This window comes from Marivita sp. S2033, assembly GCF_046592965.1.
Lineage (GTDB): Bacteria > Pseudomonadota > Alphaproteobacteria > Rhodobacterales > Rhodobacteraceae > Marivita.
The window spans coordinates 168820-224186 of record NZ_JBISBV010000006.1 but is presented as its reverse complement, the minus strand read 5'-3'; the positions used below and the strand labels follow the sequence as shown (position 1 = coordinate 224186).

Sequence of the window (55367 nt, the reverse complement as noted above, 5' to 3'; positions counted from 1 at the left end):
CCCACGGGCACGCCGATGATCTGGGTGGCAAGCCGCACGAACCGGTCGAACTCTTCTTCGGGGAGGCTGTCCATCATGCCGGTCCGATCCAACGCCGCGAGGCGTTGCGCATTGTTCAGCGCGTCGGAGTGATGCGGGATCGGTTTGGCTGGAAAATCGTCCACAGGCAGGTATTTATCCTTGGCGGTTAACGGCATACCGGGCCGTTATACCCTTGAAGCTGTGGGGCAATGCAAGCCCGAAAGACCGGGCTTGCACAGAGGGTTGACGAGCGACCTTTGACTTACGCGGAGGCCTTGAGGGCCTGATCGAGATCGGCAATCAAATCCTTCGGGTCTTCGGTGCCGATCGAAATACGCACCACGTTCGGCCCGGCACCCGCCGCTTCTTGCTGCTCTTGCGTCAACTGGCGGTGGGTGGTCGAAGCCGAATGGATCACAAGGCTGCGGGTGTCGCCAAGGTTTGCCACATGGCTGAAAATCTCGAGCGCGTCGACGAACTTGATGCAGGCGTCATAGCCGCCCTTGAGCGTCACGGTGAACAACCCGCCCGCGCCCTTGGGGCAGATCTTCGCGATCCGGTCGTGATAGGGCGAGGACGGCAGGCCGGCATAGGTGACCGCCTCGACCGCATCGTGATTCTCAAGCCATTGCGCCACTTCCTTTGCGTTCGCGACATGTTTCTGCATCCGCAGAGACAATGTCTCGATCCCCATCAGCGTGTAATGCGCCGCTTGCGGATTGAGCGTCATGCCCAGATCGCGCAACCCGATGGCGATGCCGTGGAAGGTGAAGGCCAGTGCGCCAAAGGTCTCGTGAAATTTCAGGCCATGATAGGCCGGCTCGGGCGCGCTCAGCGACGGGAACTTGTCGGAGGCCGACCAGTCGAATTTGCCGCTGTCGATCACCGCGCCACCCATGACGGTGCCGTTGCCGGTCAGGAACTTGGTCATCGAATGCACCACGAGGGTCGCACCGTGTTCGATCGGGCGGCACAGGTAGGGCGTCGCGGAGGTGTTGTCGACGATGAGCGGGATACCGGCGTCGTCGCTGATCTTCGCAATCGCATCGAGATCGGTGATGTAGCCGCCGGGATTGGCGATGGATTCGCAGAACACCGCGCGGGTGTCATCGTCGATGGCGGCCTTGACCGCATCGAGATCGTCGAAATCCACAAAGGTGCAGGACCAGCCAAAGCGCTTGATCGTGTGGCTGAACTGCGTGACCGTGCCGCCGTAAAGCCGTGTCGAGGCGACGATGTTCTTGCCCGGCCCCATCAGCGGAAACAGCGCCATGATCTGCGCCGCGTGGCCCGAGGAACAGCAAACCGCACCGGCCCCGCCTTCGAGCGTCGCCATGCGTTCCTGCAATGCCGCGACGGTCGGGTTGGTCAGGCGGGAATAGATGTAACCCACTTCCTGAAGGTTGAAGAGCGCCGCCGCGTGATCGGCATCGCGAAACACGTAAGCCGTGGTCTGGTAGATCGGCACCTGCCGTGCGCCGGTGGCCGGGTCGGGCCGAGCGCCGGCGTGGATCTGAAGCGTGTCAAAGCCGTGTTCGGGTGCGTCTGTCATGTTGGTGTCCCCATTGAAATGTCAGTTGCGCACAGGATTAGGCCATCGCGCGGGCGCTCACAACTGCCCTTGGCTTGGAAAGAACGCGCGTCAAGGAGTGCGGGATCTGTGGTGGAACTCTGTCCCGCGCAATCGGTCTCGTCCGAAACAACGTTTCCCGGCCCTTGCGGTTCGGGGGCAATCCGGCAAACATGCGCCCGACCACCGCCGCGCAAGAAAGGTTGCCTCATGTCCCTGCCCTCGTCGATGAAAGCCGTCGAAATCTCCAAGCCCGGCGGGCCGGAGGCGTTGACACCGGTGACAGCACCCGTGCCGCAGCCGGGGGCCGGGCAGATCGTCATCAAGGTGGCATATGCGGGCGTGAACCGCCCTGATGCGTTGCAACGCGCCGGAGCTTATAACCCGCCACCCGACGCCTCGCCGCTGCCGGGGCTCGAGGCGTCGGGTCATGTGGCGGCGGTCGGTGAAGGCGTATCGCGATGGGCGGTGGGCGACGCGGTCTGCGCGCTGTTGCCGGGTGGCGGCTATGCGGAATACGTCGTGACCTTTGCCGATCACGCGCTTCCCGTGCCAGAGGGCATGGCGATGGATCAGGCCGCCGCGCTCTGCGAGACGTTCTTTACCGTCTGGTCGAACGTCTTTACACGCGGCCGCTTGCAGGCGGGCGAGCGGTTTCTGGTGCATGGCGGCTCGTCCGGCATCGGCACCACGGCGATCCAGCTTGCCGCGCTGCGCGGTGCACGGGTGTTCACCACGGCCGGGTCAGACGAGAAATGCGCCGCCTGCGTCGATCTTGGTGCCGAAGCCGCATGGAATTACCGCGAGGTTGATTTCGTCGAGCAGATGAAGGCCCAGGGCGGCGCGGATGTGATCCTCGACATGGTGGGCGGCGAATACATCGCGCGCAACCTCAAGGCGCTGGCCGAGGACGGGCGGCTGGTCCAGATCGCCTTCCTGCAAGGCCCGAAGGCAGAGATCAACTTTGCGCCGCTGATGATGCGCCGTCAGACGATCACCGGATCGACCCTGCGCCCGCAATCGGTTGCCGCCAAAGCCGCCATCGCCCGCGATTTGGAAAGTGAGGTGTGGCCGCATCTCGCCTCGGGTCGGATCGCGCCGGTGATGGACAGCGAATTCGCGCTGGCCGATGCCGCCAAGGCGCATACGCGGATGGAATCGTCAGAGCATATCGGCAAGATCGTGTTGAAGGTGGGGTGATGCTTCCGCAATATCACCGTTCGCCCTTTACCCGGCAAAGCTGATCGTGGCGTCAATCGCCCGTTTCCACGCGCCGTACTTCTGATCGCGCATATCGGCGCTCATGTCCGGATCAAAGCGCGCATCGGCTGTCCACTGCTCGGCAAAAGCCTCCATATCCGGCAAAATCCCGGCCTTGTACCCCGCCAGCCAGGCCGCGCCCATCGCGGTGGTCTCCAGCACGCGGGGTCGCTCGACGGGGGCGTCGATGATGTCGGAGAGGAACTGCATCGTCCAGTCCGACGCGCTCATGCCGCCGTCGACCCTGAGCGCGGTCTCGGAATCACCGGACCAGTCCGCCTTCATCGCATCCAGCAGATCACGGGTCTGATAGCCGACGCTTTCCAGCGCGGCGCGGGCGAATTCCTCCGGCCCTGAATTGCGGGTCAGGCCATAGATCGCACCGCGACATTCGGCGTTCCAATAGGGCGCGCCAAGGCCGGTGAACGCCGGAACGAGAACAATGGATTGCGCAGCATCAGCGCGTTCTGCAAGCGGCTGCGTTTCCTTGGCGTCACGGATCATCTTGAGCCCGTCGCGCAGCCATTGTACCACCGCGCCCGCGATGAAGATCGAGCCTTCCAGCGCATAGGTCGGCTTGCCATCAAGCTGATAGGCGATGGTCGTGAGCAAACGGTTGGTCGAGGTGACGGGCGTGTCACCGGTGTTCAGAAGCGCGAAACATCCCGTGCCATAAGTGGATTTCAGCATCCCCGGCTTGAAACACGCCTGCCCCACGGTGGCCGCCTGCTGATCGCCAGCAATGCCCAGGATCGGGATCGCCCGGCCAAACAGGTCGGGGCGCGTCTCGCCGAACTCGGACGCGCAATCCTTGACCTCGGGCAGCATCGACATCGGGATTTTGAGCGTGTCACAGATCGTTTTGGACCAGCGGCCCTTGCGAATGTCATAGAGCATGGTGCGCGCCGCGTTGGTGGCGTCGGTCACATGCTCCTTGCCGCCGGTGAGGTTCCACACCAACCAGGTGTCCACGGTGCCGAACACCAGCTCTCCAGCCTCGGCACGGGCGCGCGCGCCGTCGACATTGTCCAGAATCCACGCCAGCTTGGTGCCGCTGAAATAGGGATCAAGCAACAGGCCCGTCCGGTCCGCGACAACCTCTTCAAAACCGTCCGCCTTGAGCGCCTTGCAGAATTCGGACGTGCGCCGGTCCTGCCAGACGATGGCATTGAACACCGCCTTGCCGGTGGTGCGGTCCCAGACAACCGTCGTTTCGCGCTGATTGGTGATGCCGATGGCGGCAATGTCGGCGGTTCCTGCACCGGCCTTTTCAATCGCCGACCGGCAGGTCGCGGCGGTGGTGGCCCACAGATCGGACGGGTCATGTTCGACCCAGCCACTATTGGGGTAATGCTGCTGGAATTCCTCTTGTGCCGACGCCACGGTGTTGAGCGCGTCGTCAAACAGGATGGCACGCGTCGAAGTCGTGCCCTGATCGATGGCAAGAATATGCGTCATGGGCGTCGCCCCTCCTCAAAGCGGTGCCGGATACCCGAAAGGTGACGGATGAACCGGCAAAGTTCCAGCGTCATTCCACATCGCCGTTTCTCTGCGCCGCCATCCACGCGTCAAGTGCCGCGATCTCATCCCCGCTCAGGCGCAGTCCGAGCTTGGTGCGCCGCCACACCACGTCCTCGGCGGTGCGGGCGTATTCCCGGCTTATCAGCCAGCGCAGTTCGGCCTCGCTCAGCGTTGCGCCGAAATCGCGGCCGAGATCGGCCGCGCTTTTGGCATCGCCCAGCACGTCGGTCGCCTCGGTGCCATAGGCGCGCACAAGCCGGCGTGCCCAGAAGTCGGTCAGGAACGGATAGCGCGTTTTAAGCCTGCCGATCAGCGCATCCACCCCATCGACCGGAAAATCGCCTCCGGGCAAGGGCACGCCAGCCGTCCAGGCGCCCGGCACATCGCGCAGATGGGGCGCCATCTTTTCCAGCGCGCTTTCGGCCAGACGGCGATAGGTGGTGATCTTGCCGCCGAACACGTTCAACACCGGCGCGCCGCCATCGGTGTTGACCTTGAGCGTATAATCCCGCGTTGCCGCCGTGGCAGAGCTGCTGCCGTCGTCGTAAAGCGGGCGCACGCCGGAATAGGTCCAGACGACATCGGCATCGGTCAGATCCTGCTTGAAATACCGGTTGGCAAAATCCAGCAGGTAGGACTGTTCCTCGGGCGTGCAGACCGGCGTAACAGAGGGGTCGTCATGCTCTGCTTCGGTGGTGCCGATGAGGGTGAAATCGGTCTCGTAGGGAATGGCGAAAATGATGCGTCCATCGGTGCCTTGAAAGAAATAGCACTTGTCGTGATCGTAAAGTTTTCGCGTCACGATATGCGAGCCGCGCACCAGCCGGACGCCTTCGGTCGAGTTCACGCGGATTTTCGTCTGGATGATGTCGCCCACCCACGGACCACCGGCGTTCACCAGCATCCGCGCGTAATGGGTTTGCGTCTCGCTGTTTTCGCAATTTTGCGTTTCTACGCGCCACAGGCCGTCGTCGCAGGTTGCCGACATGACCTTGGTGCGCAATAACAGCCTTGCGCCCCGCGCCTCGGCATCGCGCGCGTTCAACACCACGAGGCGGGAATCCTCGACCCAGCAATCCGAATATTCGTAGGCTTTGGAGAAGCGATCCTCCAGCGGCGCGCCCTCGGGTGTGCCATCGAGACTGAGCGTTTTGGTGCCGGGCAGAATATGGCGACCACCAAGGGTGTCATACATGAACAGCCCCAACCGGATCAGCCACGCAGGCCGCCGCCCTTTCATCCAAGGCATCACAATGCCAAGTATCTTTGACGTCGGCGTGTCGGATTCAAACCGCATATCCTTATGATATGGCAGCACAAACCGCATCGGCCAACTGATATGGGGCATTGCCCGGAGCAAGACCTCACGCTCGATCAGAGCTTCGCGCACGAGGCGAAATTCGAAATATTCCAGATAGCGAAGGCCGCCGTGAAACAGCTTGGTGGACGCCGACGATGTGGCGGAGGCGAGATCATTCATTTCGGCCAGCGTCACGGACAGCCCGCGGCCGGCAGCATCACGCGCGATCCCGCAGCCATTGATGCCGCCGCCGATGATGAAAAGATCCGCCGGGTTGCTGAGCCTGCTTTCTGCCAATGGCCAACGCCTCCTGATCGCTTGGGTCTGGCAAAACTATGTCAACCCGCCACGCGTTAGGCAAGCGTTTTGGTTCGTTTATGTTCGCTTTGGCCTTTGCGACGCAGTCACGGAAATTCGGGCTAGGCGCGCACAGTTTTTCCAACCTATGGTAGGGACACCAACCCTCCTGCCCCCGTGAGCCTTGCCCATGTCCCACGCCTTTCGCCAACAAGACATCCTCGACATCATCCGCAAGGACGGCAAGGTCACGGTGGACGGGCTGGCGCAACATTTCGGCGTCACCTTGCAAACCATTCGCCGCGACCTTTGCGATCTGGCCGAGGAGGGTCAGGTCGAGCGTGTGCACGGCGGTGCGATGTTGCCCTCGGGGACCAGCAATATCGGCTACGAGGAGCGGCGCCGCCTCAACCTCGAGGCCAAGGCGGCGATTGCGCGGGCCTGTGCGGCGCGCATTCCCGACAACATCGCGCTGTTCCTCAACATCGGCACCAGCACCGAAGCGGTGGCGCGCGAATTGCGCGATCACAAGAACATGCTGGTGGTGACCAACAACATGAATGTCGCCAACATTCTGGTCGATACGCCGGAATGTGGCGTCGTGGTCACCGGCGGCCACCTGCGCCGAACCGATGGCGGATTGGTGGGCAAGCTGGCGATCGAGACGATCCTGCAATTCAAGTTTGATCTGGCGATCATCGGCTGCTCGGCGCTGGATCGCGACGGCGATTTGCTGGATTTCGACATTCAGGAGGTCGGCGTCAGTCAGGCGATCCTGCGCCAGTCGCGCCAGACCTTTCTCGTCGCCGACGCCTCCAAGCTCAAGCGCAGCGCCCCGGCGCGGATCGCCTCGCTAGAACGGATCGACACGCTGTTCACCGACGCCCCTCTGCCCGGCGATCTACCCGCGCGCTGCGCGGAGTGGGACACCGAAGTGGTGGTCGCGCGCCCCACCTGAGGCCCGCGCTACTGCGCCGCCATCGAGCGTGTATCGTCTTCCTCACCATCGCCGGAGCGCTCCACCATCACGGTGCGCGTCGGGAACGGAATGTCCACACCGGCGGCATCCAGCGCTTCCTTGACGGCGCGTTTCATATCGGCCTGGTACTGGAAATAATCGCCCGACGAACACCAGACCCGAACCAGGAAATCCACGCTGCTGGCGTTGAGGTTGTTGACCTGAATGAACGGCTCAGGTTGCGCGTGAGAACGCGGATCGGACATGATCGTGTCGCGGATGACCTGTTCCGCCTGCGCCAGATTGGCGCCGTATCCGACGCCGAATTCCCATTCCGCGCGACGGGTTTTGTAGGCCGAGTAATTCTTGATCGTATTGCCCCAGACTTCGGAGTTCGGCACCACGACCTTGACGTTGCCCATATCGGCGATCTCGGTATAGTTGAGCGTGATCTCCATCACCGTGCCGACCACGTCATTGACCTGCACGAAGTCGCCCTTTTTCAGAGGCCGGAACAGGATCAGCATCACCCCCGCCGCCACATTCGACAGCGTGCCCTGAAGTGCGAGGCCGATGGCCAGACCGGCGGCACCGATGACGGCGACGATGGAGGTGGTCTGCACGCCGAACGTGTTGAGAACGAACAGCGCGGTAAAGGCCAGTACCGTGTAGCGGGTGATGTCGCCGAGGAAGGAAAACAGCGTATCGTCAAGTCCGGGATGGCGTTCGCTGATCTTGGCGATCCGGCGTTGCAGGATACCCGAGATGACGAAGCCGAGGATCAGGATGACCGCCGCGCCAACCACGTTGCCGGCGAAGGACATCAGCGCTTCCAGCGTCAGCAGATCGGCAAAGGACTTGCCGTTATAGATCTCCATCGTGAACATCGAGGTCAGCTTGGCCCAAACCCCGTCCGCGACCGTTTCAATCTCTTCCATGATATGCTGCCTCGTGAATTATTTTTACAAACTAAGCCCGCATAACGCGTGGCGGCGAGAAAGGTTCCCCGGCGCGGATAGGTCACGCGCGCGGGCAACGCAACATCGCGCTTGGGTCTTGCGCCCGGGACGGGACTGCGCCGATAGTCGCCCGAGCAGTTGTTTCAAAGAGCCGACATCATGCACACCGATCCCGCTGAGAACTTTCAACCCATTCCCGACAAGGACTGGCCCGACGCGCTGGCCGAGTTTCGCGGTGGGTTTCTCGGCTCTGCAAACGTTTACCGCGTGATGGCCCATCATCCGGCGCTGGTGCGGGCGTGGGCGCAGTTGCGCCAGCATGTGGTTGTGGACACCACCTTGGGACATGAGCGCAGCGAGATCGTCATTCTGCGGGCGGCAACCCATCTCGGGTCGGAGTACGAATGGGCACATCACGTCTCGCGGGCGCGCAAGCTGGGGATGAGCGATGCGCGTATTGCATCCTTGCAAAATGATCCCGCTAAAATGGCGCGAGATGACGACATTCTTGCAAAATGCGTGGACGAACTGATGCACGACAAGCGCCTGCATCCCGACACGCTCGCGCAGACCGTCACGCTGGTCGGGCGGCATGGGGTGTTCGATGTGATCGCAACCGTCGGGTTTTATTCGACGCTCGGCTATATCCTGAATACGTTTGAAACGCCAATTGACGCCGCAATCGCGCAGGAAATGGCTCAACATCCGCTAAAATGAGGAACCCGACATGACAGCCTGGATCGACATGGTCGCGGACGAGGAAGCCTCGCCGCGCCTGAAAGAGCTGCTGGACAGCGCCCGCACGCCACATGGCACCGTGGATACGGTGATGCGGGTGCACTCGTTGCGGCCCGAAACGATGCACGGGCATGTCACGCTCTATCGCTCGGTGCTGCATTCCGACGACAACCAGCTGCCGTTCTGGTTTCTTGAGGTGATCGCCAGCTACACGTCGATCCTGAACGATTGCACCTATTCGCTGACGCATCACTTCATGAACGTCCGCAACCTGCTCAAGGACCAGCCCCGCTCGGACCGGATTTTCACCGCGCTCAAGGCGCATCGGCCCGAAGATGAATTTGACGGCAAGGAGTTGGCGCTGTTGCGGTATGCGGCGAAATTGACAGTGTCGGTGGGCAAGATGGTGAAGTCGGATTTCGAGGCGCTCAAGATCGCCGGATGTGATGACGGGGAAATACTCGAGGTCAATCAGGTGTGCGCTTATTTCAATTATTCCAATCGCTTGCTGAACGGTCTCGGAGCATCGACCGAAGGCGATGTGGTCGGATATTACAAAGCCTGAGCCACATCCGCATGATCGGCCCCCGGCATCGTCGCAGCAAATTTTAGGGATCGCTACCACATCGCGAAACGCGCTCTAGATCAAGCGTTCACGGCGGTGCGCGGCTGGGCTAAAGTCGCGCACAAACGGAATTGTGATTGGGGCGTGCACGCCACTCACTGCAAAATTGGCTTGCGTCCACAAGGACTTCCTTGGTTTGGTGCAAGCAGATACCGGGGGACGACGAATGGCCTTTTTCGCATGACGGGTGACACGCCCATCATCTCGTTTGACCATGTCGACAAGTTCTATGGCGATTTCCAAGCCCTCAGGAACATTTCGATCTCCGTGCGCGAAGGCGAGCGCATGGTTGTGTGCGGGCCGTCTGGATCGGGCAAATCGACCTTGATCCGCTGCATTAACGGGCTGGAATTCCACAACTCCGGCGTGTTGATCGTGGACGGGATCGAGGTGCATGAACACTCAAAGGAGATCTTCAAACTGCGTCAGGAAGTCGGGATGGTGTTTCAGCAGTTCAACCTGTTTCCCCACCTCACCGTTCTGGAAAACCTGACTATCGGCCCGATCAAGGTGCGCAAGGTCTCCAAAGCCCAGGCCGAAGCGACGGCGCGCAAGTATCTGGAGCGGGTACGGATTCCCGAACAGGCCGACAAATACCCGCGCGCGCTCTCGGGCGGTCAGCAGCAGCGCGTGGCGATTGCCCGGTCACTGTGCATGGAAAGCCGGATCATGCTGTTTGACGAACCGACCTCGGCGCTCGATCCGGAGATGATCAACGAAGTGCTCGACGTGATGGTCGAACTGGCCGACACGGGCATGACGATGGTCGTGGTCACGCATGAAATGGGCTTCGCGCGCAAGGTGGCCGATACGATGGTGTTCATGGACGGCGGCGAAATTGTCGAGACCGCGCCGCCCGAGACGTTCTTTACCAATCCCGAAAGCGCCCGCTGCCGGGCCTTCCTCGACCAGATTCTGGAGCATTGAGTGAGCGCCAGCGACACATTCCAACCCGCACGAGGGCGCGCCCTGCCCGGCCGCAGGCCGGTGGCGCAGGTGGTGGATTCGATCACGTTTTCGGTGATCCTTTATGCGGTCATCGTGGGTGGCATCATCTGGCTTGCCTATTCCGGTGCACAGGCGATGGGGTATAATTGGCAATGGTATCGGATGCCGCAGTATTTCTACACCGTGACCAATGAAGGCTTTCAATGGGGCGAGATCAGCATCGGGCTGGTCAAGACGCTGACGCTGTCGGCGACGGCCTTTGCCCTGGCCATCGTATTGGGGCTGGTGACGGCGCTCTTGCGCCTGTCGGGGCTGGTGGTGTGCACGGGTGTCGCTGTCGGCTACCTCGAACTGATCCGCAACATCCCGCTGCTGGTGCTGCTCTATCTGTTTTACTATGTGCTGGGGCCGGTGTTCGGGTTTGACCGCTACTGGGCCAGCATCCTGTGCCTTGCAGTGTTCCATTCGGTGCTGATTTCGGAAATCCTGCGCGCCGCGATCAATGCGGTGCCCAAGGGGCAATGGGAAGCCGCAACCTCAATCGGGATGTCGCGTGCTCAGGCCTATCGCTATATCGTGCTGCCGCAATCCATCCGCTTCATGCTGCCCCCGATGACCGGAGAGGCGGTGCATATCGTCAAATCCTCGGCCATCGTCAGCGTCATTGCGGTGGCCGAACTCACAACCATCGGGCGCAACATCATTTCAGACACATACATGAGTTTTGAAGTATGGTTTACCATTGCCGCCGTCTACATGGCGGTGACACTGGCCCTGTCGATCGGTGTGTCGATGGTGGAAAAGCGTTATGCAACAGACACTTAATCCGCGCAGCAGAACCTGCGCATCACCACAGGGAGTATCGAGATGACAATCACAAGACGGTTCATGGCCGCGGCATTGGCGCTGTCGGTCGGCGCGGCCGGACTGCCCGCTCTGGCGCAGGACATCACGCAGCAATTGTCGAATGAAAGCGTGATCGAGACGATCAAGAAACGCGGCGTGATCAAGATCGGTCTGTCGATCTTCAAGCCGTGGTCGATGCGCGATCTTAACGGCGAGCTTGTCGGCTTTGAATTGGACGTTGGCCGCAAGCTGGCCGAGGATATGGGCGTCGAGGTGGAGTTCGTGCCAACCTCGTGGGACGGCATCATCCCGGCGCTGGTGTCGGGCAATTTCGACACCATCATCAGCGGCATGACGATCACGCCGCAACGCAACCTGACGGTCAACTTCACCATACCTTACGCCTATTCCGGCATGACCATTCTGGCCAACACCGCGATGACGGAAGGCTTTACGCTTGAGGATTACAACTCTGCCGACGTCACCTTTGCCGCGCGCCGCGGGGCGACGCCGGCGACCGTGATCGCCGAGATGTTCCCAAAGGCCGAACTGTTGCTGTTTGACGAGGACGGCGCATCGACACAGGAAGTGCTGAACGGCAACGCACATGCCACCATGATGTCGGAACCCAGCCCGTCCGACGAGGCGCGGGCCAATCCCGACGTTCTGAGCGTGCCCTTCAGTGAAGCGTTCCGTGCCGGTGGCGAGGGCTTTGCCATTCGCAAGGGCGACCCGGATGCGTTGGCGTTCTTCAACAGCTGGATCACCGCGAGCGCCAATACCGGCTGGCTGAAAGAGCGGCACGACTACTGGTTCCGTGGCAACGAATGGGCCGACATGGTGGCCGAATAATCATCTCCTGCCCTTCGGCCACGCGCCGGGGGGCATTTTGGAACCGGGACAGGCAGCGTGCTGAAACGATTGAGAAAACTCCACTGGCTCGACTGGCTTGTGCTGGCCGTGGTGGTGGCGTTTTTCGGCTATATCTGGTGGAAGATCGAAGGATCGCTCAACTACACATGGCGCTGGCATCTGATCCCGAACTACATCCTGCGCTATCACACGGGGCGAGAGGAATGGTTTGCCAACCTGCTGTTGCAGGGTCTGATCACCACCATTCGGATTTCGATATACGCCAGCATCCTCGCCGTGATCCTCGGCACGATCCTGGGCATCGCGCGCTGCGCCAAGAACCTGACGGTGCGCATGTTGGCGCGAACCTATCTCGAGGTTTTGCGCAATATCCCGCCTGTGGTGGTGATCTTCATCTTCTTCTTTTTCCTGTCGCAGCAACTCATTGAGGCGCTGAATATAGAAAACTGGGCACGCGAGATCGCGAAGTCCGAAAACCGCGGCGTCTGGGAGTTCTTCTTTGGCGACATGCGGCGCTTTCCCTCGCTGATTTCCGGCGTGATCGTGCTTGCCCTGTTCGAAAGCGCCTTTGTCGGAGAGATTGTGCGCGCGGGCATTCAATCCATCGAGAACGGCCAGCGCGAGGCCGCACGCTCGATCGGGATGAGCCGTTATCAGGAAATGCGCTATATCGTGCTGCCGCAGGCCGTGAGCCGGGTGCTGCCGCCACTGGCCAACCAATTCATCACGCTCATCAAGGACAGCGCGATCATCTCGTTGATTTCCGTACAGGAACTGACATTCAAGACCGTGGAACTTGTCGCCTCGACCCGGTTGATCTTTGAGGCGTGGATCACCACTGCGGCCTTCTATTTCGTGATCTGTTTCGGATTGTCGATGCTGTTTCGCAAGCTGGAGAACCGCACCTCTTAGCGGGCGGTTTGCAACGGCGCGGTCCGGGCATCCAGCCAGTCGAGGCCGACACGGCGGTCGGGATGCGCAAAGATGCGGGCGACGCTTGGATAGGTGTCCAGAATCTCCTGCCCGCCCTTCAGACGTGCGGGATGGAAGGTGCCGTCTTGCCAGACCGGAACGCCGTCGAACCGGATCGTCGGATCCAGCACGTTGATCGAGATCTCTCCCGGTGCGTAGTCTCCGCAGGTGTGAAAATGCAGGATGCGCGGGTTGCCGAACGCCAGCCCGCTCCAGCGTTCGTAATCCTGTCGCGCATCTTGCGTGAAGGCGCAGGCGGGATGGATGCCCGCATGCCATGAATGCACGCAATTTCGGTCGATGCCGAACAGGTTTGCAACCCGATCATACTGCGCATGGGCCGTGGCCACATCGCGTGGCGAGCCTTCAAAGCCGATCAGCCGGCCGCACTCCATCACCGCGAGGACCGGGCCGTCGAACTCGACCGTGTAGCCATCGTAATAATGCGCGCCGGTGCCGGTGAGAAAGCCGCAGATCGCCGCGCGGCCCGAGAATTGCGCGCCCGGAACGGGTTTGAACACCGACATCGGAAACCGCAGGATGCTCGTGTCGCCCGATGTGGTGTCAGGCATGGCCGGAGTGCCGCGCAGATCGGTGCCGCGCGGGCACGTGACGTGGATGTCATCGGCCCGCATCAGCGCTTCGGTGACGCAGTCTTTCAGATGCAGCATGGCGTCGTGCTGCGTGGTGCAAAACGGTGCGTTCAGCAAGGCGCGGTTCAACGCAAAACTGACGACGATCCGCTTGTCCTTCGGCATTTCCGAAAACCGCAACTGATCGCCAAGTCGCGCCAGGAAAATCACGATATCGGCCTGCTCCATCCGGGCTTTCAACGGGTCGGGCAAGGCGTTTGCGAATGGTGTGAACCCCACGTCCATCGTCTCGACCGTCAGGCCAAGATCGCGTGCGGTGGTCGCCACGTCGTGGTGCACATCGTCGTCGAAATAGCCGTATGACGCAGGTTCATAGGCGATCAGCACATGCTCGCCCGGTTGGGCGTGAGCACAGCGCAACAGCATATTCACGGCGCCTGACATCGGTTTCACATCTGGTCTCCTGACAAACCGAGCCTAGGTTCGATGCGCCGCGCGGGCTAATTGAATCCGGTGATGATTTATATTAGCCTGGCTAATATGATCCTGAACCTGCCCTTCGCTGCCCTGCGCGCCTTTGAGGCGGTCGCCCGGCATGGCAGCTTTTCCGAGGCCGCCGACGAATTGGGCGTCGGTCAAAGCGCGGTCAGCCAGCATGTGAAGGCGCTTGAGGAATGGCTGGGGCACGATCTGGTGACGCGCGGCGCGCGCCGTTCCAAACCCACGCCCGATGGCGCGCGGCTGGCGCAGAGCATCGCCGACGGGCTGGGACGGATCTCGCAAACCTGCGACACCATTCGCGACAAGCGCCGCGACGACGCCACTATCGTGATCAGTTGCCACCCCGGCTTTGCGTTCATCTGGCTGTTCCCGCGACTTCTGACATTCGATCAGGCGCATCCCGAATGCGCGATCTCCATCACCACGGCACCCAGACCCGGCAGCGCGGCCAAGACCGACGCCGATATCGCCATCCATTACGGCGCGATCGAACGCCCCGGCTACGTGGTCGAGCCGCTGATGGGCGAAGACCTGTTTCCGGTCTGCGCGCCCGCCTTGCTGGAAGGGCTGCACCCGTTGCGCAGCATCGACGATCTGGCATTTCACACGCAGATCCGCGACGAATTCACCTCGGATGCGCCGGACCTGCCCAACTGGGAATACTGGGCGCGCGAAACCGGGCTGGCCCTGCCGACACCGGCCCGCACGCGCAGTTTCGGGCAGACGAACATGGTGGTACAGGCGGCGATACAGGGCGGCGGTGTGGCCTTGGGGCGCAGCCCGCTGGTGCTTCATGCACTGCGCGACGGACGTCTGGTACGACCGTTTCCGCAGATCGTGCGCTCGCCTTTGCAATATTGGCTGGTCTATCCGCAAGACCACGGCAGATGCGCAAGAAACCGGCTGTTCATAGACTGGATCAAGGCCGAGGCCGAAGCCGAGATGCACATCGCGTTGCCGCCGCCGATTGGCGGGACTGCATATCGGGATTAGTCACGTTAATCAGATCCATCAGCAGGCCACACTGGCGCGCCGCCGCGATCCGGTGCAGTCTTGCGCAAACGGATTTCGGTTGGCGACGGGATGGGCATGTTTCTCAGGAATTGTTGGTATGTGGCCGGATGGTCGCGGGAGTATGGGCGCGAACTCAAGGCCGAGACCTATCTGGGCGAGGATGTGGTCATCTACCGCACCGAGGCGGGCGATCCCGTCGCGCTCGAAGATGCCTGCCCGCACCGCAAACTGCCGCTTTCCGAGGGCAATCTCAAGGGCGACACGGTGGAATGCGGCTATCACGGGCTGACATTCGACTGCACCGGCACATGCGTCGCAGCGCCCACGCAACGCGGCCAGATCCCGCGCCGCGCGGTAGTGAAATCCTATCCGGTGGTGGACCGCTACCGGCTGCTCTGGATCTGGATGGGCGATCCGGACAACGCCGATCCGGCCCTGATTTTTCCCATCGAGAATTTCGAGAACCCTGATTGGGGATACACGGAAGGCGGCGCATTGGACATCGACTGCAATTACCTCTGGGTCTGCGACAATCTGCTGGACCCCAGCCATGTCGCCTGGGTGCATGTCACGTCCTTCGCTGGCGCCGGAACCGACGACGGCCCCCTTGACGTGAGCAAGACAGATCGCGGCATGATCGTATCGCGCTGGATCTACGGCCAGCCGCCATCGCCCTACTATGCCAATCTCGTCAAATTCGACGGCGCGTGCGACCGGCTTCAGCACTACGAAATGTGCCTGCCGGGGATCGGTTTGAACAAGTCGATCTACACGCCCGAAGGAACCGGCGGGCCTGACAGCGCGCCCGTGGATCTGACGCTGATCAACATCTCGTATAATTTCATGACCCCGATCACCGAAGACAAAACCCGCTATTTCTGGTTTCAGCATCGCAACACCGATCCGCATAACAAGGCGGTGTCGGACCAGATGAACAAGGGCGCGCGCATGGCGTTCGAAGAAGACCGCGCGGTGCTCGAAAAGGTGCACAAGGGCATGAAAAACCCCGCTACGCCTTATATCGACCTTGGGCTGGATGCCGGGGCCAAGCAGTTCCGCCTGATGCTGTCACGCGCGATCGAGGCCGAACAGATGGCAGGCTGATTGATTTGGTGTCTGCGCTCTTGTAGCGATGTGGCATAGCCCAGTTTCCGGAGACCCAGATGCCCCCTTACGTTATCGAGCCGCCCGCCCTCGTCACCCTGCCTGTCGCTGGCACCGAGGCGCGGTTTCCCGTCCGCCGGGTCTATTGCATCGGGCGCAATTATGCCGCACATGCGATCGAGATGGGGCATGATCCCGACCGCGATCCGCCGTTCTTTTTCCAGAAGAACCCCGACAACCTCGACCCGTCGGGCGAGTTTCCCTACCCGCCCCGCTCTACGGATGTGCATCACGAAGCCGAGATGCTGATCGCGTTGAAATCGGGCGGCAGCGATATCGCGGTGGGCAATGCGCTGGAGCATGTGTTCGGCTATGGCCTGTCGCTCGACATGACCCGGCGCGATCTTCAGGGCACAGCCAAGAAGATGGGCCGCCCGTGGGAAATCGGCAAGGCGTTCGAGCGTTCCGCCCCCTGTGGGCCGGTCCATCCCGTTACAGATGTCGGCCATCCCGATCATGGGCGCATTGCTCTGTCGGTGAACGGCGATCTGCGGCAGGAGGGCGATCTGAACCAGATGATCTGGAAGGTGCCCGAGATGATTTCCTATCTGTCGGAGTATTTCACGCTCGCCGCAGGGGATATCATCCTGTCCGGAACACCTGCGGGGGTTGGCCCGGTGGCCAAGGGTGACGTGTTGGAGATGTCGATTGCCAGCTTGGGCGACCTGACGGTTCGGGTCGTCTGAGACGAGTGGACAAGCGGCCAAGCGCCTGCAACTCTGCACGAAACGCCACACGGGGACGCGAGATATGGACAGCAGATCAACAGCCGCAATCGAGATTGCCAAGAGCGGCGGCGCGATGGCGCTGGAGTATTTCCGGCGTGTGAACGAGTTGAAGATCGTCGACAAGGGCGTGCAGGATTTCGTGTCCGAGGCCGATCAGAACGTCGAGCTGCATGTCCGCTCTCTGATCGAACAGGCGTTTCCCGAGGATGGCATCGTCGGAGAGGAACACGCGCCGAAACAAGGCACCTCCGGCTATCGCTGGGTGATCGACCCGATTGACGGGACGACCAATTTCATCAGCGCGATTCCCGCATGGACGGTCGTTCTGGCGGTGGTCAAGGATGACGCCACGCAGATCGGCGTGATCCTTGATCCGGTGCATGACGAGATTTTCCACGCGGTGCGCGGACAAGGCGCAACCCTCAATGGCGCAAAGCTGGTCTGTCCGGCGGACGCGGCGTTCGACCGTGGCAGCCTCAGCACCGGCTATTGCAACCGGTCGGACAAGGGCAAGACGGTCAGGCTGATCGACGAAGTGTTGGCGCGCGACGGCGTGTTTCACCGCAATGCGTCGGGCGCGCTGTCATTGGCCTATACGGCGGCGGGGCGACTGATTGGGTATGTCGAGGAGCATATGAACGCGTGGGATTGTCTGGCCGGACAGTTGATCATCGCCGAGGCGGGCGGGTGCGTTGAACAACAATCTGCCGACGACATGATCGCGCATGGCGGCCGCGTCGTGGCGAGCAGTGCGGGTATCTTCGACGAGTTGGTGGAGATCGCCGACAAGGTGCTTGACGGTTAATCCGCAGGCAGCAGGACCGGGCCGATCCTGTCCAGCCCCACAGTGATCTCATCCCCCGCGACCCACGGGGTGTCCACGTTTTCGCTGATCGCAAAGACCGCGCCGAAGCTGGCCTCAAGCGTGTATTCCATCCGGCTGCCGACATAGGTCGCCTTGGTGACGGTCATGCCGATGCCCTGCTCTGCGCCCAGTTTGAACCGCGTCGGGCGCACGGCAAGGTTGGCCGGTCCGACTGTCAATCCGCGCGCGGGGAGTTGGTGGTGCAGATCGCCGACCTGGATCTGCGCCATATCGCCCTGCACGTCCGTGATCTCGCACGGGATGATGTTCGCCTCGCCGATGAAATCCGCGACGAACCGGTCGGCCGGCGCATCGTAAAGCTCGCGTGGCGGGCCGACCTGCGCGATGGCGGCGTTGCGCATCACGACGATTTCGTCCGACACCGCCAGCGCTTCTTCCTGATCGTGGGTGACATAGACGACCGTGAGGCCAAGCGATTGCTGGATGTCGCGGATGTCTTCGCGCACCTGTCGGCGCAGCTTGGCGTCAAGGTTCGACAGGGGTTCGTCAAACAGCAGCACCTGCGGTTCCAGCACCAGCGCGCGGGCGACTGCGACGCGTTGTTGCTGGCCACCCGAAAGTTCGGACGGCAAACGGTCGCTGTAGCCCTTGAGGCCCACCAGATCGAGCCCCTGATGCGCGCGGTTGAGCGTTTCGGATTTGTCGAACCCCGAAAACGTCAGCCCGTAGGACACGTTCTCGATCACGCTCATATGCGGGAACAGCGCGTAGGACTGAAACACCATCGACACGTCGCGGTCGGTTGCGGGCAGCAGCGTCACGTCCTGATCGCCGATGTAGATCGCACCCTCGGTGGCGATTTCCAACCCGGCGATCATCCGCAGCGTCGTGGTCTTGCCGCAACCCGACGGACCCAGCAGCGTGACCAGCTTTCCCGCCTCGATCTCGAGGTTGATGCTGTCGACGGCGACCACATCCTTGCCATAGACCTTGGTGACATTGCGAAAGCTGACCGGCGCGGCCTTTGCATTGATGCTCATAGCTGTGATCCCTCAAACATTGGTGCGCGACTGGCCCAATCGCCGCCCGATCGCGGTACGCCCGACCATCAGTTGCATCGCCGTCACCACCGCCAGCATGACGAAGATCAGCGTTGTGGAATAGGCAATCGCAAGCCCGTAGTCGTTATTCTCGACCCGCCCGATGATATAGCTCGTTGCCATGTCGTATTCAGCCGACACGAGGAAGATCACCGCCGAAATCGCCGTCATCGCCCGCACGAAACTGTAGACCAGCGCCGCAAGGATCGCCGGGCGCAGCAAGGGCAGGATCACGCGGCGGAAGGTTTGCCATGAATTCGCACCCAGCGTCAGGGAGCTTTCGTCAAGCGATTTGTCCAGCTGCGACATGCTGGCGATCCCGGCGCGCACGCCCACTGGCATGTTGCGGAAGATAAAGCTGACGACAAGGATGATGCCGGTGCCGGTGATCTCGATAGGCGGCACGTTGAAGGCCAGAATATAGCTGACCCCGATCACCGTGCCGGGAATGGCGAATGACAGCATGGTGCCGAATTCAAACGCGTTCTTGCCCCGGAACGTCTGCCGCGTCAGCAGATAGGCGGTGATCAGCCCGACCACGGCCGTCAGCGGCGCGGCAATGCTCGCGATCTTGAGCGTGGTCCAGAAACTGTCCCACGCCGCGCCGGTCCAGCGGATGCCGTCCTCGTCAAGCCGCAGCGAAAAGGCGGTGCCGTAATGCTTGAGCGTGAGGGTGTTGTTGACGCCCCAAAGCTCGACCACCGAGCCGTAGAAGATCATCAGGTAGACCACGATTGTGAACGCCACCCAGATCATCGCGATGGCCAGCACTGGGATCGACAACCCGCTTGGCATATGCGGATGCACGCCACTGTCGCCCTTGCCCGACACCGTGGTATAGCTTTTCTTGCCAAGCCAGAAGCGTTGGGCGTAAAACGCGCCAAGCGTGAAGCAGAGCAGCACCATCGCCAGCACGGCGGCCTTGCCCTGATCGTATTGCGCCCCGACGATGGCAAAGAAAATTTCCGTGGACAGCACGTCGAAATTGCCACCCAGCACCAGCGGGTTGCCGAAATCGGCCATGCTCTCGATGAACCCCAGCAGAAACGCATTGGCGAGACCCGGGCGCATCAGCGGCAGCGACACGGTTCTGAACACCTGCCATTTGCTGGCCCGCAGGGTTTGCGCCGCCTCCTCCATTGACGGCGACACGCCTTCGACGACGCCGATCAGCACCAGGAACGCAATGGGCGTGAACGCCAGCGTCTGCGCGATCAGGATGCCCGGCAAGCCGTAAAGCCAGCGCGTCGGCTGCACGCCGAACACATCGGCGACGAACACGGTGACCGAGCCCGACATGCCAAACAGCAGGATCAGCGCAAGGCCGATGACGAAGGGCGGCGTGATGATCGGCAACACCGTCAGCGCCCGCAACCCCCGTTTGAAGCGAAAGCCCGAGCGGGTGACGACCAGCGCAAAGACGAGGCCGAGGATGGTGGTGATCAGCCCGACCATCACCGCCAGAAACAGCGAATTCCACGCCACACCGCAGCGCCCGCCGGTCAGGCACCCCAGCCCCCAGAGCCTGTCGTCAAAGAACTTGCCAAAGAACACCGCGAAGGAATAGTCGCCATCCTGCGTGATGAAGGCGGCGGTGAGCATCTTGGCGATGGGAAAGAACACGAACACCGTGACGATCACCACGACGCCACCGATGGAGCTGACGACAAACACATCGCCATTGATCGCGCCACGCGCGGCGATGCCTTGGGTAAAGATGAACAGGAATGCCGACGCGCAGATCAGAGCACCATAACCCATGCCGTACTGGCGATCCTCGAGATCCCCGAACAGCGCTTCCAGCCAGCCGAAACTCCAGCCCCTGATGCCGATGGCAAAGCCCTGAAACACCAGCCAGCCAAAGCCGAAGGCGCCTGCCGCAATCAGCACCTTGGCATAGACAGGATCGCTCTTGCGCCGCCCCAAAACGGCAAGCGGGGCCAGCAGCGGCAGGATCATCGGCGCAAGCCACAGCTTTTCACCCTGCCCGATCAGGAACGCGGCGGGCGCGTAATCGCTGTCGAACGGATAGCCATCCAGTACCCATTCGAAGGCAAAGACATCTTCGATCCCGTACCACGGCAGCACGAAAAAGCCGACCAACCCGGCGACGATCCAGAAGATCAGAACCGGGTTGGACGTGGTGTCAGAGGTGACCTTGCGCATGGTTATTGCGGCAGGGTCGAGACCTCTTCATCCCATTTCTGCAACAGCCGCTGGCGGGTGTCGGACGCGCCATAGGTGCGGAAATCATAGTCGATCAACTTGATCTGGCTCATGTCGGGCGCGCTGTCGGAGGTTTCGGCGTTGACGTTGGAGGGCACCTGATACGCCTTGACCTGCAACGCAAGGTTCTGTGCCTCCGGGCTTAGCGCCCAGTCATAGAACGCCTTGGCGCTGTCCATGTTGCGCGCGCCGTCGATGATCGACATGGAGCCGATCTCGTAGCCGGTGCCTTCGCAGGGTGCGACTACCTCGACCGGGAAGCCGCTGACCGCCTGTGCCACGGCGTCATGCATGAACACGATGCCGATGGTGGTTTCGCCGCGCCCGGCCGCCTTGATCGGGGCAGAGCCGGATTTTGTGTACTGGTTGATATTGGCGTGCAGGCCCTTCATGAATTCAAAGCCTTCGTCTTCGCCGAACAACTGCACCATGGTGGCGAGTGCGGTATAGGCTGTGCCGGATGAATTCGGGTTCGCCATCTGCACATGGCCCTTGTACTCGGGTTTGAGCAGGTCTTTCCAGCAGGCCGGTACGGGCAGGTCGTTCGACTCCAGAAGATCGCGGTTATAGCCATATCCCAGCGCGCCGGAATAGATGCCGATGGTCTTGTTATCGGCGCTTTCGGCTTGCGAGATAGCCCAAGGGTGCAACTGGTCGCGCATCGGCGAGATGTATTCCGCCGTCAGGCCTTCCTCGGCGGCCTGCAAATGCGGATCGCCCGTGCCGCCCCACCAGACGTCGCCGCGCGGGTTGGAGCTTTCCGCCTTGATCTGGGCAAATGTCTCGCCCGAGGACTTGCGCGTCATCGCCACGTCGATGCCGGTTTCGTCCTCGAAACTGTTGGCCATCAACTGGCACCATTCTTCCTGCGCCGAGCAATAGAACGTCAGCTTGTCGGCTGATGCCGCGCCGGTGGCTGCAACGAATGCCAGCACGGATGCGCCGGTCAATGTCTTGAATTTCGTCATGTTTGTGGTCCCCCTATGGACTTTTCTTGTTCTCATTGAAGCCGAGCCTAGGGAGTCATTTTTGATCTGGCAAGAAAATCAGCGCCGTTGGAGCGCCGTTTCTGCACAGCGCGGATCAGACCATCCAGAAGCCGTTCTTCTTGATCTGCTGGCGGATGGGTTGTTCGCGCGACGGCAGATGATCCCGGTCAAACAGCGCGCGCACCTTGTGGCCGCGGTTTTGATAGATCATCCGCTTAAACGGCTCATAGCCCTTGAGCAGCTTTTTCACCTGATTGGGAGCGGCGATCCGTTCCAGCAGGTCGACCACGCCGTCGCTTTCGCGCGCGTAGAGCAGCGGCATGTTGCGGTAGTGAACGCTTGTCTTGCCGTCCAGATACCCCGGCGCAAGCGCGTCGCGCCCGCCGCCCAGCTTGTGGATCACCAGAGACAGCGCGATCTGGTCGAGCCACGGCTTGAGCGGCTGACAGATCAGTGGCTCTGGCGGGTCTTGCTGGATCGAAAGCGCCATATCGAGAAAGAGTTGGCCGAACTCATGCGGGCATTGGTAATAGAAGAACCCGGCGTTGAAATAGAGATACCGCCGCCAGTATTCATCGGGCTGGTCAAGATCGAGCGAGCTTTGGAAATCGAGATCGAAGCGGTCATAGAGCGACTTCCAGATCTCGCCATACCCCGGACCGTAGAGTTCGAGCTGCGGCCACGTTCCCTCGACCCGCAACGACGCGCCGGGTTTTGAAAAATCGAACGGCACGTCCCCCAGTTCGCCGGTGATGAGCGTATCGGTGTCGAAAAACACAAACGGTTCGCCCTTGGGCAGCGCGAACAGCGCCTCGATCTTGTTGCCATAGGGGTAATCGCTGCCGAATTGGCGATTTTCGAACGGCAGTATCGTCGCGCCCTGCGCTTCGATCATCTCCCGCAACGGCTCGGGGCGGATGGTTGGGTCGGTGTTCCAAAGCGCGCCGGGCTGCGGCTCGGCGACATAGAGCCTGAAGCGCGGATCCCTGGTGTTGGCCGTCATCGAGAGCGCAAATAACAATGCCTCATACGCCAGCCGCCCCATCTGGCCGATGATCAACACATTGATGGGGTTCGGGGGTGCCGGGCGGCGTGCCATGACGATCCTTTGGCGGTCTGCTCTTGGTTTTTCCGCCACTATAGGCACGCCGCCCCGCTCCGCCTAGAGCAGAGTTCAGGGTGTGTCGATCTCGTAGACAAGTGTTACCCCGGCGCGCAGTTCGGTCTCACCCTGCGCCACCGGAACGCCCGAGTCCGACGCCCGCGCCATGCCCAGCATCTCGGGTCGCGGCGACCCACGGCCGGTTTCGCTGAGGTCGATCAGATCGCCCAGGGTGACGCCGGCGGCCTTGGCAAACAGCTCGGCACGCGCACGTGCGTCCGCGACCGCCTTGATGCGGGCTTCGTTCATCAAAGGCTCCGGCTCGGACAGGCTGAACTGCAAGCCGCCCAGATCGGTCGCACCGTCGCCCAGCACCGCGTCGAGCACTTGTCCCAGCTTTTCCAGATCGCGGATCCGCACGGTCACGCGGTTTGACGCCTGATAGCCGTCGATGCGCGGCCGCTCGTCATTGTTCGAGCGGTTGGTCCAGACCGGGTTGAGCGTCAGATCGGAGGTTTGAATATCGCGCGGCGCGACCTCCAGTTCTGCCAACTGGTCCAGAATCGCCGAGGTGATCGCCGAGGTTTCGTCCATCGCCGCCTTGGCGGTGTCCGCCTCGGCGCTGGCCCCCATGGTGATGACGGCCATGTCGGGCACCGCAAAAACGCTGCCCTCGCCGGACACGGTGATCCGGCCGCTTTCATCGGCCCAAGCGCTCGAAACGCCCAGAACGACCGCGATTGCTGCGAGATAGGTTGTAAATCGGTTCATGATTGCCTTCATTTTGCTGATGTCTGCATGTCTGTCGCCACCATCCCCAAGCGGGCACCCGCTGGCAAGCGGTCTTATGGTCTTGCGCGAAAGCCTGCTTTGACGCACCAAAGAGTTATTCAGATGACTCCCATCCTGCGAGAATGGCTGTTAAAATGGCGGTATGACTCCAGACCTGGCCCTCACCCTTTCGTTTGACGGTATTTCGCTGCTGCACCGCGTGCCCGGTGGCTGGGCGCGTGTTGGCGATGTTGCGCTGGATGCCGATGATCTGCGCGCCGCGCTCGCGGATTTGCGCACCGAAGCGGACGCGCTTTCAAGCACCGGCGGGAAGGTCATGCTGGTCGTTCCGAACGAGCAGATCAAATATCTGAGCCTGCCCGACGCCGGACAGGATGCCGACAGGTTGCAAGACGACATCCGCGCAGCGCTGGACGGCGCCACGCCCTATGCGGTCGAGGATCTGAGTTTTGACTGGTCCCGGTCGGATGGCCAGATCCATGTCGCAGCCGTCGCCAACGAGACTCTGGACGAGGCTGAAGCCTTCGCAAAGAGCCACCATTTCGAACCGGTTTCGTTTGTCGCGGCCGCACCTGACGGCGCGTTCAGCGGCGAGGTGTTTTTCGGAGCCGCCGCCAGTTGGACCGGATCTGCACCATCCAGGGCCGACTCCGCGATCACCATCGTCGCCACGCCCCTGCCCACGGCAAACGATGTGACCGATCAAACGGTGACAGACGCGGGTTCCGAAGATACGGCCGACAAGGACAGCGCAAAGGACGATCAGTCCGACGCGACCGAGGCATTGAAGCCCGGTGCCGCCAAAGACACACCAAACGCCGACGAGACCGATCACACCCCTGCCGCTGACGCCACGCCGCTGGCAGTCGCACAGCCCGACGCGACGCCAGCCCCCGCGTTCACGTCGATCCGCGCCTCGCGCGGGGACGTCCCGCCGCAACCTGCCTCCAAACCCGCGCCGCGGGTGCCGACCGCTCCAAGCGCCGCGCCACCCTCCAAACTGGGTAGCGCGCGTGGCACTGGCAAAGGTACAGGTACAGGCAAGGCCGATGTGACCGGACCAGTCTTGCAGGTCGAGACGGCCGACGATCCGGCGCCACGCAAGGGGTTCGGCTTTTTCACCCGCCGCGCTACCAAGGAACCGGCCGCCACGCCCGCCAAGGCTCAAACCGGTCCGTCAAAACCGGGCGCAGCGCCCCAGCCAGCCAAACCCCCGCATGATCCCGGTCCGGCGCGCGCCGCTGTGGCGCGCATTGCGGCGATGCGGGCGGGGCGCGATCCTGACGCAACGCCGGACGCCCAGACCGCGACCCCGAACGAGCGCCAGCGCATGACGGTATTCGGTGCGCGCACCGAGCCGCAGATCGGTGGCAAGCCGCGCTTCCTCGGCCTGATGCTGACCGCCGCGCTGTTGGTATTCCTGTTGGCCGTCGCCGCGTGGGCGAGCGTTTTCCTTGACGAAGGCATCTCGCGGTTCTTCAATCGCGACGACGCCACCCCGTCGATTGCACGGATGCCGGATGTCGAATTCGAGCCGATCGACGGATCAGTCACCGCACCGCCCGACACCGAGAGCGACGTCGAAATGGCGGCGCTCGACACCGGCGATGTGAACACGCCTGAAGCTGACGGGCTCTCCGACTTGCTGCCGCCGCCCGCCGCGCTGACCCCGGAAGAAGCCGACGCGCGCTATGCCGCAACCGGCATCTGGCAACGCGCACCCGCAGCGCCAGCGCCTCCGGCTCTGACGACGCTTGACGATCTCTACGTTGCATCCATCGACAAGAGCGTTCAACAATTCGACGCGATTGCCCTGCCCGGCGCGCAAGCCTTGCGCAACGACGAAGCTTACCTGTCGCTGCCCAATCCCGCCCTGCCCGGCACGCGCTATGATCTGGACGAGCGCGGTCTGGTCATCGCGACACCGGAAGGCGCGCTCAACCCCGAAGGAGTGCGCATCTTTGCCGGTCTTCCGCCCGTCGTCCCACCCGCGCGCCCGCAAGCGCCCGAAATTGTGCCCGAACTCGATACCGACGCGGTGATTGCGGATGCGGTGTTGCAAGGGTTCCGCCCGCGCCCGCGCCCCGGCGGTTTGGTGGAAGGCAACGAACGCGCGCAACTGGCCGGAAACACCCGCGCCGAACTGGCCGCGCTGCGCCCCTCCGCGCGACCCGAAACCCTCAAGGCGCAAGAGGAAGAGGCCCAGCCCGAAGCCACCAGGTTCGCGGTTGCGCAATCCTCAGCGCCCGTCACACGGCCGCGCAACTTCGCCGCCATCGTCGAGCGCGCGCGAAAGGCCGAAGAATCACGCCCCGCTCAAGTGACCCAGGCCGCCGCAGTTGCGCCGCGTGCGGTTCAGCCCAAGATCCCCTCGTCCGCCAATGTGGCGCGGCAGGCCACGATCAGCAATGCGATGAACATGCGCCGCATCAATCTGATCGGCGTTTATGGCAAACCCGCAAACCGCCGCGCGCTGGTGCGTCTGTCGAACGGGCGCTACCAGAAGGTCAAGGTGGGCGACCGTTTGGACGGCGGGCAGGTTGCCGCCATCGGCAACAGCGAACTGCGCTATGTGAAGCGGGGCAAGAACGTGGTTCTGGACATGCCGGGCGGCTGAGCGCCCAAGGATTGGGCATTTCCTGTCGCGGCACGACGGTAATTTCCAATCAACCCGTAAAACCGCGCCACATCCGGTTGCCAAGCCGCCACCGACCCTTGCATCCTGCGCATCAATAAAAAGGCACGTCGAGCATGGGTGAGTTTCTTTTTCTGGCATCGGTCTTTCTGCTGGCTGCGGTGATCGCGGTTCCCATCGCGTCACGCCTCGGCCTCGGGTCGGTGCTGGGCTACCTGCTTGCCGGAGTTGTCATAGGGCCGGGGTTCGGGCTTGTCACCGACACCACCGACCTCCAGCACTTTGCCGAGTTCGGCGTGGTGATGATGCTGTTTCTCATCGGGCTAGAGCTGGAGCCGCGCGCCTTGTGGGATATGCGCCATCGCCTGATCGGGCTGGGTGGTTTGCAGCTCCTGGTGACCATGCTCACGGTCATGGTCGCGGCGTTGTTCATGGGCCAGGTCTGGCAAGTCGCGCTGGCCATTGGCATGATATTTGCGCTCTCCTCGACCGCGATCGTGTTGCAAACCCTGACCGAGAAGAACCTGATGCAAACCGGCGGCGGACGCTCGGCGTTTTCGGTGCTGCTGACGCAGGATATCGCCGTCATTCCGATGCTGATCTTCCTGCCGCTGCTGGCGCTTCCACATCAGCCGACAATCAACGAGGACGGTTCCATCGCGCGCAACCTCGCAGAGCATGGCGACGAGGCGCATGATGTGGCGATATCGCTGGTCGAAGGGCTTCCCGGTTGGGGGGTGACGCTTGTCACGCTGGGGGTGGTGGCGATGATCATTCTTGGCGGCATCTACGGCGCGCGTCCGATCTTTCGCTATATCCACGCCGCCCATCTGCGCGAGATGTACACCGCGCTGGCCTTGCTGATCGTGATCGGGATCGCGTTTCTGATGACAACTGTCGGCCTGTCACCGGCGCTTGGCACCTTCCTCGCCGGAGTGGTGCTGGCGAACAGCGAGTTCCGGCATGAGCTGGAATCCGACATCGAACCGTTCAAGGGTTTGCTGCTGGGGTTGTTCTTCATCACCGTGGGTGCGGGCATTGATTTCGGGCTGCTCTCCTCCGAACCGCTGACGTTCCTGGGGCTCGCGCTTGGCCTCATGGTGCTCAAGGGTCTCATCCTTTATGGTCTGGGGCGCGCGTTCCGGCTGCGCGGGCGCGATCAATGGCTGTTCACTCTGGGGCTGGCGCAGGCGGGGGAATTCGGCTTTGTGCTGATCTCGTTCTCGCTGCAGCAATCCGTGTTGCCTGCCGGCCTCGCGGATCGGCTGTCGCTGATCGTGGCGCTGTCGATGCTGATCACACCGCTGGCGTTCATGATTTACGAGGTGCTTTCGAAGCGGATCAACGACGGGCTGGACGACCCCGAACACGACACCATCGACGAAAAAGGCGCTGTCATCATTGCTGGCATCGGGCGGTTTGGCCAGATCGTCAACCGGCTGGTGCAATCGGTGGGGGCCAAGACGGTGGTGATCGACAACAATCTGCAAACCATTCAACTGATGCGCCGCTTTGGCTTTCAGGGATTTTTCGGTGACCCCCTGCGCCCTGATTTGCTGCACGCGGCCGGGATCGACGAGGCGCGCGTTCTGATGGTGGCGCTGGATGATCCGGATGCTGCCGAACGGCTGGTGCGATACGCCCGCCGCATCCGGCCCGACATCCATATCGTCGCGCGTTCGCGGGATCGCACCCACACCTACCGGCTGTATCAGGCCGGGGCGAACGACATCGTGCGCGAATTGTTCGACGGCTCGTTGCGCGCAGGCCGTTATGTGCTGGAAAATATCGGGCTCAGCGAATTTGAAGCGGCAGAGGCCGAAAAGCTGTTTTACCGTCACGACCGCCATTCGGTGCGCGAGCTTGCCAAGCTCTGGCGCTCCGACGTGCCCTCGGCACAAAACGAACCCTACATCGCCCGTGCCGTCGAGCTTGAGAAGGAGCTGGAAGCCTCGCTTCTCGCCGCGCTGGAAAACACCGAGGACGATGTTAAATAAAAAAAACGGCCCCTCGCAGGGGCCGCATTTTTCGATCTTCCGGCTGGTTTGGCTTACGCCGCAGCAGCGGTGCGAGATGTCAGCACATCGCCGATCTGCTTGGCCGCAACCACTTCGTCGCCACCCGATACCGCACCGACCTCACGTGTCAGACGCTCCAGCGCCGCTTCGTAAAGCTGACGCTCGGAATAGCTCTGCTCGCGCTGGTCGTCGGCGCGGTGCAGGTCGCGCACGACCTCGGCAATCGCGATCAGATCGCCGGAGTTGATCTTTTGCTCGTATTCCTGCGCCCGGCGCGACCACATGGCCTTCTTGACCTTGGCCTTGCCTTTGAGCGTTTTCATCGCCTGCCCGATCACATCGGGAGAACTGAGCGAGCGCATGCCGATTTCCGTTGCCTTGTGTGTCGGCACGCGCAGTGTCATCTTGTCCTTCTCGAACGAGATCACGAATAGCTCCAGCGTGATGCCGGCGATTTCCTGCTCTTCGATCGACACGATCTGGCCAACGCCATGCGCGGGGTAGACAACAAAATCATTCGGGCGGAATTCGGATTTCTTGGACTTGGACATTCGGTACCTTTCTTGGCGTGCACCCGTGTGATAACAGACAAAAACAACGCACGGAGGCACAGCTTCCGTTCGTTTCCATATCGCGTTTCAAAGCAAGCTTGTTTCAGCTTCAAACCCTGCACTGGCAAGGCGCGTATCCCACAGGTCTCATTTCTGAAGACACTATAGCACGAATCGCGTGATCGCGGTAGTCTGGTGGTTGACGCGTTAAATGCGTTCGCGATCAAGGCGTTAGGCTAAAAACCGACCGGCAGCGCCCGGTCGGGGTGCGAATCGCTATCCGCCCTCACCCGGCGCTTCGGAGAAGTATTTGTCCAGTTTTCCGGGCTCGCCATCTTTTTCGTCGGCACCGGGCAACGGATCTTTCTTGGTGATGATCACCGGCCACATCTCTGAATACTTGCGGTTGAACTCGACCCATTGCTCCATGTCCGGCTCGGTGTCGGGACGGATGGCGTCTGCCGGACATTCGGGTTCGCACACGCCGCAGTCGATACATTCGTCAGGATGGATCACCAGCATGTTTTCGCCCTCGTAGAAACAATCCACCGGGCACACCTCGACGCAGTCGGTGTATTTGCAGGCGATGCAGTTGTCGTTGACGATATAGGTCATGGGCGCGGTCCGTTCGTGCTTTGCAGGCTAGCTAGTCCACCGCTCCGGATCATTCAACCATGTCCGAGCGGGTTTGTTGCAAAGCGCGACGATCTTTCTTGGTTGGACGTCCCTTGCCCTCAAAGCGGGGGGTGTGCGGCTCTGGCTCGCGCGCTTGGGACGGCGACAGATCGTCATAGAGCGCCTGCGCTTCGGGGGCCGGACCGCGCCGTTCGCCAAGCGCCAATACCTTGATCACCCGCACCTCGCGCGCCTGTGGAAAGGTCAGAACATCCTCGGCTGTCACCGCATGGGCCGGTTTGGAAATCGGTTGCCCGTTCACCCGCAGTTTGCCGGCCGACACGATCTTGGCGGCAAGACTGCGGGTCTTGAAGAACCGCGCGTGCCACAACCATTTGTCCACGCGCAGCTTCGTTGTCGGCTCGGTCAACTCAGTCTTTGCCCTTCAGACCCATCAGCGCGGCGGCGAATGGATTGTCAGGGTCAATCTGCTTTTCCTTCTTCGGGGGGCGCGACTGGAAGGATTTCTCACCTTTGTCCCCACCCGGCTTGCCCTTGGGCTTGCCTTTTCCGCGCGGACGGTCGCCCTGCGGCTTCCCGTCACGGCGTGGTTTTGCACCGCCATCACGGCGGGGCTGCCGGTCGGGGCGGGTGCCGCGCCAGGTGAAGCGGTAGAACACCTCGGTTTCCGGACCGGCAATGGCCGCGTCTGGCACCGCACCGGGCGAGATCTCGGTTTCGGAATTGACCGGGATGGGAGTTTCTTCGGGCGCATCTGTCGGCGTATCGGCCACGGGCGCGATCCCGTCGGCGGGCATTTCCGCAGCCGCGTCGGAAATATCGGCCGCCTCGGGGGCGGTTGCCGGATCGGGGTTGGTGCCCGGCGCGCCTTCCTGTGCGGTGTCCATGACCGGAGTGTCCGAAATCGGCACCGCGCCATCCTCGGCCGCGTCCTGCTCTCTCGCCGTGGCAGCATCCGCACCCGGTACGACGGCATCGACCGCACGCACCTTCTCGCGCTCTCCGCGCTCGGCCTTGTAGCCAAGACCCTGCATCAGGTCCGCGAACTGCTCCAAGGTCAGACCGGTGATCGACAGCATGTCGGGGTTGGCCTCAAACCCGCCCCGGCTGTCTTGCGCGCGCAGAAGATCGGCCAGACGTTCCAGCATGTCGATGCGGATCGCCCGATCACCGGCGGCGCGGTATCCGGCCACGGTGTGATGTTCCGGCGGCGTGCCCGGCGTATTCGGGACGGTGACAAGTCCGGGTGGTGGCGCTTCGGGGAACGTGTCGAGGTTCTTGGACAGGCTCCACAGCACCAGCCGCAGCCGAGTCGGTGCAGGTTTCAGCAAGAGCGGCATGAAAATGGTGAACTGGCCAAAGCGCAGCCCGTGCTTGCGCAGCATCCCGCGCGCATCCTGATCGAGCGCCTTGACGTCCTCGACAACTTCCGAGCGCGGCAAGATGCCCATCGCCTCGCCGATGCGGAACGCGAATCCACGCGCAAGCCCGCTCAGCGTTTCATCGTTCTGAAGGTTGATCAGCGGTTCGAACAGGGCGGCAATCTTGCGGTCGATGAAGTGCTGCAAGCGGCGCTGCACCTTGGCCGCAACATCCGGTCCCGCTTCGTCATCAACGAACGCGACGACGCGCGGTTTCAACGGATCATCACCCGCCGCCAGTTTACCGATCGCCTGATCGCCCCACATGAGACCACCCTGCTCGGTAAAATCCATCTCGGTGTCGGGGGCATTGTAGAACCGATCCGCCCGGAGATGGAAATGCGGCGCGAGCGCCTGCAAGGACGCTGTTTTCAACGTCTTGGCTTCCTGTCCGGTCGCGTCCTTGTCCTGGCGGAACCGGAACCCTTCGAGCCTGCCGACGAATTCGCCTTCGACGGTGACTTCACCCTTGTCATTCACTTCGGCCAAAAGGGCCTCCTTCTGTTTCAACCGGCGCAAAAGCACGGATGTGCGCCGATCAACAAATCTCTGGGTCAAACGCTCGTGCAGCGCGTCCGACAATCTGTCTTCTACAGCGCGTGTCTGGTCGCGCCAATGGCTTTCGTCCTGCACCCAGCCTTTGCGCTGCGCGACATAGGTCCACGTGCGGATATACGCCAGTCGTTTGGATAAAGTGTCAATGTCGCCATCTGTCCTATCGATCCGGTTGACCTGACGCGCAAGAAAATCGTCAGGGATCGCGCCGCGTTGGTGCAGGTGCGAAAAGATAACGTCCAAAAGGCCAGCATGTTCCGCATGAGATATGCCGCGGAAATCCGGAATGCGGCATACATCCCACAAAAGCTGTACGGATCTCGGATCAGAGGCACGCGCCTGCACCTCGGCCACTGCGCTGAGCGCCTTCAGGGCTTGCAGATCGTCGGCCTCGCGCGCCTTGAGCAGACGGTCGTCATTCGGGCTGACTTCAAGCGAGGCAATCAGCGTCTCGATGCTGCCGAAGCGCAGATCGGAGCTGCGCCAGTTCAGCTTTTTCAGCGGCGTGAAGCGATGGTTGCAGATCGCCTCGGCCACCTCGTCGGGAATCGGCCCGGCCTCTCCGGTGACGCCGAATGTGCCGTTCGACATGCCGCGCCCTGCCCGTCCGGCGATCTGCGCCAGTTCGTTCGGCATGAGGGGACGCATCCGCCGACCGTCGAATTTCGTCAGCGAAGAAAACGCGACATGGTTGATATCAAGGTTCAACCCCATGCCGATGGCGTCGGTCGCCACAAGGAAATCGACCTCGCCGTTCTGGTACAGATCGACCTGCGCGTTGCGGGTGCGTGGCGACAACGCGCCCATGACCACCGCCGCCCCGCCTTTCTGGCGGCGCAGCAGCTCCGCAATCGCATAGACGTTTTCCACCGAGAAACCGACGATGGCCGTGCGGGGCTGCAACCGGCTGATCTTTTTCGATCCGGTATAGGAGAGCTGGCTCATCCGCTCGCGGCGGACAAACTCGACACCATCCACGAGCCCGGCGATCGGGCCGCGCATCGTGTCCGACCCCATGAACAGCGTTTCGCGTTGCCCGCGCATGCGCAGAAGGCGGTCGGTGAACACGTGGCCGCGCTCGGGATCGGCGCAAAGCTGGATCTCGTCGATACCGACGAAATCGCAGCCCATGCCCTCGGGCATCGCCTCGACCGTGCAGACCCAATAGGTCGCACGCGGCGGCACGATGCGTTCCTCGCCGGTGACCAGCGCCACCACCGAGGGGCCACGCACCGAGACGATCTTGTCATAGACCTCGCGCGCCAAAAGGCGCAGCGGCAGGCCGATCATGCCGGTGCGATGGCCCAGCATCCGTTCGATGGCGTAATGGGTCTTGCCAGTGTTGGTCGGGCCAAGAATGGCCGCGACCCGCGCGTATTCGGCCATGTCACCTGCCTTGTGCCGCCCCATCAGGGCGTCGGTTCATTAAAGGGACGTTCCCGTCACCCGACGCTCCAACCGCTCCAACGCATCTTCCACGTCGGAATCGTGCGGTCTCAGGGTGAGTACCCGTGAATAGGCATCATAGGCAAGCTCGGGCTTGTCGACCTGTTCCAGGATCGCGCCCAGCCCGCGCAACGCTCCGAAATGCTGCGGGTTGAGCGCCAGTGTCCGCTCCAGCGCATCTGCGGCCTGTCCCAGCATCTCGACACGGTAATACGCCAGCGCCAACGCGTGCCAGCCCTCGGCAAAGTCGGGCGCGTGATCGGTCAGCGCGCCCAGATGCTGGAGCGCGGCATCCGTATCTCCGGTTTCCATTGCATCCTGACCGCGTTTCAGCAGCAAATCCATCGTCGGCGAGCCGGATTTCGACCATTCCCGTCGCACCTGACGCTCCAGACGCGCCGCCGTGGTGTCGTCTTCGGCCTGTGCGAGGCGGTCCAGCAGTGACGGCGCGTCCTCGTCCTGCGCGAAGACCGGGGCTGCTGCGAACCCGGTGACGAAAAGAAGTGCCGCAACGGCAGATTTGTAATTGCGCATCGTGAACCTCATACCTCATCTTGAGTTTAGCGTGACGTTGGCCAAATGCCAGCACCCTGAACAGGAACGCGATCACAAGGAGAAGAGCGTATGAGCGATGTTGTGGCACAGGCCGTGACCGGACTGAACGAAAAGCTGGACGGCGGCGGAATTGACGGCACCGCGCTGTTTAACATCGAAGGCGAAGGCAGCGTGATCGTCGACGACGCCGGTGCACGCGCGGGCGATGGCGATGCCGACGTGACCTTCAACGCCGACGCCGATACGTTCCGCGAAATCTTCGACGGCTCGCTCAACCCGACGACGGCGTTCATGTCGGGCCGCATGACCATCGACGGCGACATGGGTCTGGCGATGAAGCTGGCGGCCACGCTGGCCTGATGGCCGAACCGGCCCCCTTTCGCGCCGATCTGGCCGAAGGGCCACCGACCGACGCATTCTGGCTGCACACCTCTGACGGGGTGCGCATCCGGGTGGGGCACGCGTGCGCCAAAGGTGCCAGCGGTGCCAAGGGCACGGTGTTCATTTTTCCGGGGCGCACCGAATATATCGAGAAATACGGCCGCAACGCCAAGGATTTCGTGCGCGCCGGGTTTGACACCGTGGCGATTGACTGGCGCGGTCAGGGCATGGCCGACCGGCTGATCGACAACGCGATGGTGGGTCATGTCGACGAATTTCTGGATTTCCAGAAAGACTGGGCCGCCGTGCGCGCCTTTGCAAAGCAGCAGAACCTTCCGCGCCCCTGGCATCTGGTGGCGCATTCGATGGGTGGCAGCATTGGATTGCGCGCGCTGTTGAACGGCGCGGATTTCAAGGCGGTGATGTTCAGCGGCCCGATGTGGGGCATCAATATTTCAAGCTATCTGCGCCCGGCGGCATGGTCGCTGACATGGGCTGCATCAAAGCTGGGCCAGGGGCATCGTATCGCGCCCGGGATGTCTCTGATGAGCTATCCCAAGGCCGAACCGTTTGACGACAACCTGCTGACAACCGATCGCGATATGTATGATTACATGCGCCATCAGGTCGAGGAAGAGCCGCAGTTCGGTCTTGGCGGACCGTCGCTGGCCTGGCTCGGCAGTGCCCTGAAGGAATGCAACGCGCTGGCCGGCGAACCCTCGCCCGCGATCCCGGCGCTGTGTTTTGTCGGGTCGAACGAACGCATCGTCGACACGGCGCGTATTCGCGAACGCATGATGCACTGGCCGGGGGGCAAGCTGTTGCTGGTCGATGGGGCAGAGCACGAGGTTCTGATGGAAAGCCTCAACACCCGCCGTCAGGTGGAAGGCGCGGCGATCTCGCTGTTCTCGAGTTTTGCGCCGTAACAAGGGCGCGATCAACGGGCCGGTCTGACACATACTGTCAAGCCGAAGCGCGCCGCCGGTCGGACACCAAGGCAACCCACTGGCCGCACGCGGCGTTGGCACTACAATGAGCCCTATGTCAAACCCAGTCCTGACCTTTACCGAACGCGGCATCTACTGCCCCGCCGGCGATTTCTACATCGACCCGTGGCGTCCGGTGGACCGCGCACTGATCACCCACGGCCATGCCGATCACGCCCGCCCCGGCCATCGCCGGTACCTGTGCACCGACGGCTGTGCACCGGTGATGAAGCACAGGCTGGGCGATATTTCTGTAGAAACCGTTAAATTCGGCGAGACGCGTAAAATCGGCGAAGCTTCGGTGTCCTTTCACCCGGCGGGCCACCTGCCCGGCTCTGCCCAGATCAGGGTCGAGGTGGCGGGCGAGGTCTGGGTGGCGTCGGGTGACTACAAGGTTGTGCCCGATGGCATATCCGAGCCGTTCGAGCCGGTCCGCTGCCACAGCTTCATCACCGAATGCACCTTTGGGTTGCCGGTCTTCAAATGGGAGGATCAGGCCGATGTGGCCACCGATCTTAACGCCTGGTGGGCGCGCAATGCGGCAGACGGCAAGACCTCGATTCTCGGGGCTTACTCTCTGGGCAAGGCGCAGCGTCTGCTGTCGATGGTCACACCCGAGATCGGCCCGATCCTGACGCATGGCGCGGTCGAGAACACCAACGCGGTGCTTCGCAATCAAGGTTATGACTTGCCCGACACGATCCATGTCACGCCAGACCTCAACCCGAAAGATCACCCCGGAGCGCTGGTGATCGCGCCGCCTTCGGCGCTCGGCTCGCAATGGGCACGACGGTTCGGGGCGTCCTCGACCGCGTTTGCATCGGGCTGGATGCGCTTGCGCGGTGTGCGCCGCCGACGCGCGGCGGATCGCGGGTTTGTCGTCTCCGATCATGCAGATTGGCCGGGGCTGATGCAGGCGATCAAGGCAACGGGCGCGGAAAACATATATGCGACGCATGGTTACACGGATATCTTCGCGCGATGGCTGAACACGCAAGGCTATAATGCCCAAGTGGTGCCCACCGAATTCGGTTGCGAGGATGACGAGACGGAGGCCGCATGAAAGATTTCGCCGCCCTCTTCACCGCCGTCGACCAAACCACAAAGACAACGCTCAAGACAAACGCCCTGGCAGAGTTCTTCGCCACCGCGAGTGACGAGGATAAACTCTGGACCATCGCGCTCTTTTCGGGCCGCCGCCCCAAGCGCGCCGTGACCACCACGCAACTGCGCGAATGGGCGGCCGAGGTCGGCAACATCCCGTTGTGGCTGCTGGAGGAAAGCTATCCGATCGTCGGCGATCTGGCCGAAACAATCGCGCTCACCTTGCCGCCCCCCAGCCGCGAAAGCGATCTGCCGCTGACCCATTGGATCACCGAACTCAAGGCACTTGCCGGTCAGGACATCGGCGAGCGAAAGACCCGTATCCTTGACGCGTGGGACCAGCTTGATGCGACCGAGCGCTTCTTGTTCAACAAGCTGATCACCGGCGGTTTTCGCATTGGCGTCAGCCAGAAACTGATGACACGTGCCTTGGCCAAGGCTACAGGTCAGGAGGAGGCCAGCCTTGCGCATCGCCTGATGGGCGGTTGGACGCCCGAAACCACCAGCTTTCATGCGCTGATCGAGGCCGACGACCCAGAGGCTGACGAAAGCCGCCCCTATCCGTTCTACCTCGCCTACCAGTTGGAAGACGGGCCAGAACCGCTCGGTGATACCGGCGATTGGCAGGCGGAATGGAAATGGGACGGCATCCGCGGACAGCTGATCGTGCGGCGCGGTGCGCATCACGTCTGGTCGCGCGGCGAGGAATTGATGACGGACCGCTTTCCCGAATTTGCACGGCTGCGCGATTTCCTGCCCGACGGCACGGTCCTCGATGGCGAGATTGTCGCGTGGGACGGGGCGCAGCCGCATTCCTTCAATACGCTGCAAGCCCGCATTGGCCGCAAGACGGTGCCGAAAAAGCTCCTGGCCGAGGCGCCTGTGGTCCTCATCGCCTATGATCTGCTTGAGGCGGACGGACAGGATTTGCGCGCCCTACCGCTGGAGAATCGCCGCGCGCGAATGGAGGCGCTGCTTGACGACGTGCCGCCAGACGCCCCGATCCGCGCCGCGCCGCCTCTGGCATTCGACACATGGGACGCCCTCGCAGACATCCGCGCCAGCGCGCGCGATCACCGCGCCGAGGGGCTGATGCTCAAACGCAGGGACAGCCCGTATCTTGCCGGTCGCAAGAAAGGCGACTGGTGGAAATGGAAGCTCGATCCTCTGACGGTGGACGCGGTGATGATCTATGCCCAGCAAGGCAGCGGACGACGCGCCAACCTGTTCACCGACTTCACCTTCGCGGTGTGGAACGGCAACGATCTGGTGCCGTTCACCAAAGCCTATTCCGGGCTGACCGACGCCGAATTCCGCAAGATCACCGCATGGGTGCGCAAGAACACGCTGCAACGGTTCGGCCCCGTACGCCAGGTCACACCACACCATGTCTTCGAAATCGCCTTCGAGGGCATTCATGCCTCGCCGCGCCACAAATCCGGCATTGCATTGCGGTTTCCACGCATGTCGCGCTGGCGCCATGACAAGCCGATGCAGGAGGCCAACAGTCTGGACGATCTGAAGGCGCTGCTGGAAACCTACGGCTAAGCCGGGTGTCACTAGCTGCTTTGAACGCTTTGCCCTTGAACCTTCGGCCCTTGGGGCACAGGTTTCACACCAACACATCACAGGAGACACCACATGCTGCGCACGCCCACACCGACCCATGACGCTAACGCCTCCAACGGCAGCAAGGATCTGGGCGACCTGCCGGAATGGGATCTGAGTGACCTTTACGCCTCCGAGGACGCCGCCGAACTCAAGCGCGATCTTGATTGGCTGGAAGAGGCGTGCCGCAGCTTTGCCAATGATTACGAGGGGAAGCTTGCAGGGCTGGACGCGGATGAATTCCTGAACGCGATCCACCGGCACGAAAAGATCGAAAACGTCGCCGGACGGATCATGTCCTACGCCGGTCTGCGCTATTACCAGCTCACAACCGATGCGGATCGGGCCAAGTTCCTGTCTGATCACCAGGAAAAGATCACCGTCTACACGACGCCGCTGGTGTTCTTCACGCTGGAGCTGAACCGGATCGAGGATTCCACCATCGACGCGCTGTTCGAGGAAAACGCCGATCTGGCGCGCTACAAGCCCGCCATCCGCCGCATCCGCGCGATGAAGCCGTATCAGCTGTCCGACGAGATGGAGAAGTTCCTGCACGACATGGGCGTCGTTGGCGACGCGTGGGAGCGCCTGTTTGATGAAACAATCGCCGGGCTGGATTTCGAAGTCGACGGAGAGCCGCTCAACATCGAAGGCGTTCTGAATCTGCTCACCGAGCAGGATCGTTCGGTGCGCGAAGCGGCGTCGCGCGAACTGGCGGCGGTGTTTGCCGAAAACATCAAGATCTTCGCCCGCGTCCACAACACACAGGCCAAGGAAAAAGAGGTCATGGACCGCTGGCGCGGGATGCCATCGGCCCAGACCGGACGCCACCTCAGCAACGATGTGGAACCCGAAGTCGTCGAGGCGCTGCGCGATGCCGTGGTTGCCGCCTACCCCAAGCTGAGCCACCGCTATTACGAACTCAAGCGCAAATGGCTCGGGCTTGAGCGGATGCAGGTCTGGGATCGCAACGCGCCGCTGCCGATGGAGACCACAAGGACCGTGGGCTGGGACGAAGCGCAAGAAACGGTGATGAACGCCTACACCGAATTTGACCCCCGCATGGGCGAGATCGCCAAGCCGTTCTTCACCCAGGGCTGGATCGATGCGGCGGTCAAACCGGGCAAGGCACCGGGCGCGTTTGCCCATCCCACGGTCACCGACGTGCACCCCTACGTGATGCTCAACTACCTCGGCAAACCCCGCGATGTGATGACCCTCGCACATGAGCTGGGCCACGGTGTGCATCAGGTTCTGGCCGCCGATCAGGGCGAGATGCTGGCCTCCACACCGCTCACCCTGGCCGAGACGGCAAGCGTCTTCGGTGAAATGCTTACCTTCCGCCGGATGCTCGACAACGCCAAGAACGACGCCGAAAAGAAGGTGCTTCTCGCCGGCAAGGTCGAGGATATGATCAACACGGTGGTGCGCCAGATCGCGTTTTACGACTTCGAGTGCAAATTGCACGAGGCCCGGCGCGGTGGAGAACTCACACCCGATGACATCAACGCGCTCTGGATGAGCGTGCAGGCCGAGTCTCTTGGGCCGGCATTCGATTTCATGGATGGCTATGAGACCTTCTGGGCCTATATCCCGCATTTCGTGCACTCGCCGTTCTATGTTTACGCCTACGCGTTCGGTGACGGTCTGGTGAATGCGCTTTACGCAGTTTACGAGGAAAACCCCGACGGGTTTCAAGACAAGTATTTCGACATGCTCAAGGCGGGCGGATCAAAACACCACAAGGATCTGCTTGCCCCGTTCGGTCTTGATGCCAGCGATCCCGAATTCTGGGACAAGGGGCTGAGCATGATCTCGGGCTTCATCGACGAACTGGAAGCCATGGAAGCGTGACGCGATATTTTCCCGTCGGAGCCTCCGGCGGGGATATTTGAGGCAAGAAGAAAAAGGTAACACCTTCTTAACGGTTCGTCCCGATAATGGACGCACGGTACAGGCGGGGACGCCGATGACCGTGCAAGGAGAAAACCCTCGTGCTTTCTTCGAGGGGCCGTCCCGATCGGGGCGCCCCCTTTCTTCTTGCTGAAAATATCCCTGGGGGAGTCCGCCAACGGCGGACGGGGGCAGCGCCCCCTTGCACGCTCGGACTTGCTCTGGCGGTCACTTCAACTGGCTGTCTTTCGATCCGCGCCGGTTGATGCCGCCGCGCGCCTGAAAGGCGCTGTCGCGTTCCTGCTGGCAGTCGACACACAGTTTCACGCCCGGCAGCGCAAGACGGCGCTTTTCCGGGATCGGTTCCTCGCATTCCGCGCAATGGGTGAGGCTTTCGCCAACCGGTGCCTTGCGTGCTTTCAGGCGCGCGAGTTCATCGTTGATCGACGCGTCGATCTGCTCTTGCACCGCGCCATCGCGTGCCCATCCGCCTGCCATGTCATCCTCCGGATCGTGTTCTTGCCGATCCTCAAAATATGGGGACCGGGCTCTGACTTGGCAAGATCAGCGCACCGGCCCGCTCTTTCCTTTGACCCGGCGCCCGCTATGTCGCAGTCCAAGGAGAGGTCACATGCGCATATTTCTGACAGCAATCTTCATCTCGATCGCCGGACTGGCCCATGCCGCCGCAACCGATCACGTCTTTGCCTCGATTGACGGCGGCGAAATCAATCTGGCGGATTGGCGCGGGCAACCGGTGCTTGTCGTCAACACCGCATCGCGCTGCGCCTACACGCCCCAGTATGACGGGTTGCAAGACTTGTATGACACGTACCGTGCGGATGGATTCGTGGTTCTGGCGGTGCCGTCGAACGATTTTCGCCAGGAACTCGCCTCCGAAGAGCAGGTCAAGGATTTCTGTGCGGTGAATTTCGATCTGGATCTGCCGATGACCATCATCACACCCGTCCGTGGCAGCGAAGCGCATCCGTTTTATCGCTGGCTCAAGGCGGAGACGGGCTTCGAGCCGGGCTGGAATTTCAACAAGGTCTTGATCGGGCCTGACGGCCGCGTCGCGGCGACCTTCGGATCGAACGCGCGACCGATGTCGCGGCCGGTGACCAGCGCGATCACCAGCCTTCTTGAGTGATCAGTTTTGCAGGTAGCGCCAGATATCGTCCTTTAACGCGCCCCGCTTCTTGCGCAGGTCGGTTTCGGCAAGCGAATCCATCGGCTCTACATTGGTTTCGGCGCGATGCACCTGTCGGTTGATCTCGTGATATTCGTCGAACATCCGGGCAAAATGCGCATCCGACTGCTTGAGTTCGCTCATCTTTCCGGCGTGTTCGGGAAATTCTTCGGCAAGTTCATGGGGTGTGTGCGTCATCGTCGGTATCCTCTGTGACTGTGTCAATTCTCAGTCTGACAGAGCGGTGACCGCGTCGCATTGACCCCGATCAAACCGCGCCTCACTTTCGCGCTTTCCGCCATCCGGCAGCGCGCGCTTCGGCTTCGGAGCAGAACCATTTTTCTCCCTTGGTGGCCGAGATGCGGGTCGCGTCGTAATAGTCCTGCCCCGGCACATGGTAGATGCGCACACCCTTGCTGCTGATATTGCCCTTGATCGTGCACGCGGAGTTCAGCGCATTGGGCAACCAGCCGCGTTTTGCGGATGCGGTTTTATCGGGCACCCTGACTGTCTTGGCACCCGTCTCCCCACGGACCTGTACGGAATGTCCCGGCACCTGGCGGGCCGCGCGAAACGCCGACGGCGACATGACGTTCGTGGCGTGCAGCCCGCGCGCCGCGATGGCCGCGCCCTTCTCGGCCAGGTCGTATTCCATGCCGTATCGACGATAGGCAAAGGCAAGACCGGAGGTGACAAGCGTCGCGCCCATGTCGATGCCGTCGATCCGACATGTCGCGACGGTCCGGCCATAGCGGTCGGTGTCGCGGGACTTGCAGATCGCGGATTTCCCCTCGAACAGAGCGCGGGTTTCGCGCTTGACCCAGTCACCGCAGGCCCAGGTCGCGCCGGTGTCATCATCGCACATCTGGTCAAGTTCCGGCGCGTCGATGGCGTGCAGGCGAACGCGTGTGCCGCCGATATCCATCGTGTCGCCATCAATGACATGAACCCGACCCTCTGGCGCGGCGATGGCGGTGGTCGCGAGGCAGAGCGCGGCGGTGATACACAAATTCCTTAACATGCCGTAAATATCGGCGCAGAATCTGGCAATACAATGAAAAGTTGTTGGAAAGGTTAAGCCGGTCGCGGCGTGAGGGCGCTGCCCTCACACTCCCGAGGTATTTCCGGCCCAAAGAAGCCGGGGCGGGATGCCTATTCCCACTCCATCTCCTCGAAGACACGGCCTGCGTTCTTGGTCGCCAGTTCCTCGAACGTGTCAAGATGCGCCCAGTTGGACTGATCGACGTAATAGGCATCACTCAGATCACCACCGGCGTCGATATGGGCGCCGATCTTGGCGCGCAAATCCTTGATGTAATCTGATGTATAGCGGGTCACCTGTGCCATGTTGGTCGGGTGGCCGTGGCCGGGAATGACGTATGTTGCGCCAAGGTCGGTGAACGGGCCATCGAAGGTTTCGATCCAGGCGTCGGTGTCGGTTTCGGGAAAGATCGGCGGCATCCGTTCGTGAAAGGCGATATCGCCTGCGATCACGATGCTCCATTGGGGAATCCAGACCTGCGCATCGCCCGGATCATGCGCCGGGCCAAGGTGCAGAACCTCGATTGTCACGTCGCCCATCTCGACAACGTGTTTGTCCGAGAAGCTGAGATTGGGCACGACGACCTCGGTGCCCTTGGCCTTGTCTTTGTTGTAGCCCTGCATTCCTTGCAGGATGAAATCGCCGTTCTTCTCGACCTCGGCAATGGCATCCTCATGGGCGAGGATATCGACGCCCTGCTCCGCCCAGTAGGAGTTGCCGAGCATGGCGTGGCCCTGCCCGTTCTCGTTGATCACCAGCTTGACCGGCTGGTCGGTGACCGCCTTGATTTCCTCGTGCAGCGCCTTGGCCAGTCGGGCGGAGGCACCGCCATTGATCACCACCACGCCGTCGCCGGTGACGATGAAGCTGAGGTTGTTGTTATGGCCCGAGTTTTCATAGGTCGGCGGCGCAGTCGCGCCGATGGCCGAAAAGACATGCGGGATCACTTCGACGGGTTTGTTGTAAAGCTCCGATTGCGGATACTTGTCGGCAATGTCCTCGCTGGCAAAAGCGGCGGATGCGGTCAGGGTTGCGGCTGTGATGGCTGTCAAACGCATGGGAACCTCCTCTGGGTTGGCCATACATTCACGAATGCGAATAATAAATGCAATCCCTTGCGTGGGGTCGATCTTGCCACCGCCCGCCAGACAGCTACGGTTCGCCCCACGCAACGCCGCACAGGAGGCGCGATATGAGCGATCCCTATAACCCCGAAACCGAGGGCGCACAGATGGCGTTTGACGGGCGCATGGCCTATGCCGACTATCTGGGTCTTGACGCCATCCTGAGCGCGCAACACCCGCTGAGCCGCGCGCATGACGAGATGCTGTTCATCGTCCAGCACCAGACTTCGGAGCTCTGGATGCGGCTTGCGCTGCACGAGCTGCACGCGGCGCGCGACTTGATGGGGCAGGACGATATCCGCCCGGCCTTCAAGCTGCTGGCGCGGGTGACGCGGGTGTTTGAACAGCTGAATTCCGCCTGGGATGTGTTGCGCACCATGACGCCGAGCGATTACACCACGTTCCGCGAGGCATTGGGCCAAAGCTCGGGCTTTCAATCGGCGCAGTATCGCGAGATCGAATTTCTGCTGGGCAACCGCAACCGCGCGATGATCCGCCCCCATGCGCATCGCGCCGAGGTGGCTGCGCGGCTGGAGGCGGAGCTGGAGCGCCCGTCGCTTTACGACTGTGCGCTGGCGCGGCTGGAGCAGGCGGTGGACATCCCGCACGAGGCGCTGACGCGCGACCGCACCCAGCCACATGCGCCAAACAAAGCTGCGCAAGCGGCGTGGGCCAAAGTGTATTGCGATCCGGCGCGCCACTGGGATCTCTACGAACTGGCGGAAAAGCTGGTCGATCTTGAGGATTACTTCCGCCGCTGGCGGTTCAACCATGTCACAACGGTCGAGCGGATCATCGGCCTGAAACGCGGCACCGGCGGCACTGGCGGGGTGTCGTATCTCAAACGCATGCTTGAGGTGGAACTCTTCCCCGATCTCTGGCATCTGCGCACCGATCTCTGATGAAGGACATCTGCATGACCGATTTCACAGCCACGCGCGCCGCGTTTCATCTGCCCGAGGGCATGATCTATCTCGACGGCAATTCCCTTGGCCCCTTGCCCAAGGCCGCGACCGAGCGCGTGGCGCAGGTGGTGCGCGACGAGTGGGGCGACCATCTGATCACCGGCTGGAACGAGTGTGGCTGGATGCAGGCCCCTGCCCGCATGGGCGACCGCATTGGCAAGTTGATCGGCGCCGAGCCGGGGCATGTGGTGGTCGGGGACACCCTGTCGATCAAGGTCTATCAGGCGCTGGCCGCCGCGCTTGATCTCAATCCCGATCGCCGCGTGATCCTGTCGGATACGGGCAATTTCCCCTCCGATTTATATATGGCCGAAGGTCTGATCCGGCTCTTGGGGCCGGAGTATGAGCTGCGGCTGGTCGCGCCGGACAACGTGGCGGAGGCGATTACCGATGATGTGGCGGTGACCATGCTGACCGAAGTGGATTACCGCACCGGGCGTTTGCACGACATGGCCGATCTCACGCGCCGCGCGCATGAGGCGGGCGCGATCACGGTCTGGGATCTGGCCCATTCGGCGGGCGCGCTGCCGGTCGATCTTTCCGGTGCAGAGGCGGATTTCGCGGTGGGGTGCAGCTACAAGTTCCTCAATGGCGGCCCCGGCGCGCCGGCCTTCATCTACGTGGCGCCGCGCCACGCCGAGGCGGCGCAACCGGCCCTGTCGGGATGGCTCGGCCATGACCGCCCGTTTGCGTTCGATCTTGCCTACAGACCCGGCGAGGGCATCGCGCGGATGCGGGTCGGCACGCCGCCCATCGTGCAGATCGCTGCGCTGGAAGCGGCGATGGACGTATGGGACGGGGTCGATATGGGCGATCTGCGCGACCGCTGCATCGCGCTTTCGGAACGCTTCATCGCTGCGGTCGAGGCGGCCTGCCCCGAGATCGAACTGGCCAGCCCGCGCGATCCGCAGCAACGTGGCTCTCAGGTCAGCTTCCGCTTCGAGAACGGCTATGCGGCGATTCAGGCGCTTATCGCGCAAGGGGTGATCGGCGATTTTCGCGCGCCGGACATCATGCGCTTCGGGATCACGCCGCTTTATCTGGGCGAGTCCGAGATCGACGCCGCCGCAGAGGCGATCGCGCGGGTGATTGGCGACGGGCTTTGGAACAAGCCCGAATACCTGGCCCGCAAGGCCGTCACCTGAATTCAGGCGCTCTGGCGCGCCGGCACGCGCGCCCAGTCACGCACGGCGTCGCCAAAGGCATGGAACAAGGGTCGAGACACCGGATCATTGGTGGCGTTCCATTCCGGATGCCACTGCACCGACAAGGTAAATCCCGGCGCGTCCTTGATATAGGTCGCTTCGGGCGTGCCATCGGGCGCGTGGCCGTCGATCACGATCCGCGCACCGGGAGACTTGATCCCCTGTCCGTGCAGCGTGTTCGTCATCACCTCGCGGGCACCGAACAGGCGATGAAACACGCCGCCATCCGTCAGGGTGACGCAGTGGCGCAACGCGAATTTCTCTTCCAGCGTGCCATCGGGCGGCATCCGGTGGTTTTGTCGGCCGGGCAGATCGCGGATCTCGGGGTAAAGCGTGCCACCCATCGCCACATTCACCTCCTGAAAGCCGCGACAGATGCCGAGGAACGGCTGCCCGCGCTCGACACAGGCGCGGATCAGCGGCAGCGTGATCGCATCGCGTGCGCGGTCGAACGCGCCATGCGCCTCGGTCTCGGCCTCGCCATATTCCTCGGGATGCACGTTCGGGCGTCCGCCGGTGAACAGAAAGCCATCGCAAACCGCCATCAACTCTTCCACCGACACAAGGCGCGGATCGGCCGGCACCAGCAACGGCATGCACCCGGACACTTGCGCCACCGCTTCGGAGTTCATCAACCCCCCCGCGTGGGCGGGATATTCATTGTTGATGAGATGCTGGTTGCCGATAATGCCAACGACCGGTCGGGTCATGGACCTCTCCCTCAGATTTCCGCCACCAGTCCGACCGCTTCGATGCCTGCGGTGGCGGCAATCGCGTCATTGTCAGAGCTGTCGCCTGTGACTCCGACCGCCCCCAACACGCGGCCCTTGGCATCGCGCACCAGCACGCCGCCCTTGACCGGGATCACCCGCCCGCCGAACGCGCCATTCACGGCTGTGACGAAGTAGGGCTGTTCTTCGGCGCGCGCATTCTGTGCAGTGCCCCCCATGCCCAGCATGACCGAGCCATAGGCCTTGGCCCGCGCGATCTCGAACCGTCCGGGGCTGGCGCCGTCCTCACGCTCGAACGCCTTGACGTGACCGCCCGGATCAAGCACGACCACCGACAGTGGTTTCATCTCCGCCTCGCGGCCCTTTTCCAGCGTCTTGCGAATGATGGTGCGCGCGCGGCGCAGCGACAGTGATGGCATGTTGGTCTCCCCTCCCTCAGCCGCCCTCAGGCGAACAGATCGTGCGCCAGTTCCAGCGCATCAATCAGAACATCCACTTCTTTTTCCGTATTATAAAGCCCAAAAGACGCGCGGCACGTCGCGGTGACGCCCAAATGATCCATCAACGGCCCGGCGCAGTGATGCCCGGCGCGCACTGCAACGCCCTTCTTGTCGAGAATGGTCGAGACGTCATGCGCATGGCCCGCACCATCGAGCGTAAAGCTGAAGATCGCCGCCTTGTTCGGCGTCGTGCCCTGCACCTGAAGCCAGTTCAGCCCGTCCAGCCGGGTGCGCGCATAGTCGCGCAGACGGGTTTCATGGGCGGCGATGTTCTCCATCCCCAACCCCATCATGTACTCCAGCGCAACGCCAAGGCCGATCTGCTGCACGATGCCGGGGGTGCCCGCCTCGAACATCATCGGCGGGTCGTTCCAGGTGATCTCGTCCTTGTGGACCTCGCGGATCATGTCGCCGCCGCCCATGAAGGGGCGCATCTCGGCCATCCGCTCGCGGCGCATGAAGATCGCGCCAGAGGCGGACGGACCATAGAGCTTGTGTCCGGTGATCGCATAGAAATCGCAGCCCAGATCATCGACCTTGACCGGCATGTGAACCGCCGCCTGACTGCCATCGATCAGCGTAGCGATGCCGCGATCGCGTGCCGCGTCGCAGATGGTTTTGACATCCACCACCGTGCCCAGCACGTTGGACAGATGCGTCACCGCCACCAGTTTGGTGCGCGGCCCCATCGAGTCGATGACCGCTTGCGGATCAAGATAGCCGGTGCTGTCCACATCGATCCACTTGATGACCACCCCCTGCCGCTCGCGCAGGAAATGCCAGGGCACGATATTGGCGTGATGCTCCATCACCGACAGGATGATCTCATCGCCCGCCTTGAGGTTCGGCATCGCCCAGCCATAGGCGACGGTGTTGATCCCCATCGTGGTGCCGGTGTTCATCACGATCTGGCCTTCATCGGCCACGCCAAGGAATTTCGCGATGATCCCGCGCGTTGCCTCGTATTTGTCGGTGGCGAGGTTCGACAGGTAATGCAGCCCGCGATGCACGTTGGCGTATTCGTCGCCATACGCCTGCGTGATCGCGTCGATCACCACTTTGGGCTTTTGCGCGCTTGCCCCATTGTCCAGGTAAACCAGCGGCTTGCCGTTCACTTCGCGCGACAGGATCGGAAAATCCGCGCGTATTTCATCTATGTCATACATATCCAGAAAGCCCTCCGGCTTGCACGCCCAACAGGCTGAATATCACGCTCAGCCCGAGCATCATGCCCACAACAGCCAAGATCAGGATCACCCCTGCCTTGAGCACGCCGCCCGTATCGTGGGCGACAGCGATAAAGTTCACAAAAATCCACACCCCAAGGAGCGACGCCGCAGTGATGACGATCCCCGAAATCATCATGCTGGCGGGCCCAAGCAACACCACAACGCCCTGCACCAGCACGCGCAACGCCTGCAACCAGATCACCAGAATGGCGATATCCGCAAAACTTGCGTTGCCGCCAAGCGGTCGGCCGCACAGCGTCACGGCAACCACCAGTGCCGCGACAGACGCGGCCAGCATCGCGGCGAACACGATCGGGCTGGCCAGCAACGGGCCAAGCATGTCGTCGACCGGCGTGACGAACATCGACAGCGAGAACACCAGCGTGTTCAGAACGATCACAAGCGCGAATGCCAGCCAGAGTACCTGCGACGGCAGCCTGAGCGCCAGCAGCAGCCGCGCCACGTCGCGCGGCGCCATCACCGTGTTCAACGCGAGCCGGAAAAAACCCTCAAAGGTCACGACGCGCTCCCGCGATAGGCGGCCAGCATCCCCGCACCCCAGAACCACAAGAAGACGGCGAACCAGAGACCGCCCACAAGCGTCAATTCGACGCCCGGCCCGATAAATCCGGCGACCAACCCGTGCAGCAGGATCAGCGGGCTTGACGCCAGAAGACTCCAGAACAGCACCAGCCGCGCGTTATAAGACGGCCCCTTGCCGCGAAAAAGCCGCGCGATCCAATGCACGACAAATGCCAATGCATAAAGCAGCAACGGAAGCAGAAACACCGTTCCCATCAGCGTTGTGCTGAGCAACATGTTCAGCTCTTCACCCTGCAAATAGGCGTCGCGCGCCAGCGCAGGCCAGCGCGCGACGAACAGGATCACGCACGCGCCCATCAGGATCGCCAAGGCACGATCCTCGCGCTGGCCGGCGTCAAGCAGACGGCGCATCACCTTGCCGGGGCGTCGGTAGGTGGCCGCGATGTCTCGGGTGAACGGCATAAATCGAACTAGCCGCGCCGGCGCGACAGCCACGCCTCCACCAGAATATTGATCTCGTCCTGAAGCGCCTCGTCCTCGATTTCCATCACCGCTTCCGCGAGGAAGGCGATGGTCAGAAGGTCGGTCGCCGGCCCCTCTTCGATGCCGCGCGACCGCAGGTAAAACAGACCTTCGTCATCAATCGCGCCCGAGGTGGAGCCATGTGAACAGGCCACGTCATCGGCATAGATCTCGAGTTCCGGCTTGGCGAGGAACTGGCTGTCTTCATCCAGCAGCAGCGACTGGCTGATCTGGTAGCCGTCGGTTTTCTGAGCGCCGTCCTTGACAAGGATCTTGCCCTGAAACACACCCGTCGCGCCGTTGCGCAGCACCTTCTTATACACCTGACGGCTTTCGCAATTCACCGCGTCATGGGTGACGAACACCGTGTCGTCATGGTGGAAATCGCCATCACCGACGCAGGCTCCGGCAACATGCGCAATCGCGTTGTCACCTGTCAGTTCGATCACACATTCGTTGCGCGTGAGAACACCATTTGCCGTCAGCGTGAAGGATTTGAATACAGATTCCTCGCCCAGACGGGTAAAGATCGCCGTCGCCGCGCGGCGCTCATGGTCGCGCCCTTGCACCCGAACATGATGGAACGTGCCACCATCCGCGACCTCGACCTCCATCACCTTGTTCAGGCGCGACGCTGCCGGGCCGTTCTCCAACACGGTCAGTTCCGCGCCGCTGTCGATCTTCACAACATGGTGCAAGAACACATCAGAAGCCTCTGATACATGACGATAAATCACGTTGATCGGCTTGGGGCACCTGCCCGTTGCATGGATCAGCACCCCGTCCGCGGCAAAGGCAGTGTTCAACGTCGCCAATGGGCGATGCACCGGGGTCTGTCCGCGCGCTTCAAGAACGCCGTACAAGTCCTTGGCCCAATGGATGTCTTTACTCTCGGCCAGCCGGTCTATCGAGACATGCTCCAAGGCCAGCACGTCGGATGCGTCGGCGTCAAACACACCGTCAACAAAGACGATCTTCAGGCTGTCCACCTCGCCAAACACCGGTGCATCGGTATCCTCGAACACCGCCGCCTTCGGCGCATCGGGTTGCACCAGCGTGTCGGGCCGGGTGTATTTCCAGTACTCATCGCGCGCGTTCGGCAGACCCATCGCCCGCACCCGCGCCACAGCATCCTTGCGCGCCGCATCCGACCAGCCGCCTTGCGGAAGGTCGAGCGCCGCCAGACGCGCCTCTGTCGCGTCCTGCTTGATTTGGGGCAAAGCCATTACACTGCCTCCGCCAGAATGTCCGCATAGCCGTTGTTTTCAACTTCCAGCGCCAGTTCCGGTCCACCCGTTTTGACAATCCGGCCATCGGCCATGATGTGCACAACATCCGGTTTGATGTGATCCAGCAGACGCTGGTAGTGCGTGATCACCAGAAATCCGCGCCCGGCGTCGCGCAGCGCGTTCACGCCGTCCGCAACCAGTTTCATCGCATCCACGTCCAGACCCGAATCCGTTTCGTCCAGAATGCACATCTTCGGCTCCAGCATCGCCATTTGCAGGATCTCGTTGCGCTTTTTCTCGCCGCCCGAAAATCCGACGTTGACGGGACGTTTGAGCATGTCCGCGTCGATCTTCAGCTCTTTCGCACGGGCCCGGATTTCCTTGAGGAAATCGGTCGCCGACATCTCGTCCTGCCCGCGCGCCTTGCGTTGCGCGTTTACCGCTGTGCGCAGAAAGGTCATGTTGCCGACACCGGGAATCTCCACCGGATACTGGAAGGCCAGAAACAGCCCCGCCGCCGCGCGCTCTTCCGGTTCCATCGCGAGGATGTCCTGGCCTTCGAGCGTTGCCGTACCTTCGGTCACCTCATACCCGTCGCGCCCGGACAAGACATAAGACAGGGTCGATTTGCCGGACCCGTTCGGACCCATGATCGCATGCACCTTGCCCGCTTCAACGGTCAGGTCCACACCCTTCAGGATCTTCTTGTCTTCTTCCGCAAGTTCGACATGCAGGTTCTTGATATTCAGCATTTTCTTCCCCTTCAAACGTAGTCTCCGACCGCCCTGCGGTCAGAAGGATTTTGTGTAGAGCGTCAGGATTTCCGTCAGATCGCGCTTCGGCAATTCCGTCGGAACAATTTCGAAGCGCGCCATCCGGTCACGGATTTCGGCCGGTTTGACGAACGCCTCGACGCGGGCATACGATTTGCGCCCAACATAGTCGTCGAAAAGCAGCGTCAGCGGTTTTTCAGTGCGCAGCATCGCAGTTATCAAACAGGCCGCACGAAAGCGTCCGTCAACCATCACCAGATCAGGCGCCTGGAACCCGTCGATGTCCCATACGGAGTTCGGATAGCGGTGATAGCGCGCCCACTCGTCGTCGTTTTTCGGCCGCCCCCATTTGCCGACCTTTCCGATATTGGCGTGATGCATGACGACCGGCGAGCGGCCCGGATTCGCATCAAGATAGCTCTGCATCATGGCGCACCATTTCGCGTCGGATTCGACCGAGTAAATGGTCTTGCCACTCATCTCCGAGGCCAGAACCGTCGAACCGCCGCTGCCATATTCCAGGATCGTCGTGGCGTTCTGATAGTGCGCACGCACCCAGTCACCAACCTCATCCGGAAAGGTCAGGACCGGTCTTTCAATAACGTTGTCTGGCGCTATCACGATCAAAAGCCCTTCTCGACCTAAGTCTAACCCCGATCCGTCAGCACAGCCGTGCCGCTGACCGATACCATCAGCATCGAGTTGCCGACCACCTCGTAATCCAGATCGACGCCGACCACCGCGTTGGCCCCGAGGGCCGAGGCGCGCTGTTCCAACTCGCGCATCGCCACGTCGCGCGCGTCTTGCAGCTTGGCTTCATAGGCGCCCGATCGACCACCGACGATATCGGTGATCGACGCGAACAGATCGCGCACGACGTTCGCGCCCATGATCGCTTCACCGACAACGATGCCCTTGTAGTCGAGGATCTTGTGGCCCTCGATGGAATGTGTGGTCGTGACGATCATCGTTTACGCTCTTTCATCCAGTAATAGATCAGCTGACCCCCGCCATAAACGAGCGCGAAGATCAGCGTGGTGTATGACGCCTCGGCGACGGTCCACATGTCGCCGTCGAAAAACCGAAACGCCGTGTTCAGGCCAAGGAAGACCAGCGCCGCGAAAAGGGTGCCAAGCGCAACGCCCCTCATCAGCCGACCGATCCCTCAAGCGAGATCGCCACAAGCTGCTGCGCTTCCATCGCAAATTCCATCGGCAACGCCTGCAACACATCGCGGCAGAAGCCGTTGACGACCAGCGCCACCGCCTCTTCCTCGTCCATGCCGCGCTGGCGGCAATAGAACAGCTGGTCGTCATCCACCTTGGATGTCGTCGCCTCGTGTTCGACGCGCGAGGAATTGTTCTTGACCTCGATATACGGCACCGTATGCGCCCCGCACTTGTCGCCAATCAGCAAGCTGTCGCACTGCGTGAAATTGCGGCTGTTCTTGGCCTTGGGGTGCATCGACACCAGACCGCGATAGGTGTTCTGCGCGCGGCCCGCACTGATGCCCTTGGACACGATCCGGCTCTTGGTATTCTTGCCCAGATGGATCATCTTGGTGCCGGTATCGGCCTGCTGCATGTTGTTGGTGATGGCGATCGAATAGAACTCGCCCTGGCTGTCGTCGCCGCGCAGGATGCAGGAGGGGTATTTCCATGTCACCGCCGATCCGGTCTCGACCTGCGTCCACATCACCTTGGACCGTGCGCCCCGGCAATCGGCACGCTTGGTGACAAAGTTGTAGATGCCGCCCTTGCCGTTCTCATCACCGGGATACCAGTTCTGGACGGTGGAATACTTCACCTCCGCATCTTCCTCGACTATGATTTCAACAACCGCCGCATGAAGCTGCGCCACGTCGCGCTGCGGTGCGGTACAGCCTTCGAGATAGCTGACGTAAGAGCCCTTGTCGGCAATGATCAGCGTCCGCTCGAACTGGCCGGTGTTCTCCGCGTTGATGCGGAAATAGGTGGAAAGCTCCATCGGGCAGCGCACGCCCGGCGGCACATAGACAAACGATCCGTCGGAAAAGACCGCGGAGTTGAGCGTCGCGTAATAATTGTCAGAGACAGGAACAACGGTGCCAAGATATTTCTTGACGAGCTCAGGATGCTCCTTGATCGCTTCCGAAATCGAGCAGAAGATCACACCGGCGGCGCGCAATTCCTTCTGGAAGGTCGTGCCCACTGAAACGGAGTCAAACACCGCATCGACCGCCACCTTGCGCACTTCCTCGCCGCCGCCGACCCGGCCTTCGGCGGCCGCGCCCTCGGCGCCCTCGACGCCGGCAAGGATCATCTGCTCCTTGAGCGGAATCCCCAGCTTTTCATAGGTCGCCAGCAGCTTGGGATCGACCTCGTCGAGCGACTTGGGTTTCACTTCCATGCTCTTGGGCCGCGCGTAGTAATACTGGTCCTGAAAGTCGATCTCGGGATACTCGACCATCGCCCATTTTGGCTCTTCCTTTTGCAACCAGCGCTCGTATGCCGCCAGCCGCCACTCGGTCATCCATTCGGGTTCTTCGTTCTTCTCCGAGATCAGGCGGACGATATCGGTGTTCAGCCCCTTGGGGGCGTAGTCCATCTCGATATCGGTGTTCCAGCCGTACTTGTAAGCTCCGCCTACCTCGCGCACCGCATCGACGGTCTCCTGATCCACGCCTTCCTTGACGATGGTCTCATTATCCAAAGCAGCCATGCTTGCACCTCTTGATTGCCTCACGCGGCCCGCGCGCGGTGTTTTTCCCATTTCGCCAGCCATGTCTCCACGAACCGGCCCACCTCATCTTCGGTGGTCTCGGGCCCCAGCGACACGCGGATCGCGCTTGCAGCCAGTGCCTCGTCATATCCCATCGCGGTCAACACCGCGCTGGCCTTAACCTTGCCGCTGGAACAGGCGGATCCCGCACTGATCGCGAATCCCGCCAGGTCCATCTGCATCACCTGAGTCTCGCCTTTCCAGCCGGGTGTGACGAAACACGACGTGTTGGGCAACCGTGTCGCCCCTTTCCCGACAAAAATAGTCTCTTTTGCCGCAGCTGCAATAGATGAATTTAGAATGTTTCTAAGTTTTTCCACCCGCGACCAGGTTCCAGCCTCCAGATCGCGCACCGCAGCCTCGGCTGCCGCGCCGAAACCGGCGATCCCGATCACGTTCTCGGTGCCCGACCGGCGGCCCATTTCCTGTCCACCGCCCCTGATACGGGCAGTAATGTCCGTCCCACGCCTGACCACCAACGCGCCAATACCTTTAGGCCCACCCAGCTTATGCGCCGAGATCAGGGCCATCTCGCAGCCCAGCCAGTTGAATGCGACCGGTATCTTGCCAAAGGCTTGGGTGGCATCCACCACGGCCACACCTTGGGGAAGCTGCTGGATGATCCCCGTTTCGGAATTGGCCAGTTGCACCGCCGATCGCGCCGGATCATCCACGCCGACGCGCCCATCCGCGTCGACCGGCAAGCCCGGCGTGATCCAGCTTCGCACCGCATCATGCTCGATGTCCGACCCGCTGAGATCACGCCCGGCGCACGCCAGCGCCGCCGCTTCGGTCGCGCCGGACACAAAGATCACATCCGCGCCGTCCGCCCCGAAGGCCGTCGCCACCTGCGTCCGCGCCCGCTCGACCAGCGCCTTGGCGGCGCGTCCTTCGGCATGAACCGACGACGGGTTGCCCACCACGTCCATTGCCGCGATCATCGCCGCGCGCGCCTCTCTCCGCAAAGGGGTCGTGGCATTGTGATCCAGATAGACCCGCGACATCAGCCAGGTCCCGGCTTCTCTGGTTCAGAAATACCTCGGGGAGCACGAGGGGCTGGCCCCTCGTTCCACCGCAAGCCGCCAGTGCAGCATGACTGCCTCACGTCTCGTCCACCACGGCAAACAGCGTCGGAACCGCCGGACAGGGCGCGAGCCCGTTGTTCACGACATCCGACAACCGGGTCTGGTGCAAAAAGACATAGACATGCGCCGACAACCCCTCCCACAAACGGTTCGTCATCGACTGCGCCCGGCTGCCCGACAACCCGCCCGACGCGCCCGCACCCTTGTGCATCGCATCGACCGTCTCATCGACCGCCGACAGAACATCGACGACACGGATTTCGCTGGCAGGCTTTGCGAGTCGGTAACCGCCGCCCGGCCCACGGACCGAGGCCACCAGCCCGGCGCGGCGCAATTTGACGAACAATTGTTCAAGATAGGGCAACGACACGTCCTGGCGCTGCGCGATATCGCCCAGCGTCACCAACCCGCCCTCCGGCTGGAGCGCGATATCCGCCAGCGCCACCATTGCGTACCGCCCCTTTGTGCTCAGCTTCATGGTCGTCCCTTCCAAGCCCGTTGCGCACAATTGACCTTGGCAGATCAATTGCCTATGTGCGGATAACCAATTCGGGATCGCCCCGGATTTAGAACCGTTCTAAAATGCCTGAGCGAAGTTGTCAAATTTCCACGACACACCGCTCATGCCCCAGTCAGGAGCCACCCCCGCCCATGCCCGAGGTGATTTTTCCCGGACCCGAAGGCCGCCTCGAAGGCCGCTATCATCCGCAAAAAGAAAGCGATGCCCCGATTGCCATCATCCTGCATCCGCATCCGCA

The 55367-nt window shown here is 61.8% G+C and carries 56 protein-coding genes (2 of these 56 only partly in view); 23 read left to right on the top strand and 33 right to left on the bottom strand.

The window, feature by feature from the left end:
- Together ACGKZZ_RS12520 and ACGKZZ_RS12515 are read right to left on the bottom strand one after the other, a co-directional pair.
- Positions 1 to 197: the 5' end (the start) of a GAF domain-containing protein gene (locus tag ACGKZZ_RS12520; RefSeq protein ID WP_411223905.1), read on the bottom strand. 1024 nt of this gene lie to the left of the window's left edge; 197 of the gene's 1221 nt are visible here — the first part of the coding sequence; it begins with the start codon at positions 195 to 197; its stop codon lies off the left edge, out of view.
- Positions 198 to 283: 86 nt separating this feature from the next.
- On the bottom strand, positions 284 to 1573 hold the full coding sequence (locus ACGKZZ_RS12515) for an O-acetylhomoserine aminocarboxypropyltransferase/cysteine synthase family protein (RefSeq protein ID WP_411223904.1): 1290 nt from the start codon (positions 1571 to 1573) through the stop codon (positions 284 to 286).
- A 228-nt stretch (positions 1574 to 1801) separates the two neighbouring features.
- Here ACGKZZ_RS12515 and ACGKZZ_RS12510 point away from each other — a divergent pair, with 228 nt between their 5' ends.
- Positions 1802 to 2791, top strand: coding sequence for an NAD(P)H-quinone oxidoreductase (locus ACGKZZ_RS12510; RefSeq protein ID WP_411223903.1), 990 nt, complete (start codon positions 1802 to 1804; stop codon positions 2789 to 2791).
- A gap of 27 nt (positions 2792 to 2818) precedes the next feature.
- On the opposite strand, the gene glpK is transcribed toward ACGKZZ_RS12510, so the two are convergent.
- Both glpK and glpD read right to left on the bottom strand, forming a co-directional pair.
- Complete coding sequence (gene glpK / locus ACGKZZ_RS12505; RefSeq protein WP_411223902.1) at positions 2819 to 4309, bottom strand: glycerol kinase GlpK; 1491 nt, start codon at positions 4307 to 4309, stop codon at positions 2819 to 2821.
- Between the two features lie 70 nt (positions 4310 to 4379).
- On the bottom strand, positions 4380 to 5969 hold the full coding sequence (gene glpD, locus ACGKZZ_RS12500; RefSeq protein WP_411223901.1) for a glycerol-3-phosphate dehydrogenase: 1590 nt from the start codon (positions 5967 to 5969) through the stop codon (positions 4380 to 4382).
- 190 nt (positions 5970 to 6159) lie between these two features.
- On the opposite strand from glpD, the gene ACGKZZ_RS12495 reads away from it, so the two are divergent.
- Positions 6160 to 6927, top strand: coding sequence for a DeoR/GlpR family DNA-binding transcription regulator (locus tag ACGKZZ_RS12495; protein ID WP_411223900.1), 768 nt, complete (start codon positions 6160 to 6162; stop codon positions 6925 to 6927).
- A gap of 8 nt (positions 6928 to 6935) precedes the next feature.
- Here ACGKZZ_RS12495 and ACGKZZ_RS12490 read toward each other — a convergent pair whose 3' ends face one another.
- On the bottom strand, positions 6936 to 7865 hold the full coding sequence (locus ACGKZZ_RS12490) for a mechanosensitive ion channel family protein (RefSeq protein ID WP_411223899.1): 930 nt from the start codon (positions 7863 to 7865) through the stop codon (positions 6936 to 6938).
- A 180-nt stretch (positions 7866 to 8045) separates the two neighbouring features.
- Here ACGKZZ_RS12490 and ACGKZZ_RS12485 point away from each other — a divergent pair, with 180 nt between their 5' ends.
- The 6 genes from ACGKZZ_RS12485 (at position 8046) to ACGKZZ_RS12460 (ending at position 12828) form a co-directional block, all read left to right on the top strand.
- Positions 8046 to 8603, top strand: coding sequence for a carboxymuconolactone decarboxylase family protein (locus ACGKZZ_RS12485; RefSeq protein WP_411223898.1), 558 nt, complete (start codon positions 8046 to 8048; stop codon positions 8601 to 8603).
- 10 nt (positions 8604 to 8613) lie between these two features.
- A complete protein-coding gene (locus ACGKZZ_RS12480) occupies positions 8614 to 9189 on the top strand; it encodes a carboxymuconolactone decarboxylase family protein (RefSeq protein ID WP_411223897.1) in 576 nt (191 codons plus the stop codon).
- A 240-nt stretch (positions 9190 to 9429) separates the two neighbouring features.
- Positions 9430 to 10176 (top strand): amino acid ABC transporter ATP-binding protein, encoded by a 747-nt coding sequence (locus ACGKZZ_RS12475; protein WP_411223896.1) that lies wholly within the window; start codon positions 9430 to 9432, stop codon positions 10174 to 10176.
- Positions 10177 to 11022 carry an amino acid ABC transporter permease gene (locus ACGKZZ_RS12470; protein WP_411223895.1) on the top strand — a complete coding sequence of 282 codons (846 nt, stop codon included), beginning with the start codon at positions 10177 to 10179 and terminating at the stop codon, positions 11020 to 11022.
- Between the two features lie 42 nt (positions 11023 to 11064).
- Positions 11065 to 11895: a transporter substrate-binding domain-containing protein gene (locus ACGKZZ_RS12465; protein WP_411223894.1), complete on the top strand. Its 831-nt coding sequence runs from the start codon at positions 11065 to 11067 to the stop codon at positions 11893 to 11895.
- Positions 11896 to 11952: 57 nt separating this feature from the next.
- Positions 11953 to 12828 carry an amino acid ABC transporter permease gene (locus ACGKZZ_RS12460; RefSeq protein ID WP_411223893.1) on the top strand — a complete coding sequence of 292 codons (876 nt, stop codon included), beginning with the start codon at positions 11953 to 11955 and terminating at the stop codon, positions 12826 to 12828.
- Here ACGKZZ_RS12460 and ACGKZZ_RS12455 read toward each other — a convergent pair.
- Positions 12825 to 13925 (bottom strand): hypothetical protein, encoded by a 1101-nt coding sequence (locus ACGKZZ_RS12455; protein WP_411223939.1) that lies wholly within the window; start codon positions 13923 to 13925, stop codon positions 12825 to 12827. The genes ACGKZZ_RS12460 and ACGKZZ_RS12455 overlap by 4 nt on opposite strands.
- A 72-nt stretch (positions 13926 to 13997) precedes the next feature.
- On the opposite strand from ACGKZZ_RS12455, the gene ACGKZZ_RS12450 reads away from it, so the two are divergent.
- The 4 genes from ACGKZZ_RS12450 (at position 13998) to ACGKZZ_RS12435 (ending at position 17693) form a co-directional block, all read left to right on the top strand.
- On the top strand, positions 13998 to 14975 hold the full coding sequence (locus ACGKZZ_RS12450; protein ID WP_411223892.1) for a LysR substrate-binding domain-containing protein: 978 nt from the start codon (positions 13998 to 14000) through the stop codon (positions 14973 to 14975).
- A gap of 96 nt (positions 14976 to 15071) precedes the next feature.
- Positions 15072 to 16100, top strand: a complete 1029-nt coding sequence (locus tag ACGKZZ_RS12445; protein WP_411223891.1) for a Rieske 2Fe-2S domain-containing protein — start codon at positions 15072 to 15074, stop codon at positions 16098 to 16100.
- A gap of 59 nt (positions 16101 to 16159) precedes the next feature.
- Entirely contained in the window at positions 16160 to 16846 is a 687-nt protein-coding gene (locus ACGKZZ_RS12440; protein ID WP_411223890.1) for a fumarylacetoacetate hydrolase family protein, read from the top strand.
- A gap of 64 nt (positions 16847 to 16910) precedes the next feature.
- On the top strand, positions 16911 to 17693 hold the full coding sequence (locus ACGKZZ_RS12435; protein WP_411223889.1) for an inositol monophosphatase family protein: 783 nt from the start codon (positions 16911 to 16913) through the stop codon (positions 17691 to 17693).
- On the opposite strand, the gene ACGKZZ_RS12430 is transcribed toward ACGKZZ_RS12435, so the two are convergent.
- The 5 genes from ACGKZZ_RS12430 to ACGKZZ_RS12410 form a co-directional block, all read right to left on the bottom strand.
- Positions 17690 to 18754: an ABC transporter ATP-binding protein gene (locus ACGKZZ_RS12430; RefSeq protein ID WP_411223888.1), complete on the bottom strand. Its 1065-nt coding sequence runs from the start codon at positions 18752 to 18754 to the stop codon at positions 17690 to 17692. The genes ACGKZZ_RS12435 and ACGKZZ_RS12430 overlap by 4 nt on opposite strands.
- 12 nt (positions 18755 to 18766) lie before the next feature.
- Positions 18767 to 20980: an ABC transporter permease gene (locus ACGKZZ_RS12425; RefSeq protein WP_411223887.1), complete on the bottom strand. Its 2214-nt coding sequence runs from the start codon at positions 20978 to 20980 to the stop codon at positions 18767 to 18769.
- A gap of 2 nt (positions 20981 to 20982) precedes the next feature.
- Positions 20983 to 22008 carry an ABC transporter substrate-binding protein gene (locus tag ACGKZZ_RS12420; protein WP_411223886.1) on the bottom strand — a complete coding sequence of 342 codons (1026 nt, stop codon included), beginning with the start codon at positions 22006 to 22008 and terminating at the stop codon, positions 20983 to 20985.
- Between the two features lie 115 nt (positions 22009 to 22123).
- Positions 22124 to 23128 (bottom strand): hypothetical protein, encoded by a 1005-nt coding sequence (locus ACGKZZ_RS12415; RefSeq protein WP_411223885.1) that lies wholly within the window; start codon positions 23126 to 23128, stop codon positions 22124 to 22126.
- A gap of 75 nt (positions 23129 to 23203) precedes the next feature.
- Entirely contained in the window at positions 23204 to 23902 is a 699-nt protein-coding gene (locus ACGKZZ_RS12410) for an SIMPL domain-containing protein (RefSeq protein ID WP_411223884.1), read from the bottom strand.
- A 163-nt stretch (positions 23903 to 24065) separates the two neighbouring features.
- Between ACGKZZ_RS12410 and ACGKZZ_RS12405 the strand changes: the two genes are divergently transcribed.
- Together ACGKZZ_RS12405 and ACGKZZ_RS12400 are read left to right on the top strand one after the other, a co-directional pair.
- Positions 24066 to 26540, top strand: coding sequence for a hypothetical protein (locus ACGKZZ_RS12405; protein ID WP_411223883.1), 2475 nt, complete (start codon positions 24066 to 24068; stop codon positions 26538 to 26540).
- A 134-nt stretch (positions 26541 to 26674) separates the two neighbouring features.
- Complete coding sequence (locus tag ACGKZZ_RS12400) at positions 26675 to 28555, top strand: monovalent cation:proton antiporter-2 (CPA2) family protein (protein WP_411223882.1); 1881 nt, start codon at positions 26675 to 26677, stop codon at positions 28553 to 28555.
- A 53-nt stretch (positions 28556 to 28608) separates the two neighbouring features.
- On the opposite strand, the gene ACGKZZ_RS12395 is transcribed toward ACGKZZ_RS12400, so the two are convergent.
- The 5 genes from ACGKZZ_RS12395 to ACGKZZ_RS12375 form a co-directional block, all read right to left on the bottom strand.
- Positions 28609 to 29127 carry a CarD family transcriptional regulator gene (locus ACGKZZ_RS12395; RefSeq protein WP_411223881.1) on the bottom strand — a complete coding sequence of 173 codons (519 nt, stop codon included), beginning with the start codon at positions 29125 to 29127 and terminating at the stop codon, positions 28609 to 28611.
- Between the two features lie 276 nt (positions 29128 to 29403).
- Positions 29404 to 29742, bottom strand: a complete 339-nt coding sequence (gene fdxA, locus ACGKZZ_RS12390; protein WP_411223880.1) for a ferredoxin FdxA — start codon at positions 29740 to 29742, stop codon at positions 29404 to 29406.
- A gap of 49 nt (positions 29743 to 29791) precedes the next feature.
- Positions 29792 to 30172 carry an RNA-binding S4 domain-containing protein gene (locus ACGKZZ_RS12385; protein ID WP_411223879.1) on the bottom strand — a complete coding sequence of 127 codons (381 nt, stop codon included), beginning with the start codon at positions 30170 to 30172 and terminating at the stop codon, positions 29792 to 29794.
- 1 nt (position 30173) lies between these two features.
- Positions 30174 to 33125 (bottom strand): helicase-related protein, encoded by a 2952-nt coding sequence (locus tag ACGKZZ_RS12380; RefSeq protein WP_411223878.1) that lies wholly within the window; start codon positions 33123 to 33125, stop codon positions 30174 to 30176.
- A 39-nt stretch (positions 33126 to 33164) separates the two neighbouring features.
- Positions 33165 to 33731, bottom strand: coding sequence for a tetratricopeptide repeat protein (locus ACGKZZ_RS12375; protein ID WP_411223877.1), 567 nt, complete (start codon positions 33729 to 33731; stop codon positions 33165 to 33167).
- 78 nt (positions 33732 to 33809) lie between these two features.
- On the opposite strand from ACGKZZ_RS12375, the gene ACGKZZ_RS12370 reads away from it, so the two are divergent.
- From ACGKZZ_RS12370 to ACGKZZ_RS12350, 5 genes are all read left to right on the top strand, one after another.
- The gene (locus ACGKZZ_RS12370; RefSeq protein ID WP_411223876.1) at positions 33810 to 34100 is read left to right on the top strand and encodes an SCP2 sterol-binding domain-containing protein; all 291 of its coding nucleotides are present in this window, start codon (positions 33810 to 33812) and stop codon (positions 34098 to 34100) included.
- Positions 34100 to 35047, top strand: a complete 948-nt coding sequence (locus tag ACGKZZ_RS12365; protein WP_411223875.1) for an alpha/beta fold hydrolase — start codon at positions 34100 to 34102, stop codon at positions 35045 to 35047. Before ACGKZZ_RS12370 ends, ACGKZZ_RS12365 begins: the two co-directional genes overlap by 1 nt.
- Positions 35048 to 35162: 115 nt before the next feature.
- On the top strand, positions 35163 to 36170 hold the full coding sequence (locus ACGKZZ_RS12360) for a ligase-associated DNA damage response exonuclease (RefSeq protein WP_411223874.1): 1008 nt from the start codon (positions 35163 to 35165) through the stop codon (positions 36168 to 36170).
- Positions 36167 to 37759 carry an ATP-dependent DNA ligase gene (locus ACGKZZ_RS12355; RefSeq protein ID WP_411223873.1) on the top strand — a complete coding sequence of 531 codons (1593 nt, stop codon included), beginning with the start codon at positions 36167 to 36169 and terminating at the stop codon, positions 37757 to 37759. Before ACGKZZ_RS12360 ends, ACGKZZ_RS12355 begins: the two co-directional genes overlap by 4 nt.
- Before the next feature lie 93 nt (positions 37760 to 37852).
- Positions 37853 to 39673: a M3 family oligoendopeptidase gene (locus tag ACGKZZ_RS12350; protein WP_411223872.1), complete on the top strand. Its 1821-nt coding sequence runs from the start codon at positions 37853 to 37855 to the stop codon at positions 39671 to 39673.
- A 267-nt stretch (positions 39674 to 39940) separates the two neighbouring features.
- On the opposite strand, the gene ACGKZZ_RS12345 is transcribed toward ACGKZZ_RS12350, so the two are convergent.
- Entirely contained in the window at positions 39941 to 40210 is a 270-nt protein-coding gene (locus ACGKZZ_RS12345; RefSeq protein WP_411223871.1) for a DksA/TraR family C4-type zinc finger protein, read from the bottom strand.
- A 133-nt stretch (positions 40211 to 40343) separates the two neighbouring features.
- Between ACGKZZ_RS12345 and ACGKZZ_RS12340 the strand changes: the two genes are divergently transcribed.
- The gene (locus ACGKZZ_RS12340) at positions 40344 to 40862 is read left to right on the top strand and encodes a glutathione peroxidase (RefSeq protein WP_411223870.1); all 519 of its coding nucleotides are present in this window, start codon (positions 40344 to 40346) and stop codon (positions 40860 to 40862) included.
- Here ACGKZZ_RS12340 and ACGKZZ_RS12335 read toward each other — a convergent pair whose 3' ends face one another.
- The 3 genes from ACGKZZ_RS12335 to ACGKZZ_RS12325 all read right to left on the bottom strand — a co-directional run bounded on the left by ACGKZZ_RS12335 (position 40863) and on the right by ACGKZZ_RS12325 (position 43001).
- A complete protein-coding gene (locus tag ACGKZZ_RS12335; protein ID WP_411223869.1) occupies positions 40863 to 41099 on the bottom strand; it encodes a YdcH family protein in 237 nt (78 codons plus the stop codon). It lies immediately after the preceding gene.
- 82 nt (positions 41100 to 41181) lie between these two features.
- Entirely contained in the window at positions 41182 to 41922 is a 741-nt protein-coding gene (locus tag ACGKZZ_RS12330; RefSeq protein WP_411223868.1) for a thermonuclease family protein, read from the bottom strand.
- A gap of 131 nt (positions 41923 to 42053) precedes the next feature.
- On the bottom strand, positions 42054 to 43001 hold the full coding sequence (locus ACGKZZ_RS12325; protein WP_411223867.1) for an MBL fold metallo-hydrolase: 948 nt from the start codon (positions 42999 to 43001) through the stop codon (positions 42054 to 42056).
- 134 nt (positions 43002 to 43135) lie between these two features.
- Here ACGKZZ_RS12325 and kynA point away from each other — a divergent pair, with 134 nt between their 5' ends.
- Both kynA and kynU read left to right on the top strand, forming a co-directional pair.
- Positions 43136 to 43969 carry a tryptophan 2,3-dioxygenase gene (kynA, locus tag ACGKZZ_RS12320; protein WP_411223866.1) on the top strand — a complete coding sequence of 278 codons (834 nt, stop codon included), beginning with the start codon at positions 43136 to 43138 and terminating at the stop codon, positions 43967 to 43969.
- Between the two features lie 14 nt (positions 43970 to 43983).
- Entirely contained in the window at positions 43984 to 45177 is a 1194-nt protein-coding gene (kynU, locus tag ACGKZZ_RS12315) for a kynureninase (protein ID WP_411223865.1), read from the top strand.
- Between the two features lie 2 nt (positions 45178 to 45179).
- Here kynU and ACGKZZ_RS12310 read toward each other — a convergent pair whose 3' ends face one another.
- The 13 genes from ACGKZZ_RS12310 to ACGKZZ_RS12250 form a co-directional block, all read right to left on the bottom strand.
- Positions 45180 to 45947 (bottom strand): gamma-glutamyl-gamma-aminobutyrate hydrolase family protein, encoded by a 768-nt coding sequence (locus ACGKZZ_RS12310; protein WP_411223864.1) that lies wholly within the window; start codon positions 45945 to 45947, stop codon positions 45180 to 45182.
- An 11-nt stretch (positions 45948 to 45958) separates the two neighbouring features.
- Entirely contained in the window at positions 45959 to 46387 is a 429-nt protein-coding gene (locus ACGKZZ_RS12305; RefSeq protein ID WP_411223863.1) for a GlcG/HbpS family heme-binding protein, read from the bottom strand.
- Positions 46388 to 46413: 26 nt separating this feature from the next.
- Positions 46414 to 47634: a cysteine desulfurase gene (locus ACGKZZ_RS12300; RefSeq protein ID WP_411223862.1), complete on the bottom strand. Its 1221-nt coding sequence runs from the start codon at positions 47632 to 47634 to the stop codon at positions 46414 to 46416.
- The gene (locus tag ACGKZZ_RS12295) at positions 47627 to 48217 is read right to left on the bottom strand and encodes a YIP1 family protein (protein ID WP_411223861.1); all 591 of its coding nucleotides are present in this window, start codon (positions 48215 to 48217) and stop codon (positions 47627 to 47629) included. The genes ACGKZZ_RS12300 and ACGKZZ_RS12295 overlap by 8 nt, the downstream gene beginning before the upstream one ends.
- Entirely contained in the window at positions 48214 to 48702 is a 489-nt protein-coding gene (locus ACGKZZ_RS12290) for a YIP1 family protein (protein ID WP_411223860.1), read from the bottom strand. The genes ACGKZZ_RS12295 and ACGKZZ_RS12290 overlap by 4 nt, the downstream gene beginning before the upstream one ends.
- Before the next feature lie 8 nt (positions 48703 to 48710).
- Positions 48711 to 49988: a SufB/SufD family protein gene (locus ACGKZZ_RS12285; RefSeq protein ID WP_411223859.1), complete on the bottom strand. Its 1278-nt coding sequence runs from the start codon at positions 49986 to 49988 to the stop codon at positions 48711 to 48713.
- Positions 49988 to 50743 (bottom strand): Fe-S cluster assembly ATPase SufC, encoded by a 756-nt coding sequence (sufC, locus tag ACGKZZ_RS12280; RefSeq protein WP_411223858.1) that lies wholly within the window; start codon positions 50741 to 50743, stop codon positions 49988 to 49990. The genes ACGKZZ_RS12285 and sufC overlap by 1 nt, the downstream gene beginning before the upstream one ends.
- 39 nt (positions 50744 to 50782) lie before the next feature.
- Entirely contained in the window at positions 50783 to 51385 is a 603-nt protein-coding gene (locus ACGKZZ_RS12275; protein WP_411223857.1) for a hypothetical protein, read from the bottom strand.
- Between the two features lie 26 nt (positions 51386 to 51411).
- Positions 51412 to 51732, bottom strand: coding sequence for a heavy metal-binding domain-containing protein (locus tag ACGKZZ_RS12270; protein WP_411223856.1), 321 nt, complete (start codon positions 51730 to 51732; stop codon positions 51412 to 51414).
- Entirely contained in the window at positions 51729 to 51914 is a 186-nt protein-coding gene (locus tag ACGKZZ_RS12265) for a hypothetical protein (RefSeq protein WP_411223855.1), read from the bottom strand. Before ACGKZZ_RS12265 ends, ACGKZZ_RS12270 begins: the two co-directional genes overlap by 4 nt.
- Entirely contained in the window at positions 51914 to 53464 is a 1551-nt protein-coding gene (sufB, locus tag ACGKZZ_RS12260) for a Fe-S cluster assembly protein SufB (protein WP_411223854.1), read from the bottom strand. Before sufB ends, ACGKZZ_RS12265 begins: the two co-directional genes overlap by 1 nt.
- A gap of 20 nt (positions 53465 to 53484) precedes the next feature.
- On the bottom strand, positions 53485 to 54528 hold the full coding sequence (locus ACGKZZ_RS12255; protein WP_411223853.1) for a cysteine desulfurase family protein: 1044 nt from the start codon (positions 54526 to 54528) through the stop codon (positions 53485 to 53487).
- 97 nt (positions 54529 to 54625) lie between these two features.
- Positions 54626 to 55087, bottom strand: coding sequence for an Rrf2 family transcriptional regulator (locus tag ACGKZZ_RS12250; protein ID WP_411223852.1), 462 nt, complete (start codon positions 55085 to 55087; stop codon positions 54626 to 54628).
- Between the two features lie 173 nt (positions 55088 to 55260).
- Between ACGKZZ_RS12250 and ACGKZZ_RS12245 the strand changes: the two genes are divergently transcribed.
- Positions 55261 to 55367, top strand: partial view of an alpha/beta hydrolase gene (locus ACGKZZ_RS12245; RefSeq protein ID WP_411223851.1) — the 5' portion only. It continues 547 nt past the right edge of the window; only the first 107 of its 654 coding nucleotides appear in the window; its start codon is at positions 55261 to 55263; the stop codon falls past the right edge of the window.

What these genes read in the sequence shown, in the direction of transcription:
- ACGKZZ_RS12515 (WP_411223904.1), bottom strand. Translation starts at nt 1,573, where the DNA reads ATGACAGACGCACCCGAACACGGCTTTGACACGCTTCAGATCCACGCC.
- ACGKZZ_RS12510 (WP_411223903.1), top strand. Translation starts at nt 1,802, where the DNA reads ATGTCCCTGCCCTCGTCGATGAAAGCCGTCGAAATCTCCAAGCCCGGC.
- glpK (WP_411223902.1), bottom strand. Translation starts at nt 4,309, where the DNA reads ATGACGCATATTCTTGCCATCGATCAGGGCACGACTTCGACGCGTGCC.
- ACGKZZ_RS12495 (WP_411223900.1), top strand. Translation starts at nt 6,160, where the DNA reads ATGTCCCACGCCTTTCGCCAACAAGACATCCTCGACATCATCCGCAAG.
- ACGKZZ_RS12490 (WP_411223899.1), bottom strand. Translation starts at nt 7,865, where the DNA reads ATGGAAGAGATTGAAACGGTCGCGGACGGGGTTTGGGCCAAGCTGACC.
- ACGKZZ_RS12485 (WP_411223898.1), top strand. Translation starts at nt 8,046, where the DNA reads ATGCACACCGATCCCGCTGAGAACTTTCAACCCATTCCCGACAAGGAC.
- ACGKZZ_RS12480 (WP_411223897.1), top strand. Translation starts at nt 8,614, where the DNA reads ATGACAGCCTGGATCGACATGGTCGCGGACGAGGAAGCCTCGCCGCGC.
- ACGKZZ_RS12475 (WP_411223896.1), top strand. Translation starts at nt 9,430, where the DNA reads ATGACGGGTGACACGCCCATCATCTCGTTTGACCATGTCGACAAGTTC.
- ACGKZZ_RS12465 (WP_411223894.1), top strand. Translation starts at nt 11,065, where the DNA reads ATGACAATCACAAGACGGTTCATGGCCGCGGCATTGGCGCTGTCGGTC.
- ACGKZZ_RS12455 (WP_411223939.1), bottom strand. Translation starts at nt 13,925, where the DNA reads ATGTCAGGCGCCGTGAATATGCTGTTGCGCTGTGCTCACGCCCAACCG.
- ACGKZZ_RS12450 (WP_411223892.1), top strand. Translation starts at nt 13,998, where the DNA reads ATGATTTATATTAGCCTGGCTAATATGATCCTGAACCTGCCCTTCGCT.
- ACGKZZ_RS12445 (WP_411223891.1), top strand. Translation starts at nt 15,072, where the DNA reads ATGTTTCTCAGGAATTGTTGGTATGTGGCCGGATGGTCGCGGGAGTAT.
- ACGKZZ_RS12440 (WP_411223890.1), top strand. Translation starts at nt 16,160, where the DNA reads ATGCCCCCTTACGTTATCGAGCCGCCCGCCCTCGTCACCCTGCCTGTC.
- ACGKZZ_RS12435 (WP_411223889.1), top strand. Translation starts at nt 16,911, where the DNA reads ATGGACAGCAGATCAACAGCCGCAATCGAGATTGCCAAGAGCGGCGGC.
- ACGKZZ_RS12430 (WP_411223888.1), bottom strand. Translation starts at nt 18,754, where the DNA reads ATGAGCATCAATGCAAAGGCCGCGCCGGTCAGCTTTCGCAATGTCACC.
- ACGKZZ_RS12425 (WP_411223887.1), bottom strand. Translation starts at nt 20,980, where the DNA reads ATGCGCAAGGTCACCTCTGACACCACGTCCAACCCGGTTCTGATCTTC.
- ACGKZZ_RS12420 (WP_411223886.1), bottom strand. Translation starts at nt 22,008, where the DNA reads ATGACGAAATTCAAGACATTGACCGGCGCATCCGTGCTGGCATTCGTT.
- ACGKZZ_RS12415 (WP_411223885.1), bottom strand. Translation starts at nt 23,128, where the DNA reads ATGGCACGCCGCCCGGCACCCCCGAACCCCATCAATGTGTTGATCATC.
- ACGKZZ_RS12410 (WP_411223884.1), bottom strand. Translation starts at nt 23,902, where the DNA reads ATGAACCGATTTACAACCTATCTCGCAGCAATCGCGGTCGTTCTGGGC.
- ACGKZZ_RS12405 (WP_411223883.1), top strand. Translation starts at nt 24,066, where the DNA reads ATGACTCCAGACCTGGCCCTCACCCTTTCGTTTGACGGTATTTCGCTG.
- ACGKZZ_RS12400 (WP_411223882.1), top strand. Translation starts at nt 26,675, where the DNA reads ATGGGTGAGTTTCTTTTTCTGGCATCGGTCTTTCTGCTGGCTGCGGTG.
- ACGKZZ_RS12395 (WP_411223881.1), bottom strand. Translation starts at nt 29,127, where the DNA reads ATGTCCAAGTCCAAGAAATCCGAATTCCGCCCGAATGATTTTGTTGTC.
- fdxA (WP_411223880.1), bottom strand. Translation starts at nt 29,742, where the DNA reads ATGACCTATATCGTCAACGACAACTGCATCGCCTGCAAATACACCGAC.
- ACGKZZ_RS12380 (WP_411223878.1), bottom strand. Translation starts at nt 33,125, where the DNA reads ATGGCCGAATACGCGCGGGTCGCGGCCATTCTTGGCCCGACCAACACT.
- ACGKZZ_RS12375 (WP_411223877.1), bottom strand. Translation starts at nt 33,731, where the DNA reads ATGAGGTTCACGATGCGCAATTACAAATCTGCCGTTGCGGCACTTCTT.
- ACGKZZ_RS12370 (WP_411223876.1), top strand. Translation starts at nt 33,810, where the DNA reads ATGAGCGATGTTGTGGCACAGGCCGTGACCGGACTGAACGAAAAGCTG.
- ACGKZZ_RS12365 (WP_411223875.1), top strand. Translation starts at nt 34,100, where the DNA reads ATGGCCGAACCGGCCCCCTTTCGCGCCGATCTGGCCGAAGGGCCACCG.
- ACGKZZ_RS12360 (WP_411223874.1), top strand. Translation starts at nt 35,163, where the DNA reads ATGTCAAACCCAGTCCTGACCTTTACCGAACGCGGCATCTACTGCCCC.
- ACGKZZ_RS12355 (WP_411223873.1), top strand. Translation starts at nt 36,167, where the DNA reads ATGAAAGATTTCGCCGCCCTCTTCACCGCCGTCGACCAAACCACAAAG.
- ACGKZZ_RS12350 (WP_411223872.1), top strand. Translation starts at nt 37,853, where the DNA reads ATGCTGCGCACGCCCACACCGACCCATGACGCTAACGCCTCCAACGGC.
- ACGKZZ_RS12345 (WP_411223871.1), bottom strand. Translation starts at nt 40,210, where the DNA reads ATGGCAGGCGGATGGGCACGCGATGGCGCGGTGCAAGAGCAGATCGAC.
- ACGKZZ_RS12340 (WP_411223870.1), top strand. Translation starts at nt 40,344, where the DNA reads ATGCGCATATTTCTGACAGCAATCTTCATCTCGATCGCCGGACTGGCC.
- ACGKZZ_RS12335 (WP_411223869.1), bottom strand. Translation starts at nt 41,099, where the DNA reads ATGACGCACACACCCCATGAACTTGCCGAAGAATTTCCCGAACACGCC.
- ACGKZZ_RS12330 (WP_411223868.1), bottom strand. Translation starts at nt 41,922, where the DNA reads ATGTTAAGGAATTTGTGTATCACCGCCGCGCTCTGCCTCGCGACCACC.
- ACGKZZ_RS12325 (WP_411223867.1), bottom strand. Translation starts at nt 43,001, where the DNA reads ATGCGTTTGACAGCCATCACAGCCGCAACCCTGACCGCATCCGCCGCT.
- kynA (WP_411223866.1), top strand. Translation starts at nt 43,136, where the DNA reads ATGAGCGATCCCTATAACCCCGAAACCGAGGGCGCACAGATGGCGTTT.
- kynU (WP_411223865.1), top strand. Translation starts at nt 43,984, where the DNA reads ATGACCGATTTCACAGCCACGCGCGCCGCGTTTCATCTGCCCGAGGGC.
- ACGKZZ_RS12310 (WP_411223864.1), bottom strand. Translation starts at nt 45,947, where the DNA reads ATGACCCGACCGGTCGTTGGCATTATCGGCAACCAGCATCTCATCAAC.
- ACGKZZ_RS12305 (WP_411223863.1), bottom strand. Translation starts at nt 46,387, where the DNA reads ATGCCATCACTGTCGCTGCGCCGCGCGCGCACCATCATTCGCAAGACG.
- ACGKZZ_RS12300 (WP_411223862.1), bottom strand. Translation starts at nt 47,634, where the DNA reads ATGTATGACATAGATGAAATACGCGCGGATTTTCCGATCCTGTCGCGC.
- ACGKZZ_RS12290 (WP_411223860.1), bottom strand. Translation starts at nt 48,702, where the DNA reads ATGCCGTTCACCCGAGACATCGCGGCCACCTACCGACGCCCCGGCAAG.
- ACGKZZ_RS12285 (WP_411223859.1), bottom strand. Translation starts at nt 49,988, where the DNA reads ATGGCTTTGCCCCAAATCAAGCAGGACGCGACAGAGGCGCGTCTGGCG.
- sufC (WP_411223858.1), bottom strand. Translation starts at nt 50,743, where the DNA reads ATGCTGAATATCAAGAACCTGCATGTCGAACTTGCGGAAGAAGACAAG.
- ACGKZZ_RS12270 (WP_411223856.1), bottom strand. Translation starts at nt 51,732, where the DNA reads ATGATCGTCACGACCACACATTCCATCGAGGGCCACAAGATCCTCGAC.
- ACGKZZ_RS12265 (WP_411223855.1), bottom strand. Translation starts at nt 51,914, where the DNA reads ATGAGGGGCGTTGCGCTTGGCACCCTTTTCGCGGCGCTGGTCTTCCTT.
- sufB (WP_411223854.1), bottom strand. Translation starts at nt 53,464, where the DNA reads ATGGCTGCTTTGGATAATGAGACCATCGTCAAGGAAGGCGTGGATCAG.
- ACGKZZ_RS12255 (WP_411223853.1), bottom strand. Translation starts at nt 54,528, where the DNA reads ATGTCGCGGGTCTATCTGGATCACAATGCCACGACCCCTTTGCGGAGA.
- ACGKZZ_RS12250 (WP_411223852.1), bottom strand. Translation starts at nt 55,087, where the DNA reads ATGAAGCTGAGCACAAAGGGGCGGTACGCAATGGTGGCGCTGGCGGAT.